At 57.6% G+C, this 55,678-nt stretch carries 57 protein-coding genes (2 of these 57 running past the window's edge); 24 read left to right on the forward strand and 33 right to left on the reverse strand.

Translation table 11 applies throughout. The features are described 5' to 3' along the window. Window positions 1-612, forward strand: the 3' portion of a protein-coding gene (locus ABJM03_RS16695; protein WP_348418971.1) for a TIM barrel protein. Its footprint begins 144 nt before the window's first position; only the last 612 of its 756 coding nucleotides appear in the window; its start codon lies off the left edge, out of view; its stop codon occupies window positions 610-612. On the opposite strand, the gene ABJM03_RS16700 is transcribed toward ABJM03_RS16695, so the two are convergent. The 3 genes from ABJM03_RS16700 to ABJM03_RS16710 all read right to left on the reverse strand — a co-directional run bounded on the left by ABJM03_RS16700 (window position 609) and on the right by ABJM03_RS16710 (window position 4,284). After that, entirely contained in the window at window positions 609-1,229 is a 621-nt protein-coding gene (locus ABJM03_RS16700; RefSeq protein WP_348418972.1) for a glutathione S-transferase, read from the reverse strand. The two genes, ABJM03_RS16695 and ABJM03_RS16700, sit on opposite strands and share 4 nt — an antisense overlap. Before the next feature lie 5 nt (window positions 1,230-1,234). Next, window positions 1,235-4,024 carry a DNA polymerase I gene (gene polA, locus ABJM03_RS16705; protein WP_348418973.1) on the reverse strand — a complete coding sequence of 930 codons (2,790 nt, stop codon included), beginning with the start codon at window positions 4,022-4,024 and terminating at the stop codon, window positions 1,235-1,237. An 80-nt stretch (window positions 4,025-4,104) separates the two neighbouring features. After that, the gene (locus ABJM03_RS16710; protein WP_348418974.1) at window positions 4,105-4,284 is read right to left on the reverse strand and encodes a zinc-finger domain-containing protein; all 180 of its coding nucleotides are present in this window, start codon (window positions 4,282-4,284) and stop codon (window positions 4,105-4,107) included. Between the two features lie 556 nt (window positions 4,285-4,840). On the opposite strand from ABJM03_RS16710, the gene gpmI reads away from it, so the two are divergent. Genes gpmI through ABJM03_RS16725 form a run of 3 tightly spaced genes read left to right on the forward strand, consistent with a single transcriptional unit; the run spans window position 4,841 to window position 8,823 of the window. After that, on the forward strand, window positions 4,841-6,358 hold the full coding sequence (gene gpmI, locus ABJM03_RS16715) for a 2,3-bisphosphoglycerate-independent phosphoglycerate mutase (RefSeq protein ID WP_348418975.1): 1,518 nt from the start codon (window positions 4,841-4,843) through the stop codon (window positions 6,356-6,358). Then, the gene (locus tag ABJM03_RS16720; RefSeq protein ID WP_348418976.1) at window positions 6,355-7,482 is read left to right on the forward strand and encodes a peptidase M23; all 1,128 of its coding nucleotides are present in this window, start codon (window positions 6,355-6,357) and stop codon (window positions 7,480-7,482) included. The genes gpmI and ABJM03_RS16720 overlap by 4 nt, the downstream gene beginning before the upstream one ends. A gap of 3 nt (window positions 7,483-7,485) precedes the next feature. Next, window positions 7,486-8,823: a S41 family peptidase gene (locus ABJM03_RS16725; RefSeq protein WP_348418977.1), complete on the forward strand. Its 1,338-nt coding sequence runs from the start codon at window positions 7,486-7,488 to the stop codon at window positions 8,821-8,823. A gap of 94 nt (window positions 8,824-8,917) precedes the next feature. Here the strand turns inward: ABJM03_RS16725 and ABJM03_RS16730 are convergent, their stop codons facing one another. The 4 genes from ABJM03_RS16730 to ilvD form a co-directional block, all read right to left on the reverse strand. Next, complete coding sequence (locus ABJM03_RS16730) at window positions 8,918-9,292, reverse strand: hypothetical protein (protein ID WP_348418978.1); 375 nt, start codon at window positions 9,290-9,292, stop codon at window positions 8,918-8,920. Between the two features lie 41 nt (window positions 9,293-9,333). Beyond that, complete coding sequence (locus tag ABJM03_RS16735; RefSeq protein WP_348418979.1) at window positions 9,334-10,107, reverse strand: DUF6478 family protein; 774 nt, start codon at window positions 10,105-10,107, stop codon at window positions 9,334-9,336. A 117-nt stretch (window positions 10,108-10,224) separates the two neighbouring features. Beyond that, window positions 10,225-10,833: a hypothetical protein gene (locus tag ABJM03_RS16740; RefSeq protein ID WP_348418980.1), complete on the reverse strand. Its 609-nt coding sequence runs from the start codon at window positions 10,831-10,833 to the stop codon at window positions 10,225-10,227. Beyond that, complete coding sequence (ilvD, locus tag ABJM03_RS16745) at window positions 10,814-12,580, reverse strand: dihydroxy-acid dehydratase (protein WP_348418981.1); 1,767 nt, start codon at window positions 12,578-12,580, stop codon at window positions 10,814-10,816. The genes ABJM03_RS16740 and ilvD overlap by 20 nt, the downstream gene beginning before the upstream one ends. A 288-nt stretch (window positions 12,581-12,868) precedes the next feature. Between ilvD and ABJM03_RS16750 the strand changes: the two genes are divergently transcribed. The 5 genes from ABJM03_RS16750 (at window position 12,869) to ABJM03_RS16770 (ending at window position 19,457) form a co-directional block, all read left to right on the forward strand. Next, on the forward strand, window positions 12,869-15,940 hold the full coding sequence (locus tag ABJM03_RS16750) for an ABC transporter transmembrane domain-containing protein (RefSeq protein ID WP_348418982.1): 3,072 nt from the start codon (window positions 12,869-12,871) through the stop codon (window positions 15,938-15,940). After that, the gene (locus tag ABJM03_RS16755) at window positions 15,937-16,836 is read left to right on the forward strand and encodes a type II CAAX endopeptidase family protein (RefSeq protein WP_348418983.1); all 900 of its coding nucleotides are present in this window, start codon (window positions 15,937-15,939) and stop codon (window positions 16,834-16,836) included. The genes ABJM03_RS16750 and ABJM03_RS16755 overlap by 4 nt, the downstream gene beginning before the upstream one ends. 63 nt (window positions 16,837-16,899) lie before the next feature. Further along, the gene (accD, locus tag ABJM03_RS16760) at window positions 16,900-17,850 is read left to right on the forward strand and encodes an acetyl-CoA carboxylase, carboxyltransferase subunit beta (RefSeq protein ID WP_348418984.1); all 951 of its coding nucleotides are present in this window, start codon (window positions 16,900-16,902) and stop codon (window positions 17,848-17,850) included. Between the two features lie 7 nt (window positions 17,851-17,857). After that, on the forward strand, window positions 17,858-19,132 hold the full coding sequence (locus ABJM03_RS16765; RefSeq protein WP_348418985.1) for a folylpolyglutamate synthase/dihydrofolate synthase family protein: 1,275 nt from the start codon (window positions 17,858-17,860) through the stop codon (window positions 19,130-19,132). Window positions 19,133-19,244: 112 nt separating this feature from the next. After that, window positions 19,245-19,457: a hypothetical protein gene (locus tag ABJM03_RS16770; protein ID WP_348418986.1), complete on the forward strand. Its 213-nt coding sequence runs from the start codon at window positions 19,245-19,247 to the stop codon at window positions 19,455-19,457. Here the strand turns inward: ABJM03_RS16770 and zapE are convergent. The 7 genes from zapE to ABJM03_RS16805 all read right to left on the reverse strand — a co-directional run bounded on the left by zapE (window position 19,454) and on the right by ABJM03_RS16805 (window position 25,400). Continuing rightward, on the reverse strand, window positions 19,454-20,521 hold the full coding sequence (zapE, locus tag ABJM03_RS16775) for a cell division protein ZapE (protein WP_348418987.1): 1,068 nt from the start codon (window positions 20,519-20,521) through the stop codon (window positions 19,454-19,456). The genes ABJM03_RS16770 and zapE overlap by 4 nt on opposite strands. Window positions 20,522-20,602: 81 nt before the next feature. Beyond that, window positions 20,603-21,541 carry an alpha/beta hydrolase gene (locus ABJM03_RS16780; RefSeq protein ID WP_348418988.1) on the reverse strand — a complete coding sequence of 313 codons (939 nt, stop codon included), beginning with the start codon at window positions 21,539-21,541 and terminating at the stop codon, window positions 20,603-20,605. Then, entirely contained in the window at window positions 21,538-22,458 is a 921-nt protein-coding gene (locus tag ABJM03_RS16785; RefSeq protein WP_348418989.1) for an ornithine cyclodeaminase, read from the reverse strand. Before ABJM03_RS16785 ends, ABJM03_RS16780 begins: the two co-directional genes overlap by 4 nt. Further along, a complete protein-coding gene (locus tag ABJM03_RS16790) occupies window positions 22,455-23,075 on the reverse strand; it encodes an HAD-IA family hydrolase (protein WP_348418990.1) in 621 nt (206 codons plus the stop codon). Before ABJM03_RS16790 ends, ABJM03_RS16785 begins: the two co-directional genes overlap by 4 nt. 44 nt (window positions 23,076-23,119) lie before the next feature. Continuing rightward, window positions 23,120-23,572 carry a YaiI/YqxD family protein gene (locus ABJM03_RS16795; RefSeq protein ID WP_348418991.1) on the reverse strand — a complete coding sequence of 151 codons (453 nt, stop codon included), beginning with the start codon at window positions 23,570-23,572 and terminating at the stop codon, window positions 23,120-23,122. After that, window positions 23,569-24,402, reverse strand: a complete 834-nt coding sequence (fghA, locus tag ABJM03_RS16800) for an S-formylglutathione hydrolase (RefSeq protein WP_348418992.1) — start codon at window positions 24,400-24,402, stop codon at window positions 23,569-23,571. The genes ABJM03_RS16795 and fghA overlap by 4 nt, the downstream gene beginning before the upstream one ends. 68 nt (window positions 24,403-24,470) lie before the next feature. Continuing rightward, entirely contained in the window at window positions 24,471-25,400 is a 930-nt protein-coding gene (locus ABJM03_RS16805) for an AEC family transporter (RefSeq protein ID WP_348418993.1), read from the reverse strand. Between the two features lie 164 nt (window positions 25,401-25,564). Between ABJM03_RS16805 and ABJM03_RS16810 the strand changes: the two genes are divergently transcribed. The 4 genes from ABJM03_RS16810 (at window position 25,565) to ABJM03_RS16825 (ending at window position 27,682) form a co-directional block, all read left to right on the forward strand. After that, window positions 25,565-26,188 carry a TetR/AcrR family transcriptional regulator gene (locus tag ABJM03_RS16810; protein WP_348418994.1) on the forward strand — a complete coding sequence of 208 codons (624 nt, stop codon included), beginning with the start codon at window positions 25,565-25,567 and terminating at the stop codon, window positions 26,186-26,188. Further along, entirely contained in the window at window positions 26,185-26,460 is a 276-nt protein-coding gene (locus ABJM03_RS16815) for an I78 family peptidase inhibitor (protein WP_348418995.1), read from the forward strand. Before ABJM03_RS16810 ends, ABJM03_RS16815 begins: the two co-directional genes overlap by 4 nt. A 64-nt stretch (window positions 26,461-26,524) precedes the next feature. Continuing rightward, the gene (locus ABJM03_RS16820) at window positions 26,525-27,232 is read left to right on the forward strand and encodes a haloacid dehalogenase type II (protein ID WP_348418996.1); all 708 of its coding nucleotides are present in this window, start codon (window positions 26,525-26,527) and stop codon (window positions 27,230-27,232) included. Between the two features lie 96 nt (window positions 27,233-27,328). After that, complete coding sequence (locus ABJM03_RS16825; RefSeq protein ID WP_348418997.1) at window positions 27,329-27,682, forward strand: DUF2794 domain-containing protein; 354 nt, start codon at window positions 27,329-27,331, stop codon at window positions 27,680-27,682. A 17-nt stretch (window positions 27,683-27,699) separates the two neighbouring features. Here the strand turns inward: ABJM03_RS16825 and ABJM03_RS16830 are convergent, their stop codons facing one another. From ABJM03_RS16830 to ABJM03_RS16840, 3 genes are all read right to left on the reverse strand, one after another. Then, the gene (locus ABJM03_RS16830) at window positions 27,700-28,491 is read right to left on the reverse strand and encodes an NlpC/P60 family protein (RefSeq protein ID WP_348418998.1); all 792 of its coding nucleotides are present in this window, start codon (window positions 28,489-28,491) and stop codon (window positions 27,700-27,702) included. Next, entirely contained in the window at window positions 28,488-29,870 is a 1,383-nt protein-coding gene (locus ABJM03_RS16835; protein ID WP_348418999.1) for a leucyl aminopeptidase family protein, read from the reverse strand. Before ABJM03_RS16835 ends, ABJM03_RS16830 begins: the two co-directional genes overlap by 4 nt. Before the next feature lie 72 nt (window positions 29,871-29,942). Beyond that, the gene (locus tag ABJM03_RS16840; protein ID WP_348419000.1) at window positions 29,943-30,323 is read right to left on the reverse strand and encodes a hypothetical protein; all 381 of its coding nucleotides are present in this window, start codon (window positions 30,321-30,323) and stop codon (window positions 29,943-29,945) included. 146 nt (window positions 30,324-30,469) lie between these two features. On the opposite strand from ABJM03_RS16840, the gene ABJM03_RS16845 reads away from it, so the two are divergent. Together ABJM03_RS16845 and ABJM03_RS16850 are read left to right on the forward strand one after the other, a co-directional pair. Next, complete coding sequence (locus ABJM03_RS16845) at window positions 30,470-31,120, forward strand: carbonic anhydrase (RefSeq protein WP_348419001.1); 651 nt, start codon at window positions 30,470-30,472, stop codon at window positions 31,118-31,120. 138 nt (window positions 31,121-31,258) lie between these two features. Continuing rightward, complete coding sequence (locus ABJM03_RS16850) at window positions 31,259-31,933, forward strand: hypothetical protein (protein WP_348419002.1); 675 nt, start codon at window positions 31,259-31,261, stop codon at window positions 31,931-31,933. Between the two features lie 16 nt (window positions 31,934-31,949). Here the strand turns inward: ABJM03_RS16850 and ABJM03_RS16855 are convergent, their stop codons facing one another. The 5 genes from ABJM03_RS16855 to ABJM03_RS16875 all read right to left on the reverse strand — a co-directional run bounded on the left by ABJM03_RS16855 (window position 31,950) and on the right by ABJM03_RS16875 (window position 36,646). After that, the gene (locus ABJM03_RS16855) at window positions 31,950-33,563 is read right to left on the reverse strand and encodes a DUF4139 domain-containing protein (RefSeq protein ID WP_348419003.1); all 1,614 of its coding nucleotides are present in this window, start codon (window positions 33,561-33,563) and stop codon (window positions 31,950-31,952) included. Between the two features lie 103 nt (window positions 33,564-33,666). Next, window positions 33,667-34,689 (reverse strand): aspartate-semialdehyde dehydrogenase, encoded by a 1,023-nt coding sequence (locus ABJM03_RS16860; RefSeq protein WP_348419004.1) that lies wholly within the window; start codon window positions 34,687-34,689, stop codon window positions 33,667-33,669. 140 nt (window positions 34,690-34,829) lie between these two features. Then, on the reverse strand, window positions 34,830-35,606 hold the full coding sequence (locus ABJM03_RS16865; protein WP_348419005.1) for an HpcH/HpaI aldolase/citrate lyase family protein: 777 nt from the start codon (window positions 35,604-35,606) through the stop codon (window positions 34,830-34,832). Between the two features lie 73 nt (window positions 35,607-35,679). Continuing rightward, entirely contained in the window at window positions 35,680-36,384 is a 705-nt protein-coding gene (locus ABJM03_RS16870) for a hypothetical protein (RefSeq protein ID WP_348419006.1), read from the reverse strand. Next, the gene (locus ABJM03_RS16875; protein WP_348419162.1) at window positions 36,356-36,646 is read right to left on the reverse strand and encodes a hypothetical protein; all 291 of its coding nucleotides are present in this window, start codon (window positions 36,644-36,646) and stop codon (window positions 36,356-36,358) included. Before ABJM03_RS16875 ends, ABJM03_RS16870 begins: the two co-directional genes overlap by 29 nt. A 173-nt stretch (window positions 36,647-36,819) precedes the next feature. On the opposite strand from ABJM03_RS16875, the gene ABJM03_RS16880 reads away from it, so the two are divergent. From ABJM03_RS16880 to ABJM03_RS16890, 3 genes are all read left to right on the forward strand, one after another. Then, window positions 36,820-37,317, forward strand: coding sequence for a hypothetical protein (locus tag ABJM03_RS16880; protein WP_348419007.1), 498 nt, complete (start codon window positions 36,820-36,822; stop codon window positions 37,315-37,317). 150 nt (window positions 37,318-37,467) lie between these two features. After that, window positions 37,468-38,082 carry a ribonuclease HII gene (locus tag ABJM03_RS16885; RefSeq protein ID WP_348419008.1) on the forward strand — a complete coding sequence of 205 codons (615 nt, stop codon included), beginning with the start codon at window positions 37,468-37,470 and terminating at the stop codon, window positions 38,080-38,082. A 107-nt stretch (window positions 38,083-38,189) separates the two neighbouring features. Next, window positions 38,190-39,290: a site-specific DNA-methyltransferase gene (locus ABJM03_RS16890; RefSeq protein ID WP_348419009.1), complete on the forward strand. Its 1,101-nt coding sequence runs from the start codon at window positions 38,190-38,192 to the stop codon at window positions 39,288-39,290. A gap of 122 nt (window positions 39,291-39,412) precedes the next feature. Here the strand turns inward: ABJM03_RS16890 and ABJM03_RS16895 are convergent, their stop codons facing one another. The 3 genes from ABJM03_RS16895 to mutY form a co-directional block, all read right to left on the reverse strand. Beyond that, window positions 39,413-39,835 carry a response regulator gene (locus ABJM03_RS16895; RefSeq protein WP_348419010.1) on the reverse strand — a complete coding sequence of 141 codons (423 nt, stop codon included), beginning with the start codon at window positions 39,833-39,835 and terminating at the stop codon, window positions 39,413-39,415. A gap of 88 nt (window positions 39,836-39,923) precedes the next feature. Continuing rightward, the gene (locus tag ABJM03_RS16900) at window positions 39,924-41,078 is read right to left on the reverse strand and encodes an alkane 1-monooxygenase (protein ID WP_348419011.1); all 1,155 of its coding nucleotides are present in this window, start codon (window positions 41,076-41,078) and stop codon (window positions 39,924-39,926) included. A 30-nt stretch (window positions 41,079-41,108) separates the two neighbouring features. Next, entirely contained in the window at window positions 41,109-42,188 is a 1,080-nt protein-coding gene (gene mutY / locus ABJM03_RS16905) for an A/G-specific adenine glycosylase (RefSeq protein ID WP_348419012.1), read from the reverse strand. Between the two features lie 146 nt (window positions 42,189-42,334). Here mutY and ABJM03_RS16910 point away from each other — a divergent pair, with 146 nt between their 5' ends. Further along, complete coding sequence (locus tag ABJM03_RS16910) at window positions 42,335-42,841, forward strand: DciA family protein (RefSeq protein ID WP_348419013.1); 507 nt, start codon at window positions 42,335-42,337, stop codon at window positions 42,839-42,841. 51 nt (window positions 42,842-42,892) lie between these two features. Continuing rightward, a complete protein-coding gene (locus ABJM03_RS16915) occupies window positions 42,893-43,585 on the forward strand; it encodes a DsbA family protein (RefSeq protein WP_348419014.1) in 693 nt (230 codons plus the stop codon). Between the two features lie 104 nt (window positions 43,586-43,689). Here ABJM03_RS16915 and lpxK read toward each other — a convergent pair whose 3' ends face one another. The 6 genes from lpxK to ABJM03_RS16945 form a co-directional block, all read right to left on the reverse strand. After that, complete coding sequence (gene lpxK / locus ABJM03_RS16920; protein WP_348419015.1) at window positions 43,690-44,694, reverse strand: tetraacyldisaccharide 4'-kinase; 1,005 nt, start codon at window positions 44,692-44,694, stop codon at window positions 43,690-43,692. After that, entirely contained in the window at window positions 44,694-45,926 is a 1,233-nt protein-coding gene (locus ABJM03_RS16925; RefSeq protein ID WP_348419016.1) for a glycosyltransferase N-terminal domain-containing protein, read from the reverse strand. The genes lpxK and ABJM03_RS16925 overlap by 1 nt, the downstream gene beginning before the upstream one ends. Window positions 45,927-45,934: 8 nt before the next feature. Further along, window positions 45,935-46,177 carry a DUF4170 domain-containing protein gene (locus ABJM03_RS16930; RefSeq protein ID WP_348419017.1) on the reverse strand — a complete coding sequence of 81 codons (243 nt, stop codon included), beginning with the start codon at window positions 46,175-46,177 and terminating at the stop codon, window positions 45,935-45,937. 87 nt (window positions 46,178-46,264) lie between these two features. Beyond that, window positions 46,265-47,041, reverse strand: a complete 777-nt coding sequence (locus ABJM03_RS16935; protein ID WP_348419018.1) for a 3'(2'),5'-bisphosphate nucleotidase CysQ — start codon at window positions 47,039-47,041, stop codon at window positions 46,265-46,267. Beyond that, a complete protein-coding gene (locus ABJM03_RS16940; protein ID WP_348419019.1) occupies window positions 47,028-48,374 on the reverse strand; it encodes a TldD/PmbA family protein in 1,347 nt (448 codons plus the stop codon). Before ABJM03_RS16940 ends, ABJM03_RS16935 begins: the two co-directional genes overlap by 14 nt. A gap of 121 nt (window positions 48,375-48,495) precedes the next feature. Then, the gene (locus ABJM03_RS16945) at window positions 48,496-50,031 is read right to left on the reverse strand and encodes a DUF2125 domain-containing protein (RefSeq protein ID WP_348419020.1); all 1,536 of its coding nucleotides are present in this window, start codon (window positions 50,029-50,031) and stop codon (window positions 48,496-48,498) included. A gap of 162 nt (window positions 50,032-50,193) precedes the next feature. Here ABJM03_RS16945 and ABJM03_RS16950 point away from each other — a divergent pair, with 162 nt between their 5' ends. From ABJM03_RS16950 to ABJM03_RS16965, 4 genes are all read left to right on the forward strand, one after another. Continuing rightward, window positions 50,194-50,940 (forward strand): SDR family oxidoreductase, encoded by a 747-nt coding sequence (locus ABJM03_RS16950; RefSeq protein WP_348419021.1) that lies wholly within the window; start codon window positions 50,194-50,196, stop codon window positions 50,938-50,940. Continuing rightward, window positions 50,937-51,545: an enoyl-CoA hydratase/isomerase family protein gene (locus ABJM03_RS16955; RefSeq protein ID WP_348419022.1), complete on the forward strand. Its 609-nt coding sequence runs from the start codon at window positions 50,937-50,939 to the stop codon at window positions 51,543-51,545. Before ABJM03_RS16950 ends, ABJM03_RS16955 begins: the two co-directional genes overlap by 4 nt. 256 nt (window positions 51,546-51,801) lie before the next feature. Next, window positions 51,802-53,136: a mechanosensitive ion channel domain-containing protein gene (locus tag ABJM03_RS16960; protein WP_348419024.1), complete on the forward strand. Its 1,335-nt coding sequence runs from the start codon at window positions 51,802-51,804 to the stop codon at window positions 53,134-53,136. Beyond that, a complete protein-coding gene (locus ABJM03_RS16965; protein ID WP_348419025.1) occupies window positions 53,133-54,311 on the forward strand; it encodes a TIGR03862 family flavoprotein in 1,179 nt (392 codons plus the stop codon). The genes ABJM03_RS16960 and ABJM03_RS16965 overlap by 4 nt, the downstream gene beginning before the upstream one ends. On the opposite strand, the gene ABJM03_RS16970 is transcribed toward ABJM03_RS16965, so the two are convergent. Both ABJM03_RS16970 and holA read right to left on the reverse strand, forming a co-directional pair. Continuing rightward, complete coding sequence (locus tag ABJM03_RS16970; RefSeq protein WP_348419026.1) at window positions 54,308-54,901, reverse strand: glutathione S-transferase; 594 nt, start codon at window positions 54,899-54,901, stop codon at window positions 54,308-54,310. The genes ABJM03_RS16965 and ABJM03_RS16970 overlap by 4 nt on opposite strands. A gap of 12 nt (window positions 54,902-54,913) precedes the next feature. Next, window positions 54,914-55,678, reverse strand: the 3' portion of a protein-coding gene (gene holA, locus ABJM03_RS16975; RefSeq protein ID WP_348419027.1) for a DNA polymerase III subunit delta. It continues 240 nt past the right edge of the window; only the last 765 of its 1,005 coding nucleotides appear in the window; the start codon falls outside the window, past its right edge; the stop codon is at window positions 54,914-54,916.

Consider the following 55,678-nt stretch of genomic DNA (forward strand, 5'->3'; position numbering starts at 1 on the left):
TTACGTGGCGGGTTGGAAATGGTGCTGATCAATGCGCCGCCGCCGAATTACACGGGCGGGACCCGTGGTTTTGCTGCTGCGGCGGGGGATGAGGCGCGGTTTGCCCATGATATGCGCCGCGCGGGCCGCTATGCGCAGGCTTTGCGTGTACCAATGATCCACGTCATGTCAGGTGATGCGCAGGGGGAGATGGCAAAGGCCACGATGATCGCGAACCTCAAGGCGGCATCAAAGGCGGCCCATGAGGGGTTAACCCTGACGCTTGAACCGCTCTGCTCTGAGGTGCAGCCCCAGTATTTCCTGAATGATTATGCTTTGGCCGCCGAGATCATTGCGGAAGTGAATGCGCCCAATGTGAAGCTGCAATTTGATAGCTTCCATGCGCAGATGATCCATGGGGACGCGGTGGCCGTCTTCACAAAATACCGCGATATTATCGCCCATGTGCAAATCGGTGACACACCCGGGCGTGGTGCGCCGGGCAGTGGTACTGTCGATTTTGCCGCCCTATTCGCAACCATCCGCGAGAGTAGTTATACGGGTTGGATCAGCGCGGAATACACCCCCGGTCCCTCCACTGAAGACACGTTGGGGTGGATGAAGCAGGTCTAGGTTCCGAAGATGACCGGCGGATCGCCGGCTTTCCATTGGGGGTATTTATGCATCGCCTGCGCAAAGGCGGCTGCGTTCAGAAAACTATCCAGCCAGCGATGGAGGTCGGGCCAAGGCTGCGCATCGAACCACGGCTTGTCGATAAAGGCGAACTGCCGCACGAACGGCGCGATCGCGAAATCCGCCAACGTGGCGTGGTCAAATATCCACGGACCAAGGATTGCATCCAGATCACTGAGAAACGCGCAGGCCTCGGCGCGGTGGGCGGCGGGGTCTTCATCCGGATAGCGGGTTGTGTATTTGGTCCGGTCGAGCGCGTGTTTGAACGGCCCGTCACAGCGCGCAATCCAATCGTGGCCTTGCGCGGGCATGTCCAGCCAACCCAGTGGGTCATTCTGCGCCAAGGCCCAGTGCATAATGTCCAGACTTTCATCAATGACACCGCCTGAATGTACAAGGCAGGGCACGGTGCCAGAGGGCGATACCTCAAGAAAGGCGGCTGGCTTGTCGCGCAAGACAACCTCGCGCAACTCGACGGGGCAGGCTGCTGCTTTTAGGGCAAGGCGTGCCCGCATGGCGTAAGGGCAGCGGCGAAAGGAATAGAGGACCGGCAGCACTGCGATTAATGCGCTTCAGCCCAATTCGCCCCTGTGCCTGCATCCACGCTCAGCTTTACGTCCAGCTTCACGACCGGATCAGAGGCATTCTCCATCACATCACGCGCGGCAGCAATCAGGGCGTCCTCCGAGCCTTTTTCAACCTCGAACAGCAATTCATCATGGACCTGCAACAACATCTTTGCAGGTAAATCCACAATGGCATCTGGCATGCGGATCATAGCGCGGCGGATCACATCGGCGGCGGTGCCTTGGATCGGTGCGTTGATCGCAGCGCGCGCGGCAAACCCTGCACGCGGCCCTTTGGAGGCAATCTCGGGCGTGTGGATTTTACGGCCAAACAGCGTCTGTACAAAGCCGTGTTCTTTGGCAAAGGCCTTGGTGTCATCCATATAGGTGCGGATACCGGGGAAGCGTTCAAAGTAACGGTCGATGAAACCCTGCGCCTCTGCACGCGGAATGCGCAGGTTGCGCGCAAGGCCAAAGCCCGAAATGCCGTAAATCACGCCAAAGTTGATCGCTTTAGCCTGTCGGCGGATGTCTGGTGTCATCTCTTCCATCGGCACGTTGAACATTTCCGAAGCGGTCATTGCGTGAATATCCAGCCCGTCTGCAAAGGCTTGCTTTAGCGCGGGGAGATCAGCGATATGGGCCAGCAGGCGCAGCTCGATCTGGGAATAGTCGAGCGCGACCAATGTCTTGCCTTCCTCGGCGACAAAAGCCTCACGGATGCGGCGGCCTTCTTCAGAGCGGATCGGGATGTTTTGCAGGTTCGGGTCCGTTGAGGACAGACGACCCGTCGAGGCACCGGTGATCGAATAGGACGTATGCACGCGGCCTGTGTCAGGGTTGATGTGGGTTTGCAGCGCATCTGTATAGGTGGATTTCAGCTTGCTCAGCTGACGCCAATCCAGCACGCGGGCAGGCATCTCATGTTCGGTTGCGAGGTCTTCGAGCACGTCAACGCCTGTGGCATAGGCACCGGTTTTACCCTTTTTGCCACCCTCAAGGCCCATCTCATCAAACAGGACCTCACCCAGCTGCTTGGGCGAGCCTACGTTGAACTTGCGGCCTGCAAGCGCATAGATTTCGTCCTCAAGCCCCGCCATTTTCTGCGAAAACGCATTGGACATGCGGCTCAGCGCGTCGCGGTCCACTTTGACGCCATGCCGCTCCATCTGCATCAGCACGGGGGCCAGCGGGCGCTCCAGCGTCTCGTAGACGCGGGTGGTTTGAGCGCGGTGCAGGGCGGGTTTGAAATGTTGCCACAGGCGCAAGGTGATGTCGGCATCCTCGGCGGCATAGGGCACGGCGTCCTCCAGCGGGACCTTGTCAAAGGTGATCGCGGATTTGCCCGTGCCCAGCAGCGGCTTGATCGGGATTGGCGTGTGGTTGAGGTACCGCTCTGACAGCGTATCCATACCGTGCCCGTGAAGCCCCGCGTTCATCGCATAGCTCATCAGCATCGTGTCATCGAAGGGTGTCACAGCGATGTTTAGCTGTGCAAAAATCTTGGCGTCATATTTCATGTTCTGCCCGATCTTCAGGATCGAGGGATCACAAAGCATCGGCGTCAACATTTCCAAGGCCTGCTCTAGCGGCATCTGCCCTTCGGCCAGATCGTCCGAGCCAAATAGATCATCGCCACGGTTGGCCTTGTGGAGCAGGGGAATATAACAGGCCTCGCCTGCCTCTACACACAGGCTGATGCCGACCAGATCGGCGATCATGTCGTTGAGGCCCGTCGTCTCTGTATCTACGGCGACATAGCCGCGCGCGTAGATTTTATCGATCCACGTTTGCAGGGCATCCGCATCGCTGACCATAGTGTAGCTGGCCTTGTCGAAGGGGACTGTTTCGACCTCGGGCATTTCCGCGCTGGGCGCAGGCTCTGGGATGGCGGGGGCTTCGACCTTGAGCGTATCGGCGATACGCTTGGTCAGGGTGCGGAACTCCATCTCGGAGAGGAACTTCAACAGCTTTTCAGGATCAGGGTCGCGGATTTCCAGATCATCAAGGGTGAAATCCAGCGGTGTCTTATCGTCAAGCAGCACCAATTTGCGTGACAGGCGGATTTGATCGGCATTGTCGATCAGCGTCTGGCGACGTTTGGGTTGTTTGATCTCCGAGGCGCGCTCAAGCAGCGTGTCCAGATCGCCATATTCGTTGATCAGCAGTGCTGCGGTCTTGATGCCGATACCGGGCGCGCCGGGGACGTTATCCACCGAATCGCCTGCCAGCGCCTGCACATCAACGACACGTTCCGGGAATACCCCGAATTTGGCATGCACGCCGTCGCGATCGATGTGGTTGTTCTTCATTGCGTCAAACATCTCGACGCCGCCGCCAACCAGCTGCATCAGATCCTTGTCAGAGCTGATGATGGTGCAGCGCCCACCGGCCTCACGCGCCTGCACGGACAATGTGGCGATGATGTCGTCGGCCTCATAGCCTTCTTTTTCCTCGCAAGCGATATTGAAGGCGTGGGTTGCTTCACGCGTCAGCGGCATTTGCGGGCGCAGGTCTTCTGGCATCGCCTCGCGGTTGGCTTTGTACTGGTCGTACATGTCATTGCGGAAGGTGTGGGAGCCTTTGTCAAAGATCACCGCGATATGGGTGACATCGCTGCCGGCGTTCCCCTCAACATAGCGTTGCAGCATGTTGCAAAAGCCCGACACGGCCCCGATGGGCAGTCCGTCAGACTTGCGCGTCAGCGGAGGCAACGCGTGATAGGCGCGAAAGATAAACGCCGATCCGTCGATCAGATGAAGGTGGTGACCTTTGCCAAATGCCATTGTGCTGCGCTCCCGCTTTTGTGGTGATGTTCTTCTTGCCACGCAGCGCGTGCTGTCGCCACCGCGTTATGGGCGCCGCGTCAGACTTTGTCTTCGAAGCCTTCGAGGATGTATTTGCAATCGCAATAACCACATTCAACCCAGCCCTTGTCGGCCGGAATTTGTAGCCAGACGCGCGGGTGGCCCAATGCACCGCCGCCGCCATCACAGGCCACACGGTTTGAGGTCACAATGCGGGTTTCTGGAGCATTCGCTGTCATGGCTGGCCCTTTGCGGAGATAAAGATAGCTTTTGCTTGTTATGACCAATGCAGCGCGGGCGGGCAAGGGGCACAACGCACCCGATTTTCCTCGAAAGCGATTCGCTGCATCTCCTTTTTGTGCCCCCAAATGCATATCCCAAATGGGGTATGCATGCCCGCATCACATGCAAAAGCACAAGATTTGTCACTTAATTTTGAATCATTAGTCAAAAATGGTTTGCGATAAAGTTTACCTAAGGGCAATTTGGGGCCGTATTGAGAGACCCTTTTTAATCGTTATCTTTAATCACCCTTCTCCTTGAACCCGTGAGGTGAAGCGTGTTGACCTCTGTGCGGTAGCCTGAGCTTTTTGGCCTGAGCAGCAATGCATCATATTTCGATGCTTGTTCCATACAAGGATGAATGCGTTTCGCTGGTCCGGCCAGCAGCCTCCGGGGCCTATTTTTGGGCTCAACATCGCCTGCATTTCCTGTCTTGCCAGAAAGTGGTTCACGTCCGGTCAAGGTGACGGTACAAAGCGGCAACGCAATTTCGTGTGCTGGAGCTTGTTACCTATGTCTTTTCCCAAACCTGTCGTTCTATGCATCCTTGACGGGTGGGGTATTGGCCAAACCGAACAAGGAAACGCGCCACTTCAGGCAAGGACACCAACGATGGACTGCCTATTGTCATCTTGCCCTGCAGCTACGCTGACGACATTTGGGCCTGATGTGGGTTTGCCCCGCGGTCAAATGGGCAATTCCGAAGTCGGGCACACCAATATCGGCGCAGGCCGGGTCGTAGCGATGGATCTGGGCCAGATTGATCTGGCGATCGAAGAGGGCAGCTTTGCCACTCATGCTCCGATGCAGGATTTTATCCAGAAATTGAAAGCGACCGGCGGCACGGCGCATTTGATGGGGCTCGTGTCACGGGGCGGGGTGCATGGGCATCTGTCCCATATGATCGCTGCGGTAAATGCTCTGGATGCCGCAGGTGTTCCGGTTGTGATCCATGCGCTTACCGACGGGCGGGACGTGGCACCGCAATCTGCATTGGCCGATCTGAAAACGCTGACGGATGCGTTGCCTGATGGAGTGAAAATCGCGACGCTGGCGGGGCGTTATTATGCGATGGACCGCGACAACCGCTGGGATCGGGTATCCCGGGCCTATGCCGCTATTGCGCAGGGTAGCGGCGCGCGCGCCGCAACCGCCGCAGCTGCCGTGGAAGCCTCATATGAGGCTGATGTTGTAGATGAATTTATCAAACCTTGTGTGATTGACGGCTATGAGGGCGCCCGAGAGGGCGATGCGATCTTCTGCCTCAATTTCCGCGCCGACCGCGCCCGCGAGATTATGGCAGCGCTCGGCGCACCTTCTTTTGACGGGTTCGACCGTGGCGAGCCGGTGAAATGGGCTGCCGTTATGGGGATGGCCGAATATTCTTCGGAGCACGCGGAATACATGACCACGATGTATCCCAAGCCCGAGATCATCAATACGCTGGGCGCTTGGGTTGCGGGCAAAGGGTTGCGTCAGTTCCGTGTGGCCGAGACTGAAAAATATCCGCATGTCACGTTTTTCCTCAATGGCGGTGCCGAGGAACCCCAACAAGGGGAAGACCGCGCCATGCCCCGTTCGCCGAATGTGGCGACCTATGATTTGCAGCCTGAAATGTCCTGTGATGCGGTGGCCGAGCAATTGGTTGGCGCAATTAAGGAACGTTATGACCTGATCGTGGTGAATTTTGCGAACCCCGACATGGTTGGCCATACTGGCGATCTGGATGCGGCGATTGTGGCATGTGAAGCCGTGGACACAGGGCTTGGCCGGGCATTGGAGGCTTTGGAAGCCGTGGGTGGCGCGATGATCGTCACGGCGGATCACGGCAATTGCGAGATGATGATTGATCCTGAAACCGGTGGGCCGCACACGGCGCACACGTTAAATCCCGTGCCTGTGTTGGTGGTCGGCGGGCCCAAAGGAGCAACCCTGCGCGACGGACGGCTGGCCGATCTTGCGCCGACGGTTCTTGCGCTTATGGGGCTTGACCAACCAGTCGAGATGACAGGCCAGAGCCTGCTTGCATGATCTGGCGTGCGCTAATTCTGGCGCTTGTTCTTGTAACGCCTGCGACAGCTCAGGGGGATGCCTCTGCGCAGGCGCGTGCAGCAATCGCAATGCTGGAAGAAGCAGCAGGCAAGCTTGACGCCGCTGACGGTGCCCGCGACAGGGTGCGCGCGCTGACCGAAACCATTCAGGCATTTGAAACCGGTCTTGCCGCAATGCGCACAGGGCTGCGTCAGGCCGCGATCCGCGAGAAACAGCTTAGCGCCCGATTGGAGGCGCGCGATGGGGAGGTCGGGCAATTACTGGCCGTTCTGCAATCCATCGGTACGGGCAACCCTACCGCATTTTTGCACCCCGATGGCCCCACAGGTACAGCGCGCGCGGGTCTGTTGTTGGCAGAATTAACACCGGCGCTAAACCAGCGCGCAGAACAATTGCGCCGCGATCTGGAAGACGTGCAAACCCTGCGGACGCTTCAAACCGACGCCGAAGCCCGCCTGCGCAGCAGCCTCACCTCGGTGCAAACAGCACGCGCCGAGCTTAACAAAGCGATCGCAGAGCGGACGCCACTGCCGCAACGGTTTACTGAAGATCCGGTATCAACCGCGATCCTGATCGCCTCCAGCGAGACTTTGGACGGGTTTGCCTCTGGCCTGTCGCAAATTGTGGGTAGTGAGAATATCAACGTAGAGACACCGGTGAGCATTGACGGGCAAATCGGAGATCTGCCGCTGCCTGTGCAAAGCCTTGTCTTGCGCGGGATGAACCAGCCCGATGCAGCGGGTGTTGTGCGTCCGGGCATCTTGCTGGCGACACGACCGCGCGCGATTGTCACGTCGCCTACAGCTGCCACAATCCGCTATCAGGGGCCATTGCTGGATTTTGGCAATGTGATGATCCTTGAGCCGCGGGCTGATACGCTTTTTGTGTTGGCCGGGCTTGAGGTTGTATACGGAGAAATCGGGCAGGTGATTGCTGCAGGAACGCCCATTGGCCTGATGGGTGGGGCGGATACTGGCGGAGAATTGTCAACAGATGGTGATAGGTCTGGCGCTGCGCGTTCGGAAACGCTCTATATAGAAGTAAGACAGGATAATGTTCCCCAGGATCCGGCATCCTGGTTCAGAACTGGCAAGGATGGATAGTAAATGAAGAAGTTTTTGATGGCCGCTGCAGGTGGCACGATTGCAGGGGTAATTGCGACAACCCAGATTGCGGCGCCTTTGCTGGCTCAGGAAGCGGCAAAGACTGAAAACGTCTATGAGCAGCTTGATCTGTTCGGCGATATTTTTGAACGTATCCGTGCGCAATATGTCGAAGAAGTCGACAGCGGCGCATTGATCGAAGCGGCGATTGACGGGATGCTGACCTCGCTTGATCCGCATTCAAGCTATTTGTCACCCAAAGACGCCGAGAAAATGCGCGAACAGACGCGCGGTGAGTTCGGCGGCCTTGGAATCGAAGTCACACAAGAAGACGGTTTCGTCAAAGTCGTATCGCCGATTGATGGCACTCCTGCGGATGAGGCGGGCATCGAGGCCGGTGACTTCATTACCCATGTGAATGGCGAAAGCCTGCTGGGGCTGGTGCTGGACGAAGCGGTCGAACTGATGCGCGGACCCGTCGGGTCCGAGATCGTTGTGACGGTTGTGCGCGAAGGTGAGCAAGAGCCGTTCGACGTCTCTATTATTCGCGACACGATTGAGTTGACTGTTGTTCGTTCGCGCACCGAAGGTGATAGCGTTGTGCTGCGTCTGAGCACGTTCAACGACCAGACCTATCCCAAAATGGCCGAGCAATTGGCCGAGAAAGTCGAAGCCGCAGGCGGGATGGAGAACATCAACGGTTTTGTCATCGACCTGCGCAACAACCCTGGCGGTTTGCTGACGCAAGCCATCAAAGTGTCTGACGCTTTCCTGAATGAGGGTGAGATTGTCAGCACCCGTGGACGTGAAGCCGCAGACGGGGATCGGTTCAATGCCACGATCGGGGATCTGGCCGAGGGCAAACCCATTGTCGTGCTGATCAATGGGGGTTCGGCCTCTGCGTCGGAAATTGTAGCAGGTGCGCTTCAGGACCACCGCCGTGCCATCGTGATCGGGACCAAAAGCTTTGGTAAAGGTTCGGTGCAGACCGTTATGCCGCTGCGAAGTGAAGGCGCGATGCGCCTGACAACTGCGCGTTACTACACGCCATCAGGTCGCTCGATCCAGTCACTTGGCGTGTCTCCTGACATCATTGTAGCACAGCCATCGCGTGTGGAAGATGCCGATGAGGAAGAAGCAGCATCCTCGCGCTTTACGCGCTCGGAGGCGGATCTGCGCGGTAGCCTTAACAATGACAGCCTCACCGAGGACGAGATCGAACAGATCATGCAAGACCGCGAAAAGGCCGAAGCCGCCGCCGAACTGCGGATCGAGGATTATCAATTGGCTTATGCTATCGACATTCTCAAAGGCCTGTCGGCGCTTGGTCCACAAGAATAAGACCGCATCAGCGGTTTGAACAAAAGGCCGCTCCTGACAAGGAGCGGCCTTTTTGCCAGAATAAACAACGGCTCCTTAACGACGCAGGTGCCGGTTAGCTTGTCTCGAGACAGTGCCGACGGAACGCGCGTTTGAGCATATCAAGTTCGGCCCGCAGCAGGTCAATCTCTACACGCATGTCATCGCCCAAAGCTTCACCAGCCATCAAGGTGATCGCGGCCAGCTTTGCATCGCTATCGCTGTCTGTAATGAGCAGGGTCTGCATCCCGTCGGATATTGCTTGGGGCGGAATGGGGATTGTGACAATGTGGCCGTTGCCATCTTCGGCTGCCGAAACCGTTACATCGGGCACTTGAGCCCCTTGGTGGGTCACATCCAGCTTGGGCAGGACGCCCTTCGCGGCTCCGGTTAGGACGCCTTCCCAGATACCTTGGCGCATTTGGGTTTTTGTCAGCACAAGATTTGTCATGGTATTCTCCGTCGCCCGCCACGCAGGCATGTTTTAGCAGGTCAGATCTGTGCGCGTGGCCTGCGCGAAAAGGTGAGATCCCGCAGAGTGACCTGATTCATTTCCGGCCCTTCAAAGATAAGGTCAATCCACGCTGCTTCGACCCGGCGTTCGTTCAGGTTGGAATAGGCCAGGTCGAATTCGACAGTTGTTTGCGCCTGTGACATATCCAGTTCGCGCACGATCTGTTCGGTATTAGGGCCATTCTTGATATTAAGGCGGGCAAAAATCTCGATGGGTTTTTCCAGCTCGACGATCACATCCATGCGGATGAGATAGGACCGTTTAAGCCCCTCGACCCCGTCTTCGGGCAGGTCGATAACCAGCGACAGAAACGAGCCGTCAAAACGGAAAACATCCATGCGCAAGCCGTAGGGCGATAGGTCTTCGGCGCGCAGGTTTCGCAGCTGCCGCAAGGTGAGTTCAGAAAAGGTGCAATCGTGAAATAGGGTGACTTCGTTCCCGACCATCGCACGGGTTTCTGCGGCGGCTACCCCCGGCGATGGCAGAGGGCCGCGCCACAGCTCGGGCCGCCATGCCCAATCGGCATTATGCGGTTTGGGGAAGCTTGTAGAACCCTCCAACGGCAGAGCAAGCCGTTCGTCCGCGATATGGATAAGCTGGTCAAGATGCGCTTTTAGCTGGCGCGCACGCAGCCGTTGACGCCGCAAGCCTGCCAAATCCGCAGCGCGGGCCATGCGCGCGATACGTGCCCATTTTGCGAGTGAGCGGCCAAAGAACGCCGCATCCATAAGGTTTCCGCCAATTTTGGCCATGTCTATTGCCTTGCTGCCCTCTGCATCATTGTCATGCACTATGGTGTCATTTTGCTGAACACACGAAATTTCAGCCACGATGCCATGCTTGGCCCCGCATGCGCAAGTATCGAGAGCTTAGCGGGCGCTGGTTTTTGTGGCGGTACGCTCAAGCATCTGGGCAAGCACACTGGCCCCTTCAGAAGACACAGCACGTTGGCCCTCCGGCCCGAATAACGCAGCTCCAATAATAAAGTTGTCAATCTTGGCAACTGCACGCCAGTGCAACGAAGACAGTTCGGGGCCGGGCGGGGTGCCGGCAGTCTTGAAAATGATGCTGTCTGATGTCTTGCGTGTGTCTTGTGGGGTGGTCACATTGGCGGCTTCAGCGATCTGGGCCGCATCGGGCAGCGGAGTGTCTTTTGCATTACGCGCAATGCTCACAGTCAGCACGCCTACCGGTGCGCCCGAGCCGCCAGTCGCAGCGCCTAATGTATCGCAGCGACCCATCAAAGCAAAGCTTTGGGTCAGGCTTTCGGGATCAATGCAATAACCGCCTGGCGGGACCAGTGCGATCTGCCCCCGCATCATTGACGCCTGCGTTAGCGGAACAGGCGGCAGCGCCGCATCCTGTGCCGGAGACAAGGCCGAGAGGAACCCACTGGAAGTTTCCAGTGGGCCGTCGCAAGCTCCGAGGAGGCTAACCAACCCTAGGGCGGTGGCCTTTTTAGAGCTCCATATAGTCATGCCGCTCTTTCTTTGCCCCAGGGTGCGTGACGCAGCCAAGGTAGGTCGGGCCGACAAGCTGCGCATATTTCCACAGCGCGCCTGAGGCATAAATATTCTCACGGGGGCCTTCCCATGCTGCCTTGCGGGCGGCCAGCTCATCGTCGGTCAGATCAACCGAGATTGAGCCGGTGATCGCATTCAGCGTGATCATATCGCCGTTTTTCAACAGGGCGATCGGGCCGCCCATTGCGGCTTCGGGCCCGACGTGGCCGACGCAGAACCCGCGTGTGGCGCCAGAGAAACGACCGTCGGTAATCAGCGCGACTTTTTTGCCCATGCCCTGACCGGACAGCGCGGCAGTGGTTGCCAGCATCTCACGCATACCGGGCCCGCCGCGTGCACCTTCGTTGCGGATGACAAAAACATCACCCTCGGAATAGGTGCGGTTCTGGACCGCTTCAAAGGCGTCTTGTTCACATTCAAATACGAGCGCGGGACCGGTAAAGACGATGTCTTCTTTGGCCATACCGGCGATCTTTACGATCGCACCCTCGGGGGCAAGGTTACCTTTTAGGCCGACAACGCCGCCTGTTGTTGAGATCGGGTTGGTCACTTCGTGGATGACTTTGCCATCTGCTTCACGCACGATTTTATCCAGCTCTTCGCCGATGGAGTTGCCGGTCGCGGTCATGCAGTCTTCGTGGATCAGACCGGCTTTGCGCAGTTCGTTCATGACAACAGGCACGCCGCCTGCCTCATAAAGATCCTTGGCCACATAGGCACCGCCTGGCTTCATGTCGACAAAGTAGGGAGTATCACGGAAGATTTCACAGACGTCTTCGAGGAAGAAATCAATGCCAGCCTCATGGGCCATTGCAGGCAGGTGCAGGCCGGCGTTGGTGGAGCCGCCTGTGCAAGCCACGATGCGTGCCGCGTTCTCGAATGCTTCACGTGTGCAGATGTCCCGCGCACGGATGTTTTTCTCGATCAGGTTCATCACGGCTGCACCGGATGCACGGGCGTATTCGTCACGGCTTTTGTATGGGGCAGGGGCGCCGGACGAGTTGGGCAGCGCAAGGCCAATGGCCTCGGATACACAAGCCATTGTGTTGGCTGTAAATTGGCCGCCGCAAGCACCCGCAGACGGGCAGGCCACCCGCTCAAGCACTTCAAGCGCAGCCTCGCTGAGAGAGCCGTTTTGCCAGTTGCCCACAGCTTCGAACATGTCTTGCACGGTCAGGTCACGGTTGGCGAATTGTGCAGGCACATCAGCGTCTTTGGGCGCTTGGCCCGGCAGGATGGAGCCGCCATACATGAACACCGAAGGCACGTTGAGGCGGATCATGGCCATCATCATGCCTGGCAGGGATTTGTCGCAACCCGCTAGGCCGACAATTGCGTCATAGCAGTGGCCGCGCATTGTGAGCTCAACCGTGTCGGCAATGGCTTCGCGGGATGCAAGCGAAGAGCGCATGCCCTCGTGGCCCATCGCGATGCCATCGGTGACGGTGATTGTCGTGAACTCACGCGGGGTGCCCTGCTGGGCGGCAACACCGACCTTAACCGATTGCGCCTGACGGTTCAGCGCGATGTTACAAGGAGCGGCCTCGTTCCAGCAGGTTGCTACGCCCACCAAAGGCTGGTGGATTTCTTCCTCGGTCATGCCCATCGCATAGTAATAGGACCGGTGCGGCGCGCGCGCGGGGCCTTCGGTTACATGGCGGCTGGGCAGTTTTGATTTGTCGAAACGTGCGTTGGTGGACATCGTGCATCTCCGTAATCTGTGCTTGCCGAACTCGATAGTGGAGCAGGCGCGTGCTGGCAAGCATTGCCGGAAATTTGGAACTGCGACATAGGGTGAAACCTGTCTTATGTTTGAGGCTTTACACGTAACAACAGATCGGTGTGTGGTCTGCAGTGGCGGATGGAATGCAAATGGGCGGATATTAATTTTCTGCCAACTTGTTCGTGATGTATTCCGGTCATGCTGCGCGTTGTAAAATTATACCCGTAGCTTTAGGTTAGGGGATCACGTTTACGCAGAAAGCCATCAATGGACCGGAGCCTCCCCGCCTTTATCTGGAAGCACTCGAAGCGGGAACAATTGGTTCTGCTTGCGGTGACCTTTCTCACGTTCCCGTTTTTGTATGTCACGCTAGAGTTGCCCAAGCGCATCATCAACGATGCGATTGGCGCAGACGCGGCCATGATCAGGACTTTTGGATTCGAGCTGTCGCAGATCCAGTTTCTGACAGCGCTTTGTGTGGCGTATCTATTGGCTGTGCTGGCGCATGGACTGCTGAAAATGCGCCTCAATACCATGAAAGGTGTTACGGCAGAGCGTTTGCTGCGCAGATTTCGCTATACGTTGATTTCGCGCATGATGCGGTTCCCAAAGCGCTACTTCCAGGAAACCTCGCAGGGGGAGCTGGTCAGCATGGTCACCTCCGAAGCCGAGCCGATGGGCGGCTTGATGGGGGATTTCGTTGCGCAGCCGGTTTTTCAGGCCGGACAGATGCTGCTGATTGTGATCTTCCTGTTCTTGCAATCGTTCTGGTTCGGGCTGGCGGGTATCGCGCTTATTCCGCTGCAGGCCTACATTATTCCGATGCTACAACGGCAGATAAACCTGCTGAACAAGGACCGGATTAAAGAGGTTCGCCAATTCTCGGCCGAGATCGGCGAGACAGCCGCGGGCATCACCGATCTGCGCACCAATGGCGGGATCCGGTTCCGTTTGGCGGCATTCACATCACGGCTGGGCCGACTGTTCGAGATTCGCTTCAAGATCTACCAAAAGAAATTCTTCATGAAGTTTCTCAATAACTTCATCACACAGCTGACGCCGTTCTTCTTTTATCTGGTGGGCGGTATTCTGGCGATCCGCGGCGATATTACAGTGGGTGCTTTGGTGGCGGCACTGGCCGCCTATAAGGATCTGAGCGCCCCGTGGCGTGAGCTGCTGACCTATTATAACCAAGTGCAGGATATGGCCTTGCGCTGGGAAGTGGTGACCGAGCGGTTCAACCCCGAGGGGGCAATGGACGAGGCGCTGCTTATTGGGGAGCCGGAAGAGGTTCCGCATCTTCGGGGCGATATCAAAATATCGAATGTTCATGTGCGCAACAAAGACGGCGGCGCGATCCTCAAGGATTTGTCGATTGATATTCCCAAAGGTTCACAAGTCGCCATCAGGACCTCCTCGGTTCCGGAGCGGCGCGCGATTGCGGAGCTTCTCACCCGTGAGATGCTGCCCGCGCGTGGGAGTGTGAGCATCGGTGAGCACAACCTTGCCACGCTGCACCAAGCGGTGATCGCCGCGCGCATCGGCTATGTTCAATCACAGCCCTATCTGTTTCAGGGCACCATCGGGGATAACCTGCTGATGTCACTGCGCACCTCGCCAAAGACGGTGTTGTGGGACCCCGAGTGCCGTGATCGGGAGGGCATCGAAGCGCGCCGGTCCGGCAATAGTCTCGATAGCATCAAGGCTGATTGGCTTGACCCTGCGCTGGCCGATCTGGGCGGTATGAAGGATGTGCGAAAGTGGTGGTTCCAACTGAGCCGCGTGCTCAACACTGATGAGGGCATCATCCGCGCCATGCTCAATTCGCGGATGGACCCGGCAACCCATGTGAAGCTGGCAAAGCGGATTGTCGCATTGCGTGGTGAGGTCGAACAAACCCTTAAGGAACGCAATCTTGAGGATGTAGTGTACCGGCTTGATCCCGATGTGTTTAACCCTGCTGTGCCTTTGGGGAGTAACCTGTTGTTCGCCTCGCCGCGCCGTGGGATCAGTCAGGCCAAGCTCGCATCCGAGAAAACCTTCCTTGCGATGATTGCAGAGGAAGGGCTGGCCGAACAGGCTATCGCCATTTCGCAAACATTGGTCGAAACACTGCACCAGACGTTCGGAATGGACGGCACCAATCACCCGCTGTTTACCGCATTGGGTATTGAAGAAAGCCTGTACGAACAGCTGGTGGAAATCGCCAGCCGCCGCCGCAGCCGGGGCGACGGCGCGTTGTCCGAAGACGAATTTTCGTTGTTGCTGACGGTTCCCTTTGCTTTCACAGCAGAGCAAATCGGACCTGCTTTTCCGGAGGCGTTCAAGGATGAAATCCTCGCGATCCGCCGCAGCCGCGGTGTGCATCTGCGGGAGCTGGCCTCCGAGATGTTCGTGCCCGTGGCCCCTGATACCTATCTTCCACGCCTGACTTTGCTGGAAAACCTTCTGTATGGCCGTATCTCAGGTGTGGCGGGCGTGAAGGCCGATCTTATTCTGGATGCGGTATTAGATGTATTGGCCAAACATGACATGCAGCGCGAGGTCGCGGCCAATGTGTTTGATGTGCGCACCGCGATTGCAGGCACGAACCTGCCGCTCGCTATTCAGGAACGCGCGGCATTCACCCGTGCCAGCATCAAGCGGCCCGATGTACTGATCTTTGATCAGGCCTTGGGGGGAAGTGATCTGGGTGCGGTACGTGAAAAGCTGCGAGAGTTGTTGCCCGAAACAACGCAGATTTTCCTTGATGACAGGTTTGATGCACCTGAAACTTATGACCAGTTCATCGAAATTAGTAACGGTCAGATTGACGGCGTCGGTGAGAGCGAGAGCCCCGAGGCTTTGGAGACATCCTCGGATGATCTGCGCCGCAAATTGTCGGTAATCCAGCATGCCGAATTATTCCGGACTGCCACGCCGAGGGCGCAGCGGCTACTGGCGTTTGCGGCCACGTGGTATAATGCACCGGCTGGTACAGTTGTCTTTAGCACAGGCCAAAAAGCGGATGCGACCTATCTATGCCTATCGGGCAAGGCTGAAATCACTGTCTCGAACAACAAGGGGGTCGAGACCCGTCTAAGCACGATTGAGCCCGGACGGGTGATTGGCGATCTGGCGGTTATCTTGAGAGAACCACGGCAATCCACACTCAGAACATTGGAGGAAACGAGGTTTCTGCGTATCGGCGCAGAGCAGTTCCGCTCTGTTATCGAAGACGATAAGACCGTGTTGTTGAGTTTGCTCAAAACAGTGGCCGAGCATCTGACCGGTGCTGCCGATGTGATCCGTGAAGCGGCGCTTGAATTGCCACAGAGTGACGAGAGCGAAATGGAATGAACCGACTATTTCCTGATTATCCGGCGCATGTTCTGCATACTGTCGTAGCTGAAAAACGCTCTGAGTGGTGGCGTACTCTTTTGGGGTGTGTGGCCATCGTTGCTGTGTATCTATTGCTGGCGCAGCTCTATCAGATGATCCTGTTCTCGGTCACCAATGGCCGTCCTGGCTTCCTTGAGCAACTCATCGAAGGATCATCGCCCTTGGCGATGCTGGTCCTGTTAGGCAGTTTCGGTCTGATCAGCGCGAGTGTCTTTATCGTTGTGCGGTTTTTTCACAAACGGGCGGCGCTGGGCGTGATCGGGCCGCTGAGCTTGGCGGTGCCGCAGTTTGTGTGGGTCGTTGCAATGCTGGCGGTGCTGGGCGTGGTTCTCTCGATCCTGCCGCCATATGGATATGATGCGCCGCTGGTGCCCAACCTCCGTGTTGGTGTGTGGTTGCTGTTGTTGCCGCTGTCGCTGGTGGCTGTTTTTGTGCAAATCAGCGCCGAAGAGATTTTATTTCGCGGGTATCTGCAGCAGCAGTTGGCGGCGCGGTTTCGCTCTCCGTTGGTGTGGATGGTGATCCCTTCTGCCCTGTTTGCACTGGGTCACTATCAACCCGGCGAGGCGGGTGAGAATGCGGTGATGATCACCGTCTGGGCCGGCGTATTTGGTCTGTTGATGGCTGATCTTACTGCGCGGTCGGGGTCACTTGGTCCTGCATTGGCTGTGCATTTCGTCAATAACGTCACTGCATTGGTGTTCACATCCTTGCCAGACAGCCTGAGTGGTTTGGCCCTGTATCATACACCCTTCGGAATGGGCGACGCCGAAATACTGCGTGCGTGGCTGCCGGTGGACTTTGCTGTGATGTTCGTTAGTTGGCTGGCTGCACGTTTGGCCTTGCGGCGCTGATTGCAATTCCCGAAACCTCCCCTTATTTGGGGGAAGATACGTAAACTAAGGCGAGGCGCGCTCATGAACTGGATCAACAACTATGTCCGACCCCGGATTAACTCGATCTTTTCGCGCCGCGAAACCCCCGAGAACCTGTGGACCAAATGTGACGAATGCGGCACCATGTTGTTCCACCGTGAGGTCAGCGACAACCTGAACGTTTGCACCAACTGCAACCACCACATGCAGATCGGCCCGCGGGACCGTTTTGCCGCGCTGTTTGACGGGGGCATCTTTAACGAAGTGAAAGTGCCCGCGCCCACAGCAGATCCGCTGCATTTCCGCGACCAAAAGAAATACCCCGACCGTCTGCGCGCTGCACAAAAGCAGACAGAAGAGGCCGAAGCCATGCTGGTCGCGAGCGGTGAGATCGGGCGCACGCCGATTGTGGCCTGTGCACAAGACTTCAGCTTTATGGCGGGCTCCATGGGGATGTACGTCGGCAATGCGATCATTGCTGCCGCCGAGGAAGCGATCAAGCTCAAGCGCCCGCTGATCCTGTTCTCTGCTGCTGGCGGCGCGCGTATGCAGGAAGGCATCTTGAGCCTGATGCAAATGCCGCGCACAACCGTTGCTGTGCAGATGCTCAAAGAGGCGAATCTGCCCTATATCGTTGTGCTGACCCACCCGACCACCGGTGGCGTAACTGCGAGCTATGCAATGTTGGGTGATGTGCATATCTCAGAGCCAAACGCATTGATCTGTTTCGCTGGTCCGCGCGTGATCGAGCAAACCATTCGTGAAAAACTGCCCGAGGGCTTTCAGCGGGCTGAATACCTGCTGGAGCACGGAATGCTGGACCGTGTAACCCCGCGCCCGCAGATGCGCGATGAGTTGATTACCATTACCCGCATGTTGTTGGGCCTGCCCCCTGCTGTGCGCGGTGATCTGCCGCCGCCTGCCGAAGCTCCGGCCGAAGTGGCTGTTGCGCCTGACGAAGCAGCGCCAGAGGCACCGGACACCAACAAGTGAGAGCCACATGAGCCAGCCGACCTCGGACATCATCCTTGACCGGATGATGGCGCTGCATCCCAAGATCATTGATCTCACATTGGATCGGATGCTTCGTTTGTTAGAGGCGCTGGGCAATCCGCAAGACAGTTTGCCGCCAGTGATTCATATCGCTGGCACCAACGGCAAAGGCTCGACCCAAGCGATGATCCGCGCGGGGTTAGAGGCCGCTGGCAAGACGGTTCATGCCTATACCTCACCACATCTGGCCCGTTTCCACGAACGTATCCGGCTCGCCGGAGAGTTGATTTCCGAAGATGCGCTGACGGCGGTGCTGGATGAATGCTACGCCGCCAATGGCGGCGAGAATATCACCTATTTCGAGATCACCACCTGCGCGGCCTTATTGGCGTTTTCCCGCAGCCCTGCGGATTATACCTTGCTTGAGGTTGGTCTGGGCGGGCGTCTGGATGCGACCAATGTTATCGCGCAGCCTGCGGCGACGGTGATCACGCCTGTCGATCTGGATCACCAGCAGTTTCTGGGCGACACTTTGGCCGAAATCGCGGGTGAGAAAGCCGGTATCATCAAACGCCGCGTGCCTTGTATCGTTGGGCCCCAGCAAGAGGCGGGGCTGGAAGTGATCGAGGCCATAGCCGCACGTAACATGGCAAAGCTGAGTGTTTACGGCCAGCATTGGCAGGTCAGCCGCGAAGCGGGGCGGCTGATCTATCAGGACGAGCAGGGATTGTTGGACCTGCCGCTACCCGCTTTGCCCGGCTTGCATCAGGTTCAAAACGCAGGCGGCGCGATTGCCACGCTACGGGCGTTGGGATTTGACGCTGCGGCCTGTGAGGGAGCGGTCACAGACGCGCAATGGCCTGCGCGGATGCAACGCCTCAAGACAGGTCCGTTGGTCGAGGCGGCAGGGCAGGCCGAGCTTTGGCTTGATGGCGGGCATAATCCTGCTGCTGGCCATGCCATTGCTGCCCTTCTGGCCGAGCTGCCAAAGGTCCCGACATATCTGGTGTGCGGAATGCTCAACACCAAGGATATCGAGGGCTATCTGCGTCCCTTGGCGTTGCATGCCACAGCGTTAAATGCGGTATCTATCCCCGGTGAGGCGGCGACCCTGCCTGCAGCAGTTACAGCAGATGCAGCTCGGAAGGTCGGTATGCAAGCCAGCGAGGCTGCAGATGTGGCAACCGCTATCGCGGATATCGTGGCGATGACCCCTCACGCGCGCATTTTGATCTGTGGCTCGTTGTATCTTGCAGGCAACATATTGCGAAGCAACGGGTAGCTCCCCCTAGATAGGGTAGTGAAATACTTGACCTAACGTAGTTCTGCAATTTAGGGCTGTATTAACAGTAGCTGCTGCAAAACATCTATAACCAATCGGATCAGGAGTAAGCATGACACAAAAAACCAAAGCGCTGCCTGATCAGGCACAGACCGGTTCAACCTCTGTCCGTCAGGTAATTGTCAGTGTTATCGCCTTGGGGATTATCGCCTTGGGCGGGTGGAGCATGTGGCGTCAAAGCGCGCCGTACCACCCCGAGATCGACCCAGAACAGGTGAGTCGCAACGCAGCGCCCGTGCTTTCACAGGCACAGGCCAGCAACTAGGGCGCTTCCTGCCCCCAATCCTCACTTTGCATTTCACGCAAACGCGATGCGGTGCGTTCGAATTCAAACGTGCCTTCACCTTCTAGATACAGCATTTCCGGCTCTGCCGCTGCAGAGCAGATCAGCCGCACGCGAGCCTCATAAAGCGCGTCAACCAGCGTCACAAAACGTTTGGCTTCGTTGAAATTGCTGCGACCCAATGCGGGAATATCATCCAGCATCAAAACCCGTACCGCATCGGCAATGGCAAGGTAGTCTGCCGCGCCAAGAGGTTGGCCGCACAGCCCGTGAAACCGCGCACGGCCCACACCGTTTCGGAACTGGTCCAACGTGACATCACGTCCTTTGACCCGCAATGTGAGCGGTCCTGTATTTCCGCCTGCCAGATCATTCCAGACGGCATCCATATGCGCGCGGCTGTCGGCATTCACAGGGGTAAAGTAAACAGGGCTCCCTGCAAGCCGATCCTGCCGGTAATCGGTAGGGCTGACCAGCTCGTGTATGACCATGCGTTCCTTGATCAGATTGATGAAGGGCACAAAAAGATCGCGGTTGAGCCCGTTTTTATACAGGTCATCCGGTATTCTGTTGGAGGTGGTGATGACGACAACGCCCGCGGCGAATAGCTGTTCAAACAGGCGGCCAACGATCATCGCATCGGTAATATCCGTGATCTGCATCTCGTCAAATGCCAAAAGCCGCACAGAGGCGGCGACATCCTTGGCCACAGGTGCGATAGCATCATCCACACCGGTTTTGCGTACCTCATGCATGGCGGCATGGATTTCCTGCATGAAAGCATGGAAATGCACACGTCGCGCCGGAATATCGCCCAGATGGCTTACGAACATATCCATCAGCATGGATTTGCCGCGCCCGACACCTCCCCAAAGGTAAAGCCCCTTTGGAGGCTCGGGCGCTTTGCGGAACAGGCCCTTTTTGACCGGCTTCATCAGGCCTTCGCGGATGCGGTCGAATTCAGAGAGGGCGGCCTCTTGCGCTGGATCGGGGCGCAACGTGCCGTTCTTGATTTGCTGGTCATAAAGGGTGCGAAAGCTGGTCATGGCATCGCTCCTAAACCTGTGGTGCGCGATTGAAAAGCGTATCTGCATTCGGGCAGGTCAGTTTGACTAGGGATCATGGCGTCAATCGTCCGCTTCGGGGGCGGGCAAAAACGCTGCGATATGGGGTAAAAGCCGGTCTGCATGGCTATAGGGGAGCCCGTGGCCCGCGTCCTCGATGACTTCATGCAGGGCATCGCGGTTCCACACGGCAAGCTGGCCCATGGCGCTGGCGGGGATGACAGCGTCTTCGGCACCCCACAAGGCGAGCAGGGGCAGCTTGTTGCGCCGCAGGGAGAGGTGCTCGCCCTCCATGGGGCGGCGCAGGATGCCCCGCAAGCTTGATAGAACGGCGGGGACAAACCCACGGTAGTCCAGTTGGGCACGTTGTCCCTCGGCGATAAGGGGTGTGGCCTGCCCCCGTGTTGTTTCGGTTTGGATCCCGCAGCGCATCTGGAAAGGGTAGGCCGCCAGCATCAGCCATGCGCCCAATAGGCCCCGATCACGGATAAACCGGACCAATGGTGTGGTCGATAGATGCATGCCCGCAGGGGCCAGCAAAACCAATCTGCGGACCCGCCCCGGATGTGCCGCGGCAAAGCCCGCCGCGATGGCAGCGCCCATAGAATAACCGATCATATGAAAGGGGGCTTCGATCTTCAGGTGCTCGAGGAGATCCTCAAGCTGATCGGTAAAAAATGCCTTTGTTTGGGCACCCTTGGGCCGGTCGGAGTAGCCGCGCCCGTAAAGGTCATAAACCAATATACGAAACCCCATACCGGCCAATCCCTTGGCTAGAGGGGCCCAGACAAAGCTTGGTGTTGTCAGCCCGTGCACACAGACGATCAGGGGGCCATCGACGGGGCCGCTTTGATGGTAGTGGGTTACGCCCTTCGGGAGTTCGGCGAATTTACCGGGGGCCGAACCGCGCCGCCCGTCACACATCACCGTCCGGTAATGTTCGCGCAAGAACGGGCCGATTGCGATGCCTGCAACCGCAATCAAAACGAGCAGCCAGATCACTTAGCGGCCTGCCACTGGGACAGGATGTAGCGGCTTGTCATCAGATCCAGATGTGCGCCACCGCCGTTTTTGCAGATTGTAATCTCATCGTCGGACTGCCGTTTGAACGCGGGTAGGTCGTAATAATCGGCGATGATATGATCACGGGAAATGGCACCGGTCTCCAATGGGGTTTTGATCTCCCCTATGTGGCCCAAGGTGGTGTCGAAACTGTCCACGAACAGGCGTGCGCGTTGAAGAGCTATGTCATCGACTTCGCGCATATCGGGGCGATAGGCTCCGATCAGGTCCAGATGGGTGCCGGGCTGAAGCCATGCGCCTTTGATGATCGGCGAGGTGCTCATCGTGGCGGTGCCGATAATATGCGCCGCACGCACAGCCTGCTCCAGATCATCGGCGATTGTGATGTGGGGCAGGCGGGCGGCAAGCGCCTCTGCACTGGTACGGGTGCGGCTCCAGACGGTAAAGCGCGCGGCAGGGAAGGCTGCGGAATAAGCGTCATGCAAGGACTGCGCCACAGTGCCCGCCCCGATCAGCAGGATGTTGGTTGCATCAGGGCGCGCAAGGCGGCGCGCCGCCAAAAGGCTATCACCTGCGGTTTTCCATTTTGTGACGAGATGGAAGTCTATGATCGCTTCCAACACGCCGTCGTCGTCGGCATAAAGGCTTACACCTCCGTTGATGTTGGGTTTGCCCTTTGCGGCATTGCCGGGAAAAACCGTCGCGGATTTTACGGCCATACCCATCCCGTCGATCCAGGCCGCGCGGCTAAGCAGGGTATCGGGGTCGCGGTAAAGAAATGTATCGCCGATTTCGGCGCGTGGCAGGCTATGGCCCGCGGCCAGTGCATCGGTCAACGCAATCCAGTCGAGAAGCTTTTCGCCCGCATCGAAAGGAATGAAAGGGATCTGGCTCATTGTGCTTGGTCCGCGGCAAGAAGTCCTTCGGAGACAAGGCGATCGGACCAACCTTGCGCACCTTCGAACAGATGAGTTTGCCAGCCGCGCGCTGCAGCGGCGGCAATATTATCGGCACGGTCGTCGGTGAAAATAAGCTCAGCACCTGACAGGCCGGTTGCCTGTTCAAGCATCTCGTAAATGCGTGCATCAGGTTTGATGACACCCATGTGTCCCGAGATGAAATCACGGTCAAATGCTTTCAGGAAAGCGTATTTTCTTGAGGCGATGACGTAGGTTTCGATCCCGAAGTTGGTAAGGGAAAACACCGGCACGCCCCGCGCCTGAAGCGCAGCCATGAGGCGGACAGAATGTTCGATCGCGGGGCTTGCCATGTCGAGCCAGCGGTCATGCCAGATGGCAAGCTCTGCCTTGAATGCAGGGTGCAAGGCAGCAGTTTCAGTCAGCACAGCAGTAAAATTCTCGCCGCTGTCCACGCGGTCGTTCATGGCGTGTAGATCAATGGCCGCAAATAGGTCGCGGCGTTTGGCCTCTCCGATTTGACTGTCAAAAAACCGCTCGGGCTGCCATTCGATCAGGACATTGCCAATGTCAAAAACCACAGCTTTGGGTGTCATGCTTTATCCTCTCAACGGGCGCGGCAATTTTGCCGGTCGGGCTGTTACAGCTTTTGCGCAGCCCTGATTTCACGCTCTAACGCCTCAAGAAAGCGGGAGCGGTCTGCTTTTGTAAAGCCTTTGCCGCCGCCTTGCCGAAAGGGGTCAGCGGCGCGTAGGTCGGTCATCAGATCGCGGGTGGCCAGAACGTTGCCGATATTGGCCTGAGTGAGCGCCTCGCCGTTGTGCTTGATCACGCGGGCGCCGGCTTCGACACATTTGGCGGCCAGCGGAATGTCACCGGTCACGACGACATCACCGCGCCCGCAGCGCTCGGCGATCCACATGTCGGCCACATCGGGGCCATCAGGCACAATGACAGTCTCTACATACGGGTTTTGCGAAGGGCGCAGACCACCGTTCGAGACCACAAACATCTTGATCTTGTGGCGCGTGGTCACCCGCTCGGCCTCTTCTTTGACCGGGCAGGCGTCCGCGTCGATGTAAAGTGCCGTCATGCGGACCACAGCGCTTCGGCGTGGAAGGTCACGTGGTCTTCCATAAAAGAGGCGATGAAGAAATAGCTGTGATCATAGCCGGGTTGCATGCGGAAGGTGCCGTTCTGCCGGCGTTTGGCCATTGCTGCGCTCAGCGCTTCGGGTTGCAGCAGCTCAAGGAACTGATCGTCAGTGCCCTGATCAATCAATACAGGCCCGTCAAAGCCCTTTTCCTGCATCAGTAAGGTCGCATCATGGGCGGTCCAATTTGCCTCATCCTCGCCCAGATAGGCAGCCATTTGTTTGCGGCCCCAATCACTGGCGGTGGGGTGCGCAATCGGCGCAAAGGCCGAGACAGAGGCAAAGCGCCCGGGCAGGGACATCGCCAGCGTCAGCGCACCATGGCCGCCCATGGAGTGGCCGGTGATTGCTTGGCGGTCCATATCCACAGGGAAGTGTTCGGTAAGCAGGGCGGGCAGTTCGTCTGCGATATAGCTCCACATTTGAAAATGGGGCTTCCATGGGTCTTGGGTTGCGTTCACATAGAAACCGGCACCTTGGCCCAGATCATAGGCTTCGTCGTTGGCGACATTTTCGCCGCGCGGTGAGGTGTCAGGATAGACCAGCGCGATGCCCTGCTCAGCGGCCCAAGCCTGTGCGCCAGCTTTGACCATCGCATTTTCATGAGTGCAGGTCAGGCCGGAAAGGAACCACAATACCGGTACAGGTCCATCTGCCGCTTCGGCAGGTAGGAACAGGGCAAAAGTCATGTCACATGCACAGGCCGCCGAGCTATGTTTGATGACATGCTGCGTACCGCCAAAGCAGGCATTGGTTGAAAGCGTTTCCATGGAGGTTCCTTATAATAGGGTCGGTTATGGCTACCGAGCGCGTGCCCGAGGGGCAAGAGGGGATGCGCCTAGGGTGCGGTCAGCCATGCGATGCATAGGCTAAGTGTTACAATGCTAAGCGCTGTAGAGACAAGGATCGCCGCCGAAGCGCGTTGCGGTGCGATGCCATAGTGTTGTGCCAGCATATAGACATTACCGGCAACGGGCAGGGCCGCGGCCGAAGTGATGACCATGGCCTGATAAGGGTCTACCTTGAACAGGATAAAACACGCAAAACCCACAAACAGGGGATGCAGCACCAGCTTGCAAAAGCTGAGCCAACCGGCGACTGATAAACGCTCGGCTGATTTCAAAGCAAGCGACGCCCCGATGGCAAACAGGGCTCCGGGTGTGGCTGCGGCACCAAGCAGGTCCAGAAATTCATTCAACGGCACGGGAATCGGGATTTTCAGACCCGACCAAAGCAACCCCAGCGTGATCGCGACGATCATCGGGTTTTTCAACAGCCCAAGACCCACGGGGCGCAATACGGCCCAGCTTAACTGTCCGTCCCGCGAGCCGGTGATCAAAATCACAATAAGCGAAGAGAAGACAATCAGATCAATCGCCAAGGCCGTCATCACAGGGCCAATCGCTTCGGCCCCCAAAAGCAGGGTCAGCATTGGCACGCCCAGAAAGCCGACATTGCCGATAACAGCGCATTGCGCCTCGATCGCGGTGATTTGCATGCTCACGCCACGCATGTAGCAAACGAGCGTGGCGAGGCCATACACAAACGCGGTGCCCCACAGGTAGGCCACAACCAGACGCGTGTTCCAGACATCAGCGAACGAGAGGTTGGCAGAAAACCGGAACAGCATAGCCGAAAGCGCAAAGTAAAAGATGAATTTTGTCAAATAGGCCGTCGCCTCGGCCGTGAAAAACCGCGTGCGACCGGCCCAGTATCCAACGGCGATAAGGGCGAAAAACGGGAGTGTCTTGAGGAAGATCGCAATCATATTAAACAGATAGCTTGGCGCAGTACCTCAAGCTAGAGTAAATTCGCTTTCATCAGCGGACCAGTTTCTATCTACCGGAGGGTGTATCCCGAATGTGAACGATATTCACTCTTGGAAGTGAACCGTTCAGTTTATATGCTGAACATTCCTCTTCAGGAGCCACCATGACCGATACTGTCGCCAAAGGACCTATTCAGCGGGGCCGCAAATACGAACAGCTGCTTGTTGGCGCGCGTGAGGTATTCATGGCAGATGGCTTTGAGGGGGCAAGCGTGGACGAAATCGCCCGCACGGCAGGCGTGTCTAAGGCCACCATGTACAAATATTTCCCCGACAAGCGGATGCTGTTTAGCGAAGTGGCCCAGAACGAATGCCAGCGACAGGCCAGTTCTGCTTTGGCGCGGATCGACCGCTCGGCCCCGCCCCGCGAAGTGTTGGGCGAAGTTGGCCGCACATTCCTGAGCTTTATCACCTCGAAATTGGGTGAGCAGATTTTTCGGATATGCGTGGCAGAGGCAGACCGGTTTCCGGATTTGGGTCGGCGGTTTTATGAAACAGGCCCCGCGGTGATGCGTGATGAAATGGTAGCCTATTTTGGAGAGGCTTGCGCGCGGGGGGAGTTGGTTGTGGGCGACTACGAGCTTGCGGCGGATCAATTCGGAGAGCTGTGCAAAGCCGATTTGTGGACACGGTTGATCTTTGGGGTGATCAAGGATGTAACAGTGCAGGACATTGATCGTGTGATTAACAGCGCGGTAGAGACATTTTTGGCGAGGTACGGAACATGAAATATACAATATTTGCAGGGCTTCTACTGGCAGGATGCAGCAACGCTCTCAGCACGACCCCAACAAGCGGCAGCAGCACAAACGCACCCGATACGTGCAACGCATCGGCGCATCAGCGTTTGATCGGTCTGGATGCGGCATCGGCGCTTGCCTTGCCAGAACCAAAGCGCCTTGCAGGCCCACATGATGTGGTAACCACAGACTTTAAACCTGCGCGCCTGAATGTAGGGCTGGATGACACGGACACGATTATTTCAGTCACCTGCGGGTAGCCGAACGCTTGGGCAGTGCTAATTTCGTGCTTAACACATGATTTTATGAGGAGGAGATGGCCCCATGTCTGATCCCGCGCCGGTTTCCACAATTGTTTTCGACGTCAACGAAACCCTGCTCGATATTACGACGCTTGAACCACTATTTGAGCGCCTGTTTGGCGATGCCGCGATGCTGCGCGCGTGGTTTGCAGAACTTGTTCTGTATTCTCAGGCGGTGACCTTGTCAGGCAAATACACCCCCTTTGGTGAGCTGGCAGGGGGTATTTTGCGCATGGTCGGAGAGAATAATTCAGTCGCGATTACGGACGCCGATATTTCAGAGCTCAAATCCTTGATTGTTTCTATGCCGGCTTATGTAGATGTGAAACCGGCGCTGGATAGGCTTCGTGCAGCGGGCTTTCAGCTGGTAACGCTGACGAACTCTGCGCCTTCTCCATCACCGACACCTCTTGAAAAGGCAGGCATAGCGGGGCTTTTCGATAGGCACTTCAGTGTTGCTGATGTTGAAAAATTCAAACCGCATCCGGACACCTATGACATGGTCGCAAAGGCGATGGGCGTGGAGCCGTCCGGGCTATGTATGGTCGCCTGTCACGTTTGGGACACCATCGGCGCGCAATCCGCGGGCTGGCAGGGGGCGCTTGTCACGCGGCCCAATAACAATGCCCTTCATGCGCCGAATGTGCCCACGCCCGATTTTATCAATAGTGATTTGGCCGCACTTGCAGGTCAGATCATCGATGCGAACACAGCAGCTGGTAAAGAGTGAGCCATTTGAGGCAAAGCGCTTTGATGTTCCCGATATCTAGGCAGTTTTACCCTTTAATGGCTTGATTTGCGCGTCATCCACCGCAAATCTGAAGATATGAGTATACCCACCTTTCCAAGTAACAGCCCGCAGGGAGGCATTCGCCCTGCTGAGCAAATAGCCTTTCACCGTACCGAGTTATCTGTGATCCTGTCGCTGTACGGGCGGATGGTCGCGGCGGGGGAATGGCGGGACTATGGCATATCATGTCTGCGCGAAGTCGCCGTTTTTTCGGTCTTTCGACGTACAGCAGAAATGCCGCTTTACCGGATTGAAAAACGGCCGAAATTGCGTAGCAAACAAGGCATGTATGCAGTTATCGGCCTGAATGGGCAGGTCCTCAAGCGGGGACATGACCTGAAATCGGTGTTGCGCGTGCTTGAGCGCAAGCTGATCCGCGCGGTGGACTAGCTTGCGCTGCAGGCTGATTATTGTGCGGTAGGCAGTCGGCGGTGTGCAGTGATTGGGCCGTCTGTTTCATCAATCCGCGCAATAGCATCTTCAATGGGTTCCAGAACACAGCCCATGGCATGCGCATTGGCGTGGATGACCGTTTCTTCGTCCCAGACAAGGGCCACGTGGCCTTTCCAGAACAGCAGGTCATTGCGCTGCGGTAGTGAACCATCAGGTAAAATTTCGCCAAGGGTGGCTTCTTGTAAGTCGCTGTCGCCGGGGCAGGGAATACCACAGGCCATGCAGGCGGCCTGAACCAGACCCGAGCAATCAATGCCCCAACGGCTGTTGCCGCCCCACAGATATGGCGTGTCGAGGTAAAGTGCCGCAACGCTTGCCGGATCGGTTTCCATGGCGTCGATCGGGGTCAGGTGCTTTTTACTGACAAAGCCATGTGTCGTGCGGATAAATCCGTCTTTTTCGTCAAGCATGGCCAATTTGCTGCCATGGCTGATGGCGCAGCGGTCAATGGATTTGAAATTGGCATTCTGGTAGCCGTGGCTTGAGGCGGCGCTGACCTTATGGGTCAGGGTTTGAGGCGCAGTCAGGGATGCGACACCAACATAGCCACAATAGCCGTCAGCGGCGGATTTAACATAGGCCCAGCCGTCTTCGCGCCACATCACGGTGACATCGGCCCCCATCAGCAATTGGCGATCGCGCGCGCCATTGGGTTTGCGCAGCAGGTTCACAACGCCCCGCCCGATTTGCGCGGCCTCATTCAGGCCGGTGCGGGTTGGGTCGGGGGTGATGCGAGGGTCGCTCATATGTCTAAAATCCTGTCGAGGGCGTGAAGCAATGCGCGTGTGCCTTGGCCCACGCCACCTTTGGCGCGTGCGGGCGCATCGCTGGGTTGCCAGCCGTATATGTCGAAGTGCGCATAGTTGCTACCCGTCACAAACCGTCGCAGGAACAGGGCCGCAGTGATGCAGCCGGCAAAGCCGCCCGCAGGCGCATTGTCCAGATCGGCAATTGCCGGCTCGATCATCGCTTCATAAGGCGTATGAAATGGCATGCGCCAGACCGGATCAGCCACTTGCGCGGCCGCAGTCTCGAGCGCGGAGACAAAGTTCTGGTCGTCGCTGAAGTAAGGGGCCAGATCAGGCCCAACCGCCACCCGCGCCGCGCCTGTCAGCGTCGCCATTGATATGATCTGATCCGGTGCTTCCTCATCGGCCAAGGCCAGCGCATCGGCCAGCACCAGACGGCCTTCAGCATCGGTATTGTTAATCTCGACCGTGAGACCCTTGCGGGAGGTCAGGATATCCTGCGGGCGAAAGGCGTTGGCCGAGACAGAGTTCTCAACCGCTGGGATTAACACGCGCAGACGTAGCTTTTGCTCTGTCGCCATGATCATATGCGCAAGGCCCAGCACCGCGGCTGCCCCGCCCATGTCTTTTTTCATCAACCCCATCGACCCACCGAGTTTGAGGTTGAGCCCGCCGGTGTCAAAGCACACGCCTTTACCAACCAGCGTGAGCGTCGGCCCTGAATCGCCCCACCGCATATCAATCAAACGTGGCGCGCGGTCCGCAGCGCGACCAACTGTGTGGATCAATGGTAGATTGGCAGCCAGTAAATCTTCGCCGGTGGTGACGTGAATGGTGGCACCGTGCCCTGTGGCCAAATCACGCGCGGCCTGTTCCAGATCGGGCGGGCCCATGTCATTGGCAGGTGTGTTGATCAGCGTACGGGTCAAGGCTTCGCCTGCAACGATTGCTTCGATTTGGGCTGCATTGACGCCCTCCGGGGCGATCAATTTTGCTTTCATCGGTTTGGCGGCTTTGTAGCGGTCAAAGCGGTATCCGCTCAACAACCAGCCTAACGCTTGCTCAGGTGCATCTTCCGCCGGCAAACCCTGCGCGATGCGGTAGGCCCCCGCAGGTAATTTCCCCGCAGCCGCGGCCAGCGCGAAACGCGTGCGGCGGCGCGTGACCTCACTGCCATAGCCAACGGCAGCGAGGGCGGGGTGTGTATCTGTGGCAGGCAAGCTTAACGTCTGGCCAATACCGCCCGTAAAATCGCAATCCCGCGCCCATGCGGCCGTGGCGGGTGGTAGTGTGTCGATCCACGCTTCGGCATCTTGTTGGGCCACAACATAAAGATCTATGGCATCGCTGCCGGGATCTGCAAAGCATAGAGACATGAGCGTAGGACCTTTCAGGCTAGTTAGGCTGCCTATCCAGACTATCCCATCCTACAGCCGCTGCAACCGTGCTCACAAACTCAGGTTTTCCATCGACCAGACCGCAGCCAACGACCGCTCACCGATGCGCAACATCCGCGACAGGGTCGCAGCAAGCGCCACATCATCCCTTATGTCGATACAATCCGTTACATCGCCTGCAGTCCGTGCCAACGTCGCCATGCCGATCTGGTCGGCAATCGCAATCAACGACCGTGCATGTTTGCGCAGTTGCATTTTGTTTTGCGCCCGCCACAGCGTGTCGCATTGCGACAAACGCACGGCGAGCTCCTCCATGGCACGGCACATCACGTTTTGCGCACCGGCATCTCCCAGCTGCGAAAACAACATATCCAGCCGCGCCTGATCCAATTGCACAGACTCGGATAAACGGATTTTAAAGATCTCACACATCACTCACCCCTTAAAAAGCCCCCACGGCTTTGGTCCTTATCCGTTACATGCGTTTTTAAATCCTTTCCCGCCAAGGGTCTTTTCTCTCGAATTAGGGGCGAATTCAGTCTATCTGGGTGCGAACATTAATACGGAGATTCCCTTCCATGAAAGAAGTAAAGCCACTTCCTAGCTATCTGGTTCAGCGTTATCATGGCTGGAAAGCGACAACGTACAAAGAAAACAGCTCGTGGTATCGCAAATTGGCGAGCGAGGGTCAGCACCCGCGGGCGATGGTGATCTCTTGCTGTGACAGCCGTGTGCATGTCACATCAATCTTCGGGGCCGATCAGGGCGAATTCTTTATTCACCGGAATATCGCGGCACTGGTGCCCGCGTTCGAGCCCGATGGCGCGCATCACGGTACATCCGCGGCTGTGGAATATGCCGTAGAGGTGTTGAAGGTCTCGCATTTGATCGTGCTTGGCCACTCCAGCTGTGGTGGGGTGTTGGGCTGTAAGGATATGTGCAGCGGCAACGCGCCCGAGCTGGACGCAAAAGACAGCTTTGTCGGGCGTTGGATGGATATCCTGCGGCCCAAATATGAACTGGTCAAAGATATTGCAGATAGTGCCGAACAAGTCCGCCAGCTTGAAAAGCTTGCTGTTGTGACATCGTTGGAGAATCTGATGACCTTCCCGTGGTTGGCCGAGAAAGTCGGCAGCGGCTCTTTGACACTGCACGGCCTATGGACGGATATCGGTGAAGGCGGTCTGGAATATTACGATCCGGCATTGACCGAATTCGCCGCTGTTTGAGGCAATCCGGAACGCTAATCTAGCAACGGGTAAGTAGTTGCCTGAATTCTTGAGCCTTGCGGGGCGCGGGTTGTGTGACGTGTTGAGGGCTGAACGCTTTTAACGCGTCATTAACCAACTCGGACGCAGGGTTCGGGTATGGATTTGGAATCAGTGACCCTTAAACTACCGCGTGACCTGTTGTCAGGTGCGCAGCGTGTTGCAACAGCGCGTGACGTGACCATCGGGCATATGGTGCGTGTCTTGCTGAAACGGGAAGTCGATCGGCAGCTGTCTGGCAAGACCCGCGATGCAGGGCCTGACGCGCGGCTTCTTGCTGCTGTGCAGGCGCTCCTCGCACGGGACTTTGCGGAGGCAAAAGACTGGGCGGATCTACAGAAGCGTCTGCGCCCGCACGGCTATGAGTTGCAGCCGGCAGGTGGCGGGGCCGTTTTGTATAAATCGAGCTGCAACACCCGCGTGTGCAAAGCATCCGAATTGGGATTTTCCTATGGCATGTTAGTTGAGCGGTTTGGCAGCCATATCCCCGGCCATCAGCCGGTGAAAAGCGCGGCCTGCATCATGCCAGCAGGGCGCATAGATCAGACCCGTAAGGCGGTTATCACCCGCCATATCGCTGCCGCCAAAAGCTGGCCTGACCTGATAAATCGCCTTGCGATTGAGGGGATGGAGCTGCGTGCATTGGGGGATGAGATCGGCATCTATGCGAGTACGACGGGCCGCCACCTGTGCAATACAGCTGATGTAGGGGCAACCTGTGGCGGGTTGACCCAGCGTTTTGGGTCTAAACTACCCGGAACCGGGGCCATTTAAGGACGCGCGCAATTGCTCAGCGTAGGATCTTGCCCTCTGGCCAGCGGATGGTTTGCTCTACTTTAATCTCCTGCGTGGCACCTGCATCCAGCGCAAGGTTCCACTGCATCAATCCGCGACGATCATCCACATTCTGTACGTCTATCGCAGGGGTGCCGCCCAGCTCGACAATCAGATCGTCTTGTTCGCTGTAGGGCACTGCATCCAGAACTTCGACATCCCACGCCTGTGCGCCCAGATTTTCAAGGGTCATAAGAACCTCCTGAACCTGCGCATTGCTGCGGCTGATAAACCCGCGATCGCCTTCGCTGAGGTCCAGAACCGAGCGGGTCAGCCGGATGTCCTCGAGCGGGCCAAAGGCTTGCACGATTGACCCTCCGGCAGGTACGGATTCAAAATGCGTCTGGCCCACCAGTGCCCCGTCCACAAAAAGTCGGGCGATAGGAGCCGCCAAAAGTGGTTCCTTGGACGAATTTGTGCCCTCGGCCATCAAAAAGGCGGTGGTGTCAGAGGCAGGCACTGCGCGGGCAAACACGCGGGCATCGAATGCCAGTGCATCCAACGGGATGCGGGCGGCCTCAGCGCTATGGGCTAATGTGACAGGCTTTGGCACGGGATAGCGCACACCGATGCCGTCGAACTGGGCTACTGGGCTCAACTCTGCCTTGAGCGCAGGGGCGGGAGCGTCAGCGGCTGCAAAATCCGCCGAGAGACTACGGCGGATGGCTTGGGCTGCTTGCTTGTCTTGAAACTGGATTCGACGGGGGTAAAGCTCGGAGGGGCGCAGCTTTCCACTGGGCGAGAGGGTCGACAGAGTCAGCTCTACAGCTTGCCAGTTCTCACCGCTGTTTTGTGATACGCGCGCCGCGCGGCGAAGGGTCAAGCCATCTGTATCACCGCGTTGCAGAAAGATATCATAGGTCGGCACCCATGAGGCCTGTACCGGATATTGGAGAGATACTTCTACCTCGCCGGCCTCTGCTACATCGACGGACAATGATAGCAGGGATTGCGCCTTTGCCGGAGGTGTCAAAGCAGTCAATGCATCCTGCGCGTCCTTCAATGCCTGAGTGAGTTCAGGACGGCCTTCCTCGACGGTGCGGGCCGCACGTTGGGCATCGATCTGCGCCTGTGTTGCGATCAAGGTCTGCGTCTGGATCATCTGGGCCAGTTCTGCCAGCGCGTCGGGCTCAGGGGGAAGTGTCCGGCTGTTTCCAAGGTCGCTGAGGAATTTTAGCCGCGCCGTGGCTGCCGTTTCGGCAAGGCTGGCATCCTGTTTTGCATCGTCCAGATCGCGTAAGGCGCGTTTGGCCTGTTCGATGCGTTCCTTGGCGGCAAGCACCTGTGCGCTGTCGGGGTCGGGCTGTGGGGGCAGCGCATCTGTCCGCAACCGTGTCGCGGTGAGCTGCGCACCACTAACCGCGACACGCAGGCTGTTTGCTTCAACCCATTTTGGTAAATCGGCCAGTATCAAGTCATGTGTGCCGCTTCCGACTTCAATGCTGACCACCCGCGACACCATAGCAAAATCGGGATAAACGGTTGCTGCGGTGGGCGCAGAGGGCAGGGTAAATGTCTCGGCCGTGACGGTGACAGGCAGGGTGGCAAGGATCAGGGCAAAGATGCGCATAGGGTGGTTCCTTTTGGTATTGCCCCGATCATGCAATGCAAAAGCCCAAAGAAAAAGGGGCACCCGAATGGGCACCCCTTTGCAGTATCGTGATGGGCGGAAATCAGCCCTTCTTGAGCACTTCGCGGCCCAGCAGTTCTGCGATTTGTACCGCGTTGAGCGCGGCACCCTTGCGCAGGTTGTCCGACACACACCACAGGTTAATGCCGTTATCAATTGTGCTGTCCTGACGGATGCGGCTGATAAAGGTTGCGTAATCGCCCACACATTCGATCGGCGTGACGTAGCCACCGGCCTCACGCTTGTCGATGACCATGATGCCGGGGGCTTCGCGCAGGATGTCGCGGGCTTCGTTTTCGTCAAGGTGGTCTTCGAATTCGATGTTGATCGATTCGGCATGGCCCACAAAGACAGGCACACGCACGCAGGTCGCGGTGACTTTGATTTTTGTGTCGACGATCTTTTTCGTCTCCACCATCATCTTCCACTCTTCTTTGGTGTCGCCGCTGTCCATGAACACGTCGATCTGCGGGATCACGTTAAACGCAATCTGCTTTTGGAACTTGTTCGGGGGCACATCTGTGACGGGGTTGTAGATGCTCTTGGTCTGATCCCAAAGCTCGTCTGCGCCTTCCTTCCCCGAGCCGGAAACCGACTGGTAGGTGCTGACGACAACGCGCTTTACCGTGGCACGATCATGCAGCGGCTTGAGCGCGACAACCATCTGCGCAGTCGAGCAGTTAGGGTTCGCAATGATGTTTTTGTTCTTATAATCGTGGATTGCCTGAGGGTTCACCTCTGGCACGATCAGCGGAATATCGGCATCATACCGGTAGAGCGACGAGTTATCGATCACCACGCAGCCCGCCTTGGCGGCGATGGGCGCGTATTTCGCGGTCGCTTCGGAACCCACAGCAAACAACGCCATGTCCCAGCCCGTGAAATCGAACGTATCGAGGTCTTTCGTCGTGAGTGTCTTATCGCCAAAGCTGACTTCCGTACCCAGCGACCGACGGCTCGCCAAGGCTACAATTTCGTCCACAGGAAACTGGCGCTCGGCCAGGATGCTCAGCATTTCGCGGCCCACATTCCCAGTGGCACCCGCGATCACAACGCGATAACCCATCTCGTTTTCTCCAATATTGATGTTTGATGGTGCGGGCCTGTTATACCGCTTTGCGCCTCAAGGGAAGGGGCAGGCGATCAGGGCCGCGTTCAGGTCTTTGTGCGCAGCAAAGTAAACAGGCCGCTGCGCCGCACGCTTCGTCATGATTTGGTGGCTTGCCATTTTCGTGCCAATGCGCGGGCAGCCTGACCCAGCAGCAGGATATCGGCGCCAACGGCGACAAATTGCGCGCCTGCAGCGATGGCGTCATGGGTCATGCCATCGCGCATAGACAGGATGCCGGGCGCTTTGCCTGCGGCCTTGATCCGCGCGAGCGCATCCATGATCGCGGCCTGGACATCGGGATGATCGGCGTTCCCCATATGACCCATGTCAGCGGCCAGATCGGCAGGGCCGATGAACACACCATCAACGCCCTCAACCGCTAGAATCTCGTCCAGTGCCGCCATCCCGCGCAGGTTTTCGACCTGCACCAACAAGCAGATTTGAGCATCTGCCGTCGTGCCGTAATCCTCGATCACGCTGAAACGGGAGGCCCGCGCCAAGGCATAGCCGACACCACGGTCGCCATGGGGCGGGAAGGTCACATCGCGCACCAGTTGCCGTGCCTGATCCGCGCTTTCTACCATGGGGATCAAAACCGATTGCGCCCCTGCATCCAGAACCTGTTTGAGCATATATGTCTCGCCTACAGGCAGGCGTACCACGGGATGCGCATCGGTGCTGGCAACCGCCTGCAGTTGCGACAGGATTGATCGCAGGTCGTTCGGGCCGTGCTCGCCATCAAGCACCAACCAGTCAAAACCGGCTTGGCCCATCATTTCGGCAGGGAAGGCATCGCCAAGTCCTACCCAACACCCAAACTGCATCTCGCCCGCTTTGAGGGCCTTTTTGAACGGATTGACTGGGGCGGGCATAGGCTGTCCTTTCTAAGAGTGTCACGACACCCTAGTACCGCAAGCCCGAGAATGGCCAGCACAGCTTGACCTGTTACAATACCTTGATCACGTCCTTGTCGATGGCCAGCATATAACCGCGGCGTGCGATATTCTTGACCAAAAGCTCGCTGACCATCTGATTGCCCAATGTGTCGCGCAGCCGTTTGATCCGCGTGGCCCCTGCGGCCTCGTCGCAATCCGCAGCGCTACGCCCCGAAATGACGCCTTCGATCTGGCTGCCGGACAGGATGTCATCATCCATGCGCGCTTCGGCCAAAACGGCCAATGTCTCCATCGCCGCATCCGTGAGCGAGAAGCCGAGGTTATTGAGGTAGACCTTATTCTCTTCGCGGCTGATCAACAGCGATGACACCTGTATTCCGGTGCGCTCAATCTGGGCCATGCGGCGGTTAAAAGTGATCAGTAACATCAAAAAAATGACCGCTGCGATCAGCATGGCAGCCCCGAATATCAATAACACGCCAATCAGAACGCGGTAATTGGTGAGCGTGTCGGAAAACGCTGTGCCCGATTGCGCAAGGATTTCCAGCAGCTTGATCTCGGAGGCGGAGGTTAAATTGTCGTTTTCAATAAATATGCGTTCAACCCGCGCGTTAAAGGCGTTGGCGTCGGGCAGCGCCCAAAGCAAAACCACGGCGCCCACGACCAGCAGGCCTGCAACTGCCGCGATGCCGATGACCACAAACCGGCCACCGCTGCGACGCATTTCAGAAGCGGAGGAAGTTTGATCCGGCACTGCTTTTCCTTTTTGCTAATCCTTCGGGGCCAAATACCGACACCACATTCAATAATTGCCATCCTCGCGCACCAAGCCGCTTTTGTAGCTGCGAACGTGCGGAGGATTTCGAACATGCGCCGCTTATTTCGGCCACACCATAGTGGAGCCGCAGGGGGTTGTCCTGTTTGGCCTTATAGTCGGCATAGCAATCGGCGGCGTGTGCGGGCGAGAACAGCCCGACCGTGGCGGCGATGCAAAGGGAAAGGAGGATATATTTCATATCTCCGAGGATGCGACGTTCACGCCGGATATACAATATCATCCCGTATCTCATGACGTGGTTATCCGATAACAAGGGGCTGATATTGCCTGTCTGATGGGTGCTGCTTCAGTTTGGTCCCATATCGCCGCACATGCTTGGGTGCTGCTTCTCTGGTTAAAAGGAAACTTCACATGCGCTTTGTTCTTCCCTCCCGTTTGATTGGTACACTCACTGCGGCAACGATTGCGGTGACCTCTATGGGGGCCGCTCCGGCTTATGCTGATCGTGACCGCCGCGATGGCGATGCGGCCCGCGCGGTTGGCGCGCTTTTGGGGCTGGCCGCAATTGGTGTGATCATCCACGAAAGCAAAAAGGACAAGAAATCCAAAAAGCGCGAGGTGCAGCATAAAAAGCGCCAGGTACAGCCACACCGTAACCACCGCGTCATCCCAAAAGAGCTGCCGCGTCGGGTGGTTCGCAATACGCTGCCCCAAAATTGTCTACAGACCTTCCGGACCCGCGATGGCCGTGCACAGATGTTCAGCCAGCGCTGTCTTCAACGCAGCTACGCAGGAGTGAATCGCCTGCCGCAAAAGTGTTTTCAGCGGATTCGCACACGTGACGGTCACCGCTCGGGCTATGGTGCGCGCTGCCTTAGCGCGCGAGGCTACCAGCTGAGCCGTCACTAAAACCGGATTCGGCGTGCGGAGTATCACCACACTGGCGCCGATACCCCCTGCAGTGATCTTTGTTGCGGTGGGGAATGGAGAGGGAGGGATGTTCGGGCATCTTTCCCTTTTCGCTTGCGTGAGGGGCCCGCATCCGGTTTCACACTATATATGACACCGGATTACTCATTCGAAACCGCAGCCCGTGCAAAGGGCTATACCCGTATCGCAGGCGTAGATGAGGTCGGACGCGGCCCGCTTGCGGGCCCTGTCACTGCCGCCGCGGTGGTGTTGGACCCGGCGCGTATTCCAGAAGGGCTCAACGACAGCAAAAAGCTCAGCTTTAAAAAGCGCGAGCTGCTGTATGCGCAGATTCTTGAGGTGGCGGATGTTTCGATCGCCCATGCCAGCGTTGAGGAGATTGACGAGCATAACATCCTGCGCGCCAGCCACATTGCAATGATGCGGGCAGTTGATGGTCTCAAGTCGCCGCCAGATTACTGTTTGATTGATGGAAATCTGGTTCCACGTGAAACAACTCTTCCGAGTGAGGCAGTCGTCAAAGGGGACGCACGATCGGTGTCTATTTCGGCGGCGTCAATTATGGCCAAAGTGTGTCGAGATTATGTCATGTTGTCCTTGGCGCAACAGCACCCCGGCTACGGTTGGGAAACCAACATGGGTTATGGATCAAAAAGCCACATGTCGGCGCTTCAAGAATTAGGAGTGACCCCACACCATAGACGTTCTTTCAAACCTGTACACAACATCTTGTGGCAAGATTAATTCTTAGCTCTTTGTTTCAAAAAACGAATTGACCATGATTCTGTCTGCGGTCATCCTTGTCATCAACCAACGAGTGCAAAAAATGCACCGGGTATTGAGGCAGAGTTATGACAGTAAAAACGAAGGAAGCGCATGCGCTTCCCCTGAACACGATCCTTGGCGGTGACTGTATCGAAGTAATGAATTCGCTTCCCGAAGCGAGCGTTGATTTGATCTTTGCCGACCCTCCCTACAATCTCCAATTGCGCGGTGATCTGCACCGTCCGGACAACTCCAAAGTCGATGCCGTTGACAACGACTGGGACCAGTTCGACAGCTTTGCGGCTTATGACCAGTTTACCAAAGCATGGCTGAAAGCAGCGCGTCGTTTGCTCAAGCCTAATGGTGCGATCTGGGTGATTGGCAGCTACCACAACATTTTCCGCGTCGGAGCGGCGCTTCAGGATCAGGGTTACTGGATCTTGAATGATGTGGTGTGGCGCAAGTCGAACCCGATGCCGAACTTCCGCGGCAAACGCTTTACCAATGCCCACGAGACAATGATCTGGGCCGGTAAGGACGAGAACAGCAAATACACCTTCAACTACGAAGCGCTCAAGGCGCTGAATGAAGGTATTCAAATGCGCAGCGATTGGGTTCTGCCCATTTGCAACGGCCATGAGCGTCTTAAAAACAACGAGGGCGACAAGGCACATCCAACGCAAAAACCCGAAAGCTTGCTGCACCGTGTGCTGGTTGGCTCGACCAATCCGGGTGATGTGGTGCTGGACCCGTTCTTTGGCACGGGCACGACAGGTGCTGTGGCAAAAATGCTGGGCCGTGATTTCATCGGTATCGAGCGTGAAGAAGAATACCGTGAGGTTGCCAAAAAGCGGCTCGCTTCGGTGCGCAAATTCGACAACGAAGCGCTGCAGACCACGACCTCGAAACGTGCGGAACCCCGTGTCCCTTTCGGCCAGTTGGTCGAGCGCGGTATGCTGCGTCCCGGCGAAAACCTTTACTCACTCAACAACCGTCACAAAGCCAAAGTGCGCGCCGATGGCACGCTGATCGGCGACGATGTAAAAGGGTCGATCCATCAGGTCGGTGCCGCCCTTGAAGGCGCGCCAAGCTGTAATGGCTGGACCTACTGGTGCTATAAAAAAGAAGGCAAACGCGTGCCCATTGATGCTTTGCGCCAGCAGATCAGAGCCGAAATGCAGGTCTGATCTTTACTTAGAAATTCGAACACCGCCAGTGTCCTTGCGCCCTCCTCATGAGGGATCGTACTGATGACACTCACCTTGGCCCCGCCTTTATGGCGGGGCTTTTTTTATATGAAATCTGCTGTTTAGGCGAATTGAGCCTGTTTGAATTCGCGTTGGCGCATGGCTTGCTCAACATATTTGACGCCGAATTCCGATTTGTTGACCACATACAAAACACCCGCCGATGCCGCCTTTTCCCACATGAAAGGGGTTGGCCAATCACTCACCATGATCACAGGGGTTTCGGCATGTGCAGGGTTCGCTGCCAGCTCAAGCGCGAAATTTGCGCCAATGCCATCGGGCAGATTATTGTCTAGCAGGATCAACGACACCTGCTGTGTTGACAGGGCTGCACGGGCCTCATTCAGGGTTGCGACAGTCTGGACCGTCATCCGGGCCTGCGAGCGGTCGATAACGCGGGTCATCATTGCCTGATCAAATTCGTTGTCCTCAACGATTAGGCATGTGGACTCTTGCGATGATAAAGTGGCTGCGTCTTCTAACATTGGAATCCCCTAAACAAACCAGTGCCAAGGACTATCGCAGGCAGGAATTAAAAACCGCTTACACTCTCTGGTGATGCGCTCGGTAAGGTCAACGCGGGTGCGGTGTGGTCGCCCGGTTATAGGGGGTCCAGTCTGTTATTTCAGGGTAATACATCTGTCGCCAGTCCCGCACGCGCGGGTTCATGACACGCCGCCACAGGGGCGGGACCATAGCGAACATCGTCATTACCGGATAACCGAACGGCAATTGAGGCGCGTCTTCGGGGCCATAGTTTTGAAGCACGGCAAAACGGCGGTCGGGCTTGTAATGGTGATCGGAGTGGCGTTGGAGGTTGATCAGTAGCCAGTTTGAGGCCTTTTGCGCAGCATTCCAGCTGTGGCGGGGTTTGACATGTTCGTATTTTCCGTCCCCCAGATGTTTGCGTGTCAGGCCGTAATGTTCGACATAATTGACCAGCTCAAGCTGCCAGATAGCAGTGCCCGCCTGCACTAGGAACAAACCCGCGGCGGACCAACCACCAAGGGCAAATGCCAGAACAAACATGCCCGCTTGCAGCGCCCAATAGCGCCAGAATGGATTTGTGCGGTTGGTCCAAGGTAGCCCTTTACGGGCAAGCATGGATTTTTCTGCCGCAAAGGCTCCTTTTAGGCATTGGAGCAGGACGCGGGGATAGTAACGGTGAAACCCTTCATTGTAACGCGCTGTGACCGGATCGCGGGGCGTCGCCACATAGCGGTGATGCACCAGCAAATGTTCGGACCGAAAATGCGAGTATAGCACCATGGCCAAAAGGACATCTGCCATCCAGCGTTCGACTTTGCTTTTCTGGTGCATCAATTCGTGGGAATAGTTGATGCCAACAGTTCCCGTCAAAACGCCAAGCCCGAAAAAGACGCCAATCCGTTCGGCGCTGTTGAGGTGTTCTGCTTGGGGGACATACCAAAGCAGACTCAGCAACAGCACGAATTGGACGGGTGCCCAGATGAGGGTGATCAGCTTGTACCAGAACAGATGCTCCTCCCCTGCGGAGGGATCGGCGTTCTGTGTCTCAAGGCCCAAGGCCGCATCAAGGGCGGAAAACAGATACCAAGTGGCTACAGGAACCAGAAGCAACGACCAGCCGCCAAAGATGGCACTGATCCAGGCAAGAGGCGCCAGAGCCAGCGACAACCAAAATGGCAATGCGCGTTTGAGGCGGGCAAGCTCAGCTGGTGGAATCAGGGTGTTTGGCTTGTCGGTCATAGGTGCGTCTCTTTCGGGATCATGGCGCGGCTATATCAAAGAAGCGTGTGTTGCCCCATGTGGCGTAGCGTCCTGCATCAGTAGATCAAAGGCTTTGCGCATGACCGTTGGCAGGTTCGAAGGGGCAAAGCTGTCTTTTGGTATAAATGTGCCGCGCGAGGCTTTGGCGTCTACGGGAAGCTGCGCGACCTTCACCTGCAACACAAGATGGAAGTGGGTAAAGGTATGGCGCACGTCGCCTGCGACCGCGTACCAATCTCCTTGGGCTGGTGGTGTGCTGGGCGGATGGGGCAATGTCGTGTCCACCCATTCAGAACCCGGCCAGCCAAGCATCCCCCCCAAAAGACCTTTGTCGGGGCGGGTTTCGAGCAGCCATGCACCATCACCGCGCTGTCCCAGATAAACTGTGCCATGGCGGATCGGCTTTGCTTTCTTGGGTAGTTTTTTAGGCAGCTCGGCCGCGGTCCCTGCGACGCGGGCTGCGCATTTTTCGCGCCATGGGCAAATCCCGCAAGCGGGAGATTTCGGTGTGCAGATCGTCGCCCCCAAATCCATCACAGCCTGCGCGTAGTCGCCGGGCCGCCTGTCGGGGGTAAGGCGTATGGCATGGGCCATCAGTTCGGGCTTTGCCGTGGGGAGGGGCGTGTGGAGGTCGAAAATACGTGCCATCACCCGCTCCACATTTCCATCCAGAACAGCGTGAGGCAGATCAAATGCGATCGAGGATACGGCCGCAGCGGTGTAGGGGCCAATTCCGGGAAGTTTGAGCAACGCCGCATGGTCCGCAGGGAATTTGCCGTCATGCTCTGCCACAACCGAACGTGCGCATTTCAACAGATTGCGGGCGCGCGCATAATATCCAAGGCCCGCCCATTCGGCCATCACATCGGCGTCCTGCGCGCAAGCAAGATCGCGCACGGTGGGCCATCGGGCGATAAACCGGCGAAAATAGTCTTTGACGGTGGCAACAGTGGTTTGTTGTAGCATGATCTCGCTCATCCAGACGGCGTAGGGATCAGGCTGCTTGCCCTCTTTGCGCGCGGCGGGTGAGGTGCGCCAAGGCATTTCGCGGGCGTGGGTATCATACCACTCCAACAAGCTTACAGACATGTAATGTTCTTCACGCACTCTTTATGCCCTAATTAGGAATTGGCCTGGTGGCAGTACCCCCGTCTTGCGCTATCATGTCTGTGACACAATATGATTCAATGACGCAGTGATCGCGTTGAACTTAAAAAGAAAGCACGCCACCTGCAATGCCACCACGCCGCACGACCACAAAGGGCTTTACCCGAACGGCCAGTTTGCTGAGTGGAAAAATCCGCAAGGCTTCGGAAAGCCGTGGTTTTGCGCAATCGCGTTTGTTGACCAATTGGGCGGAGGTCGTGGGCGATGACGCTGCTTCTATCTCGCGTCCGGTTGAGGTGTCCTACGGGCGCGGCGGCATGGGGGCTACGCTGACATTGCTTACGACAGGGGCCAATGCTCCGCTGTTAGAGATGCAAAAAGAACAACTGCGCGCGCGGGTGAATGCCGTTTACGGCTATAACGCCATTGCACGCGTGCGGGTGACACAAACTGCCGCGACCGGCTTTTCAGAAGGGCGCGTGGCCTTTGAACACGCACCCAAAAAGGCCGTCGCAGCACCTGATCCCGCGTTGCGCGCCCGCGCAATTGATACCACCGCCCCTATCGGGGACGACAGCCTGCGCGATGCGCTCGCACGGCTGGGTGAAAACATCCTGAACAAACAAAACCGCTGAGCTTGCTCTTGCAAGCAAGCCTGAACCTAGATCTTACGAAGGACTAAAAATATGAACCGTAGAAATATCCTCCTTGGCTCCGTGGCCGCACTTGGCGTTGGCGGCTGGTATCTGAGCGGCACGCGCGGAGCATCCACGGTAGCCTTCCCTGATGCGCCGCTGCCCGGTGCCGCCAATGCGCAAACCACCGACGCAACCGAGGGTGCTGCGGATACCTCCGGCATTGTCGACATGGTGGAAGGAAACCCCGACTCTCCGGTCGAGATTATCGAATACGCTTCCTTTACCTGCCCGCATTGTGCCGCGTTCCACGCAGGCCCCTACAAGCAACTCAAGGCGGATTATATCGACACCGGCAAAATCCGGTTTGTTTACCGCGAAGTCTATTTCGACCGCTTCGGCCTGTGGGCGTCGCTGGTGGCGCGCTGTGGCGGCCAAGAGAAGTTCTTTGGCATGACGGATCTGATATATGCAGGCCAGGCGCAATGGACCCGCGCGGGTGATCCAGCAGCCATTGTCGAAGAACTTCGCAAGATCGGGCGTCTGGCAGGGTTGGACAATGAAACACTCGAAGCTTGCCTGCAAAACGGTGAGCGCGCAGAGTCGTTGGTCGCATGGTATCAAGCCAACGCCGAAGCCGACAATATCGACAGCACACCCAGCTTTGTCATCAACGGCAAGAAGTATTCCAACATGCGCTATGAGGACATGAAGGAAATCATCGAAGACGCCCTCGCAGGGTAATAAGATACCTGATCGTTCACGAAACTTCGTTGAATGAAAGAGCTCATAGGCGGCCCCTTCCGGCGATCAATCGCGCCAGAAGGGGCCGCCTTTTTCGTTTCAGGTCAGGCTGTGCGGTCGGCAATCTGTTTCAGCGCATCCCATAGGGCGTTGTCCGGGGCCATTTTCAGGCGAACGGGCAGGGTGATTACCTTGCTTCGGAAGGACAGCGGCAGGCGCACAGCATCTTTTTCGGTCGTGACCAGCTGCGCTGCGTGGGCGCGGGCGTCGAATTCAAGGCGCGCCATCAGCGCGGGGGTGAGCTGTTGATGATCCTGTAGCGGTTCGGCGTGTACCAAAGTCGCACCGAGTCCGCGCAAAGTGGCAAAGAATTTCTCGGGATGACCGATCCCGGCAAAGGCAAAAAGCGGGGTGTCGGTCCAGTCCATACCGGTTTGCAGCGGCAATAACTCCGCGTGCACATGCGGCAGCCCGTTAGGCGCGCCCGAGCTTTGTTTACGCAGATCAAAATCGCGCTGGGCCTGATCAGAACCTAAAGATAAAATCAGATCAGCGCGGGCCAGACCTGTGCCCACAGGTTCGCGCAGGGGGCCTGCGGGCAGGCACAGGCCGTTGCCAAACCCTTTGACAGCGTCGACAACTACAATGCTCAGATCATAGGATAAGGCGGGGTTCTGAAAACCGTCGTCCAGCACGATGGCCTTGGCTCCGCCAGCGACAGCGGCCTGCGCTGCGGCGGCGCGGTCCCGTCCGACCCAGACCTCGGCAAAGGCCGCAAGCAGTAGAGGTTCGTCCCCGACTTGCGCAGCACTATGGCGGGCGGGGTCAACGCGGACAGGACCTTCTAGCGTCCCGCCATAGCCACGCGAGATGATGTGCGGCTCTAGATACAGATCGCGCAGGCGCTCTACCACGGCGATCACGGTTGGGGTTTTGCCGGTGCCGCCGGCATTGATGTTGCCTACACAAATGACCGGCACCTCCAGCCGCAAGCGTTCGCCTTGGGCAAGCCGTTTCGCAGTGGCGCGGGCATAAAGGGCTCCCAGCGGTTGCAGCGCGCGCGCGATCAGGGTCGGCTTTGCGCGGTGCCAGAAGGATGGCGGGTGCATTATCTCAGGCCCCGCTGCATATCCATCGCGTCCTGCACCAGATCGGTGATCCGGTCTGTCAGGGCAGCCCCTTCGGTGATGACCTCCCAGCCCGCGTGGGCCATTGTGGCGGCCTGATCCGGTGCGACGAGCCGCGAAATCGCCATGCCGAGTGCCGCGCTATCGTTGATAATCCGCGCAGCGCCTGCTGTGGCCAGTCGGGAATAGCTTTGCAGATTGCGCCCCACCCGCGGCCCATAAAGGATCGCTGACCCAAGAGCCGCTGCCTCTAGCGGATCGACCCCGCTGTGCCCCGCCACCAATGATCCACCCAAAAAGGACACAGGTGCCATGCGGTAGAACAGCCCGACATCGCGGGGGTCTTCGGTAATAAGCACTTGGGTCGCCTCATCGGGGAAGTTCCCGTCATCCCAGTTGAGCACGCGAAAATCCTGAAGCTTTGCTTGGTCGCAGGCTTCTTGGGGGCCAAGGGCACCTGCGGGGCGCAGCACCAGCAAAAGCCGATGCGACAGGCGTAATGCCTGACGATGCGCGGCCAGCACGGTCTGTAATTCTCCTGGCTGCACGCCGTTCGCAAACCAGATCGAGCGGCCAATGCAGGTCGCTGACAGGTCGGCGAGATCGGTCTCGCTACAGCCGAGAACCTGCCCGCCAGCTTGCAAGGATGTGGTTACTTCGACATCTTCGCGGCTCAGCCCGAGCTGCATAAGCCGCCGCGCTGCAGCCGGTGTGCGGGCCATGACCGAAGCAAACAGTGGCAAAAGACTACGCGCCACGTCCGGCAGCCACCGATCGCGCCGTCGGTCAAAACCGGCGCTATCCGCGTCGATCAGAAACATCGGGCAGGATTTTTCGGCAGCGGCAAGGATCAGGTTGGGGTGCAGATCCCCCCATGTCCAGATGCCGCAATCAGGTGCCCAATGGTCAAGCCATGCAGCAACACTAGCAGGGTGATCGTCGCAAATACGTGAGACTATAATCCGGTCAGGGACCATGCCGCCTTCAGGCCCGTTGGTGTTGGAGTGTTTGGGCAGCGTGATGATCACCGACAGCTCGGGATTGCTGGCGAGTTGCCGCTGCGCAAGGTCGAGTACAGCCAGAAAGCCTTCGGATTGTGCGCAGTGAATCCACAAAACCTCCCCCTCGGGACGGGGGAGGGAGATATCGGGCAGCCGTGCCTCACCCCGCCGCGCAAGAGCGCGGTATGCGGAAAGGCCCAGCGAATGCGCCACGAGAGGGGCTAGCCCAGCTCTTCGGTGGAAGAGGCCGCAGCTTCTTCATCCCGCAGACGGTGCAAATGCGCGATGAAATAACGCATGTGCGCGTTATCGACCGTGCGTTGGGCTTCGTTTTTCCACGCGTCATAGGCCGCTGCATAATTAGGGAAAATGCCAACAATATGCAGGTCATCGACATCTTTGAAAACATTCTTGCTGGGCGTTACCAGTTCACCACCAAAGACAAGGTGCAAGCGTTGGGTCATAAGAGCGGTTCCTTTGTGATCAGCTACATTGTGTTTGCACAGCGCGGGACCCTTACGTCAAGGCGTCAAAGCCTCTAGTTTGAGCGGTTAGGCAAGTGCATGTAAAAGTGCGCGATGAACGGCAGGGGTGCCCGCAATCACGCCGTCAAGGCGCGGATCGGGGCTGTTGAAGGTCAAGGGGGCACCGTGGCGGTTGCCAACTGTGCCACCTGCTTCGGCGACGATCAATGCGCCTGCGGCAATGTCCCATTCCCAGCTGGGGCGCAGTGTGAGCATTGCATCGAACCGTGATTGCGCGACCAACCCCAAACGGTAGGCGAGCGAGGGGCGGTAGGCCTGTTTGAAAGGCGGACAGGTGCCGCCGACCCAACGTTGGCCCGCCATGACAGGCTTTGCCGCCAAGATCGCGGATTTCTCAAGCTCATCCGCATCCGAGACTGTAATCGGAACCCCGTTGAGGAATGCACCTTGCCCACGGGCCGCAGTATAAAGCAGATCGCGCATAGGCAAATAGACCACTGCAGCGGTGACTTGGCCGCGTTCGGCCACGGCAAGCGCGTGCGCCCATGTGTTGGCCCCTTCGGTGAAACTGCGTGTGCCGTCGATGGGATCAACGATGAAAACCCGCTCCCGAGAGAGCCGGTCGGTCCCGTCTTCGGTTTCCTCTGACAGCCAGCCATAGTGGGGGCGCGCGGATTGCAGTTCGCGGGAAAGCATGTCGTTCACCGCCATGTCGGCCTCTGTCACGGGACCGGCACCATCGGGCTTGTCCCAACGCTTTGCGGTTTTCCCGACAAAGCTGGTGGCGATGCGTCCGGCTTTATGGGCCGTGTCGATGAGCAGAGGAAGATCAGACGCCGGCAATGGTCATCCCCGGCACCAATAAGGATGGTACAACACGGCTTAGATGCGGGCGGGCATCATTGGCGGGGATCATCGCGCGCAGCATGTCACGCAGATTGCCCGCAATGGTGCATTCGTTGATTGCATGTGTGATCTCTCCATTCTCGATCCACAGGCCCGCAGCGCCACGCGAATAATCGCCCGTGTTAGGATTGATAGTCGAGCCGATCATCGAGGTCACCAACAGCCCTGTGCCCATATCGCGGATCAAATCATCGCGGCTGGCACTGCCTTGGGTGAGCGCGACATTCCATGTGCTGGGTGTCGGTCCCGAACTGGTGCCACGCCCTGCATTGCCGGTCGAGTGCATGCCGAGTTGGCGCGCTGTGCCAAGGTCCAGCGTCCAGCTCTGCAAGATGCCGTTTTCGACAATAGTGCGCTTTGCTGTAGGTAGAAACTCACCGTCAAAAGGGCGGCTCCCGCTGATCCGCGGACGGTGAGGGTCTTCGATCAGCGACAGGGTTTCGGGCAGGACTTGGGTGCCCATGGCGTCGCGCAAAAACGATGCGCCGCGGGTGATGGCACTGCCGTTGATTGCGCCCAGCAGGTGCCCGATCAGCGAACTTGCGATACGTTCGTCGAATAGGACAGGAAAGGCTCCGGTCGGGGGTTTGCGCGCATCCAGCCGTTGCAGGCTTCGGGTCGCAGCCGAGCGGCCGATTTCCGCGGCACTGCGCAGGTCGCTTTGGAAAATCCGGCTGTCACCGTCATAATCACGTTCCATCCCTGTGCCGTTACCTGCGATTGCCACACAGCTTAGCCCACGGTTTGAACGGCGGTAGCCACCGGAAAACCCGTTGGAGCCCGCAAGATGTACCTCACGTGCGCCATAGCCGGCACTGGCGGATTGCACCTGCGTGACACCAGCAACCTCAAGAGCTGCGGCTTCGGCTTGTGCTGCGTCTTGTTGAAGGGCAGCGGGTTCGGGTTCATCGGTGGGGTCGTATAATTCCAGCGCATCTGCGTCCCAGCCGTTGGCTAGCTGATCAGCGCTGGCAAGGCCCGCATAAGGATTTTCGGGCGCTTCGCGCGCCATGGCAACGGCCCGTTCGGCCATCTCGGAGATAGTATGGGTCGTCGTGTCCGAGGCAGAAACAATTGCACTGCGCTGACCCACAAACACCCGCAGGCCGATATCGGTGCCTTCTTCGCGCTGCGCTTCTTCCAGTGCGCCGGCGCGTACATCTACGGACAGCGACGTGCCGCGCAGGGCCATCGCATCTGCACTATCAGCACCGGCGGTCTTTGCGGCATCGAGCATTTGCGCCGTGAGCGCATCAAGGGCTTGGGTCATTATCGTCTCCTGATCAAGGCCTAGAGGTAACTGCGGCATCGCGGCCCCGCAAGGGCAGGCCCCAAAAGAAAACGGCCCCCGAAAGGGAGCCGTCTGACTTATACACCAATTGTAGGGCGGGTTATTTAATGCGTTGTCCATTCGCGAGGATTTGACCGGCCTCGTTGAATTCGATCTTTGAACTTAGCGTGTCGGGGGTGGCACCGGGCACGGCAAACAGACCCAGCATCAGGCGCGCGCCGGTGACTTGCTGGGCGGGCAGCAACCCGATCGCGACCAGTTTGTCCATCAGGCCATTGGCCCCTGCGATGTCGATATCAATGGCCCCGACCGGCTTGGGAAAGCCGGGGAGGGTTGTTTTGTCGGTGTTGTCGAATGTCAGATCGCCCCGGGCGTTGATTTTGGCACCGACAGCATCCAGCTCCAACCGGTTCAGGGTGAGCGCGCTAAGCTCACCGGGGGTGGCACCGCTGGCCGTGAGTGCCTCAACGCTGGTGGGGTCGAACAGATCGAACAGCACTTTGGCCTTGCCGGACAGATCAACGGCTACGGTGGCAGGATCGCGAGGCAATTGGCCAGAGGGGTCAAACAGCGCCCAGATGATGTCCGACATGGTGAAATCGGTCATATCAAAGGACATCGCGAAATCCTGCGGTTCATCTGATTTTTGTACGGGGCTGCTTAGCGACATGCCGGACCGCTGCATTTGTGCGAACAGCGGAAAGGGAAGGCCGGCAAGCTGTGCGCCGATCTGCAGTTGCCGGGCCTGTGCATCATAGCGGATGCCGTCCTGCCCCATCGCTATGGCAAGGGTCGTGCCCTCGGTTCCTGTTTTTATTTTCGATGTGCCATCGGTTGAGGTGATTTCGGTTTGGGTTTCGGTCGTGCCGGTTTTGAATTCGCCCTCAAACATAAAACCGTCGGTCAGTAGAGCGGAAAAATCGCCAGACTGCGTGCTCTCACCGTCAGGCATGCTGCTAATGCCGCCAAAGCTGATGTTTTCCAACGTGCTGGTCATTTGTAACGCTTCGACCTGCGCGGGATCATTGAAAAACACATCATATGTGACGCGGTCGATTTGCATGGATTGATCGTAGCTTCGTGTCTCGCCTGCGATGACTTTCCTCTGCGACTGCACATTCTCGCCGCTCACTAAAAACCGTGCGCTATCGGCTTCATATAATGTGTCATCTATTGTCAGCGTATCGAGGGACAGGCCAAAGCTGTCCGCAGTATAGTCGAATACCATGGCGTCGGGATCACCGCTTACAAGGATTTCCTGACCGCTTTGGGTGAGGCTCATTTCGATACGCGCAGGACGTTTTAGCGCGGTGGCGGCCATATCTATTGTTACGGGCATGGTAGCGGGCAGGATCACTTCGACATCACCGCCATTTACCTGGGAAAATTGTAGCGGTCCCATGCTGATGGTCACCGCTTGCTGGTTCGCATTCGCTTCAGAGTTTAGGGTGATGTCGGATACCGTGAGCGTTCCGTCCAACAACTCTTCGGTTGCTGTAACGGTATAACCCATAATCTCAAGGTTTGCGCGCGCGTCGTCCCAGACTTCGGCAGGGTTGAGATCCGCGTAGGCGGTATTTGCCAGCACACAGAAGGCAGTGGCCGAAGCGGTTAGGTTGGACGGGAGGTAAGACATAAACACATTTCCTGACGCGTAAATTTCGGCGCAACCGTGTTGCAAACACAGCAGCGGGTCAAGGGGCGCAGTGGCCTGTTGCCTCGGGGTGGCGGATGTGGCGCTCAGAGGCTAGTTTGTAGTCAACCACTGCATTAACCCGCTGTAACAGGGAGACTTATGATGGATATGACCGGAAAAACCGTGATGATCACCGGCGCAAGCCGCGGCATCGGTGCCGAAACTGCGCGGGTTTTCGCCAGCGCAGGGGCAAATGTCGCGTTGCTGGCCCGTTCGCAGGACGAGATTGCCGCCCTTGCCGGCGAGATCGGTGAAAAAGCCATCGCCATTCCATGCAATGTTGCGCGCTACGGTGAGCTTTCATCAGCCGTAGCGACAACTGTGCAGGCTTTTGGCGGCTTGGATGTGCTGATCAATAATGCAGGTGTCGTGGACCCGATTGACCATATTGGCGATACTGACCCCGACGCGTGGGGGCATCTGATCGACATCAATCTCAAGGGTGTGTTCAACGGTATTCATGCCGCTCTGCCTGCTTTGCGTGCGGGCGGCGGTTCTGTTCTGACGATCAGTTCGGGGGCGGCCCATAATGCGATCGAGGGGTGGAGCGCCTATTGCGCCTCCAAAGCGGCGGTAAATATGCTGAACCGGTCCTTGCATCTGGAGGAACAGGCCAATGGCATCCGCGCAATCGGCCTGTCACCGGGGACGGTAGCCACCCAGATGCAGCGCGTGATCAAGGCCTCTGGCATCAATCCGGTGAGCCAGCTTGACTGGGACGTGCATATCCCCGCGGATTGGCCTGCAAAATGTCTTTTGTGGATGTGTAGCGCCGAGGCCGACAGCTATTGCGGCGAGGAGATATCCTTGCGGGATGAGGGCATCCGCAAGGCTGTTGGCCTTATATGATCGAGCTTGATCAGGACGATGGCATCTGGACGGTAACCCTGAACCGCCCTGACAAAGCCAACGCCCTGACCCAAGAGATGCTGAACGAGCTGTGCGAGATTATGGAACGTGCAGGCAAAGCCCGCGCGATCATCCTGACAGGTCGCGGCAAGGTTTTCAGCGCGGGTGCCGATTTGGACGCCGCGCGCGCGGGGCTTGCTGTGTCAGAGCTGTGGGAGCGGTTGTCAGGGGCAATCGCCGCATTGCCGGGGCTGACAATTGCGGCGTTGAACGGCACGCTGGCGGGTGGGGCAATGGGGATGGCGCTAGCCTGCGATATCCGTATCAGTGTGCCGCAGGCCAAGTTCTTTTATCCGGTGATGAAGCTGGGGTTTCTGCCCCAACCCAGTGATCCGGTCCGCATGAAAGCGCTGATCGGCCCTTCGCGGACCAAGCTGATCCTGATGGGCGGCGCAAAGGTTCTGAGTGATGAAGCATTGGCCATGGGCCTGATTGACCGCATCGTCGCCGAAGAAGATCTGATCCCAACGGCGCGGGGGTTATGCGTTGATACCGTCGCTGCCCCTGCTCAGATCGCCCGAACGATCAAAAACATGTGCCGTTAGATTAGCGGCACAAGCGGGACATCACAGGCAGCCAATGCCAAAAGCGACGCGAAAACAAAGATAATACGCACGATGTGTACCTCATTAAAGACAGCGACACCCAAGCAGTGCCGATGGCCATATTATAGCATGTCCAATTTCGCATGCACCCCTAATTGGCCTTGGTCCGAAGTGAGGGGCATAAGCGCCACTTGATCCTACGGCGCTCGTGCGTCACTACATTGGTGCGGTTCAACAATCTGGCAAGGCGACTCCGATGAACTTTGACCTCTCCGAATATCCACCGATCGTGCAGCAGATCGCTGGCTATGCCATCCAAGGGTATGAGCTGGCGCTTACATGGCTTCTAAGCCCTGCGGCGTGGTCACAGTTTGCGATTTTGGTCGCCGCCTATGTGCTGGCCGTGCTGATATCGCGGCGGTTGCGCCCTGCCTTGACGCGATTGATCGACCCCGGTGAAACGCAGAATTTGTTCACACCTGCGCGGCTGTTTGTGTTGCAGTTTCTGCCGTTGATCCTGCCGCTGCTTGCCTATGCGCTGACAGGTATCGGTGAACAGGTCGTGCGGTCCATGTTTGACAGTGGTGCGGTGATTGCCTTTGGCAAACGCGTGTTCCTGTTCCTTGCTGTGCGCGCCTTTGTCCGCGACATCCTGAATGATCCGTTCCTCAAGGTGTTGGGACGGTTCATTCTGATCCCGATCGCTGCGCTTTATACGCTGGGTCTGCTTGATCTGGTCAGCCTGAAGTTGACGGAAACCGTTGTGGGCGTGGGCAATATCCGCTTTTCGTTAATGTCCATTGTGCGGGGCGTGATCGCAGGGTCGATCCTGTTCTGGCTGGGACAGTGGTCGAGCAGTCAAACCACCGCGTTGATCGAGAAACAGCCAATGCGCCCTTCGATCCGGCAGCTTTTGCTGAAAACAGTCGAATTCATGATCTTTGGCATCGCGTTTCTGGTGCTGATGAATGTGATGGGGATCAACCTTGGCGCACTGGCGGTCTTGGGTGGTGCTATCGGTGTTGGTTTGGGGTTTGGCCTGCAAAAGATCGCGTCCAACTTTATCTCGGGGGTGATCCTGCTGGTCGAAGGGCAGGCGACTGTCGGGGACTTTGTTGAGCTGGACGGCGGCGAGGCCGGCAAGATCGTCAAAATGACCGCCCGTGCTGCTATTCTCGAGACATTCGATGGCCGCTGGATCGTGGTGCCGAACGAGGATTTCATCACCACACGCGTGGTGAACTACTCTGATTCAGGTTCGGCCAATCGTTTCGAGGCTCCGTTTTCGGTGAGCTATGAAACAGATATCAACCTTGTCCCCGACATCATCGAAGCGGCAGTAGCCACCCATCCCGAAGTATTGGATCTGCCCTATCCCCCTGATTGCGAGCTGCGCGGTTTTGGCGAAAACGGGATTGATTTCGCGGTAGAGTTCTGGGTGAACGGGCTGGATGACGGGCCCAATAAATACACCTCTGATGTGTTGTTCCTGATCTGGAACGCGCTGCGCGACAACGGAATTACCATCCCCTATCCACAGCGCGTTGTGGAAATCAAAGGTGGCTTGCCTGCCGCGGCGGACACTGAATGAGCGACGCTGTCGTTATTGGTGCAGGCCCCGCAGGTTTGATGGCTGCAGAAGTGCTGGCGCAAGCGGGAGTAAAGGTCACCCTTTGCGATGCCAAACCGTCGGTCGGGCGCAAGTTTTTGATGGCGGGCAAATCGGGTCTGAACCTGACCAAAGCGGAACCGCCCGAGGCGTTTGACAGTGCTTTTCGCGAGAATGCTGAATGGTTGGCCCCAATGATTGGGGCGTTCGATCCACAAGCTGTACAAGACTGGGCGCAGGGGTTGGGACAAGAGCTGTTCACCGGCACGACGGGGCGCGTTTTCCCTGTTGCAATGAAAGCTTCGCCATTGTTGCGCGCGTGGTTAGAACGGCTGCGGAGCCTTGGCGTTGTTTTCAATACCCGCTGGCGCTGGACGGGTTGGGACGGTGCCGCGTTGTGCTTTGACACGCCACATGGGGTGCAAAAACTGTCTGCCAAAGCCACAATTCTGGCGCTGGGCGGTGCAAGTTGGAAGCGGCTTGGGTCGGATGGGGCATGGGCGGATATGCTGGCCGCGCGCGGTGTGCCTCTGAGCCCCTTTGCCGCTGCCAACGCTGGGGTCGCCGTTCAGTGGACACCGTTTATGGATAGGCATCTGGGCGGGGCTCTCAAGAATATCGGGCTGCGGAGCGGGCCGTATGTATCACGCGGTGAGGCAACTCTGTCGCTTGGTGGTCTGGAAGGTGGCGGGGTTTATACCGTGTCACGTGGTGTGCGTGAGGGGCATCCACTGGTGTTGGACCTGTTGCCGGATCAAACCGATCTGGCGGTTGCGGAAAAGCTGTCCAAACCACGCGGCAAGGCGACATTGACCTCCCATTTGCGCAAGACGCTGAAGCTGGACGCGGTGAAAATCGCAGTGCTGCAAGAAATGTGTATGCCCTTGCCATCAGATCCCCAATCTCTTGCAAAGCTGATAAAATCGGTCGTGATCCGGCATAATGGACTGCGGCCCATGGACGAAGCAATCTCGACCGCGGGCGGTGTAACTAAAGAGGCTGTAGATGCGGCGCTGATGCTAAAAGCTGTGCCCGATACCTATGTGGTGGGGGAAATGCTGGATTGGGAGGCGCCCACAGGCGGCTACCTGATCACGGGCTGCCTTGCGACAGGGGCGTGGGCGGGCCACCACGCTGCGGCCCGCCTGAAGGCCTAGGTGGTATCGCGGGCGCGGGTGGCTTTGAACGCATCGCGCTTGCGCAGGCTGTCGGCCCATTTTCCAAGCGTCTCGTCCACAGGATCAAAACCGGCTCCAATTGCCCAATTGAGGCAATGCACGGCCAAAAGATCGGGTACGGTGATCTGATCCCCCATCAGGAATGGCCCTTTGATGCGGGCGCTCAACGCTGCAGCACTGCGGGCGAATTCGGCCTTCAGGCTTGGCTTGATTTCCGCCACGCGCATTTCCTCGGGAAACACAAAACTATGTTTGGCTGCGGCCCAGAGGATGGCGTCGAATTCGTCGATCAACCACAATGTCATCGCATCCTGACGGGCGCGGTCGATCGTGCCGGCAGGTGCCGTGAGCGCGCCGTGCTTGTCCGCAAGATACTGCATAATCGCGACCGAATCTGTGAGCAGTTCATCACCATCCAGCAGCGCGGGCACTTTGCCGGTCGGGTTGTACTTACGCGCCTCATCAGAACGAGGACCCGCAGGGATGTGTTCGAAGTCCAACCCAAGCTCTTCGAGCATCCATAGCACGCGGAAGGCGCGGCTTTTTACGGCACCGATAGCTGTATACATTTGAAGTCTCCCTTATGAGCGGCTGGCACCATACATCGCGAGCCGGATGAATGTGCGTTCTATAATGGCCAAGGCGGGTGCCGTTTGCCCGGCCGAGCGCAGCAATAAATCGGTGTCTGTTAGAATGCCCAATGCGACTTCAAGCTTGTGAAGGCCCCAATCGCGGGATTGCCGCGATACGCGGTCACGGTCACGCACGCCGTAGATTGGCGCGCCGGGGTTACAGGCCACACGGTGTAGCGTACGAAAATGACGCATCGCCATGATGCTGAGCGTGACCGCATTCACGCCTTGGCTTTGGAGCCGCCGCATAAGCGGGCCGATTTCAGTCGATTTTTTCTCGGCCACGATGTTGAGGATATCATCAACGCCGGCCTCAACAGAGACAGGTGCACAGGCTGTGATATCCTCAAGGCTGACGTTGGTGTTGGGCTCGCTGAGCTTGTAAAGCGATAGCTTTTCCAACGTCTGGCGAAAATCACCGGGATCAAGATTGCGCGCAAGTTCCTCAAGCGCCCCCATCGAAGCCGCATCGGTTCGCAACTCTGCAGCCTGTAGCAATCGCTCGATCTCGGCGCGGTCGGGTGGGTCGTCGAAAATGCCCCATGCATAGGCATTGCTGTGGCCTTCAAAGGCTTTCAGTATTTTTGAGGTCTTTTTCAGATCACCGGCGCTCACCACGATCTGCGCATCGCCGGGCTGCCAATCTTTGATCGTGTCGATGATAATCTGGGCCACCAGCTCATTCGCGCCTTCAACAAAAGCGGCGCGCGGACC

The sequence above is a fragment of the Sulfitobacter sp. genome (assembly GCF_039977885.1).
Lineage (GTDB): Bacteria > Pseudomonadota > Alphaproteobacteria > Rhodobacterales > Rhodobacteraceae > Sulfitobacter.

Coding starts and splice junctions, on each gene's coding strand:
- polA (WP_348418973.1), bottom strand. CDS start 4,024: ATGGCATTTGGCAAAGGTCACCACCTTCATCTGATCGACGGATCGGCG.
- ABJM03_RS16710 (WP_348418974.1), bottom strand. CDS start 4,284: ATGACAGCGAATGCTCCAGAAACCCGCATTGTGACCTCAAACCGTGTG.
- gpmI (WP_348418975.1), top strand. CDS start 4,841: ATGTCTTTTCCCAAACCTGTCGTTCTATGCATCCTTGACGGGTGGGGT.
- ABJM03_RS16720 (WP_348418976.1), top strand. CDS start 6,355: ATGATCTGGCGTGCGCTAATTCTGGCGCTTGTTCTTGTAACGCCTGCG.
- ABJM03_RS16725 (WP_348418977.1), top strand. CDS start 7,486: ATGAAGAAGTTTTTGATGGCCGCTGCAGGTGGCACGATTGCAGGGGTA.
- ABJM03_RS16730 (WP_348418978.1), bottom strand. CDS start 9,292: ATGACAAATCTTGTGCTGACAAAAACCCAAATGCGCCAAGGTATCTGG.
- ABJM03_RS16735 (WP_348418979.1), bottom strand. CDS start 10,107: ATGGCCAAAATTGGCGGAAACCTTATGGATGCGGCGTTCTTTGGCCGC.
- ABJM03_RS16740 (WP_348418980.1), bottom strand. CDS start 10,833: ATGACTATATGGAGCTCTAAAAAGGCCACCGCCCTAGGGTTGGTTAGC.
- ilvD (WP_348418981.1), bottom strand. CDS start 12,580: ATGTCCACCAACGCACGTTTCGACAAATCAAAACTGCCCAGCCGCCAT.
- ABJM03_RS16750 (WP_348418982.1), top strand. CDS start 12,869: ATGGACCGGAGCCTCCCCGCCTTTATCTGGAAGCACTCGAAGCGGGAA.
- ABJM03_RS16755 (WP_348418983.1), top strand. CDS start 15,937: ATGAACCGACTATTTCCTGATTATCCGGCGCATGTTCTGCATACTGTC.
- accD (WP_348418984.1), top strand. CDS start 16,900: ATGAACTGGATCAACAACTATGTCCGACCCCGGATTAACTCGATCTTT.
- ABJM03_RS16765 (WP_348418985.1), top strand. CDS start 17,858: ATGAGCCAGCCGACCTCGGACATCATCCTTGACCGGATGATGGCGCTG.
- ABJM03_RS16770 (WP_348418986.1), top strand. CDS start 19,245: ATGACACAAAAAACCAAAGCGCTGCCTGATCAGGCACAGACCGGTTCA.
- zapE (WP_348418987.1), bottom strand. CDS start 20,521: ATGACCAGCTTTCGCACCCTTTATGACCAGCAAATCAAGAACGGCACG.
- ABJM03_RS16785 (WP_348418989.1), bottom strand. CDS start 22,458: ATGAGCCAGATCCCTTTCATTCCTTTCGATGCGGGCGAAAAGCTTCTC.
- ABJM03_RS16790 (WP_348418990.1), bottom strand. CDS start 23,075: ATGACACCCAAAGCTGTGGTTTTTGACATTGGCAATGTCCTGATCGAA.
- ABJM03_RS16795 (WP_348418991.1), bottom strand. CDS start 23,572: ATGACGGCACTTTACATCGACGCGGACGCCTGCCCGGTCAAAGAAGAG.
- fghA (WP_348418992.1), bottom strand. CDS start 24,402: ATGGAAACGCTTTCAACCAATGCCTGCTTTGGCGGTACGCAGCATGTC.
- ABJM03_RS16805 (WP_348418993.1), bottom strand. CDS start 25,400: ATGATTGCGATCTTCCTCAAGACACTCCCGTTTTTCGCCCTTATCGCC.
- ABJM03_RS16810 (WP_348418994.1), top strand. CDS start 25,565: ATGACCGATACTGTCGCCAAAGGACCTATTCAGCGGGGCCGCAAATAC.
- ABJM03_RS16815 (WP_348418995.1), top strand. CDS start 26,185: ATGAAATATACAATATTTGCAGGGCTTCTACTGGCAGGATGCAGCAAC.
- ABJM03_RS16820 (WP_348418996.1), top strand. CDS start 26,525: ATGTCTGATCCCGCGCCGGTTTCCACAATTGTTTTCGACGTCAACGAA.
- ABJM03_RS16825 (WP_348418997.1), top strand. CDS start 27,329: ATGAGTATACCCACCTTTCCAAGTAACAGCCCGCAGGGAGGCATTCGC.
- ABJM03_RS16830 (WP_348418998.1), bottom strand. CDS start 28,491: ATGAGCGACCCTCGCATCACCCCCGACCCAACCCGCACCGGCCTGAAT.
- ABJM03_RS16835 (WP_348418999.1), bottom strand. CDS start 29,870: ATGTCTCTATGCTTTGCAGATCCCGGCAGCGATGCCATAGATCTTTAT.
- ABJM03_RS16840 (WP_348419000.1), bottom strand. CDS start 30,323: ATGTGTGAGATCTTTAAAATCCGTTTATCCGAGTCTGTGCAATTGGAT.
- ABJM03_RS16845 (WP_348419001.1), top strand. CDS start 30,470: ATGAAAGAAGTAAAGCCACTTCCTAGCTATCTGGTTCAGCGTTATCAT.
- ABJM03_RS16850 (WP_348419002.1), top strand. CDS start 31,259: ATGGATTTGGAATCAGTGACCCTTAAACTACCGCGTGACCTGTTGTCA.
- ABJM03_RS16855 (WP_348419003.1), bottom strand. CDS start 33,563: ATGCGCATCTTTGCCCTGATCCTTGCCACCCTGCCTGTCACCGTCACG.
- ABJM03_RS16860 (WP_348419004.1), bottom strand. CDS start 34,689: ATGGGTTATCGCGTTGTGATCGCGGGTGCCACTGGGAATGTGGGCCGC.
- ABJM03_RS16865 (WP_348419005.1), bottom strand. CDS start 35,606: ATGCCCGCCCCAGTCAATCCGTTCAAAAAGGCCCTCAAAGCGGGCGAG.
- ABJM03_RS16875 (WP_348419162.1), bottom strand. CDS start 36,646: ATGAAATATATCCTCCTTTCCCTTTGCATCGCCGCCACGGTCGGGCTG.
- ABJM03_RS16880 (WP_348419007.1), top strand. CDS start 36,820: ATGCGCTTTGTTCTTCCCTCCCGTTTGATTGGTACACTCACTGCGGCA.
- ABJM03_RS16885 (WP_348419008.1), top strand. CDS start 37,468: ATGACACCGGATTACTCATTCGAAACCGCAGCCCGTGCAAAGGGCTAT.
- ABJM03_RS16890 (WP_348419009.1), top strand. CDS start 38,190: ATGACAGTAAAAACGAAGGAAGCGCATGCGCTTCCCCTGAACACGATC.
- ABJM03_RS16895 (WP_348419010.1), bottom strand. CDS start 39,835: ATGTTAGAAGACGCAGCCACTTTATCATCGCAAGAGTCCACATGCCTA.
- ABJM03_RS16900 (WP_348419011.1), bottom strand. CDS start 41,078: ATGACCGACAAGCCAAACACCCTGATTCCACCAGCTGAGCTTGCCCGC.
- mutY (WP_348419012.1), bottom strand. CDS start 42,188: ATGTCTGTAAGCTTGTTGGAGTGGTATGATACCCACGCCCGCGAAATG.
- ABJM03_RS16910 (WP_348419013.1), top strand. CDS start 42,335: ATGCCACCACGCCGCACGACCACAAAGGGCTTTACCCGAACGGCCAGT.
- ABJM03_RS16915 (WP_348419014.1), top strand. CDS start 42,893: ATGAACCGTAGAAATATCCTCCTTGGCTCCGTGGCCGCACTTGGCGTT.
- lpxK (WP_348419015.1), bottom strand. CDS start 44,694: ATGCACCCGCCATCCTTCTGGCACCGCGCAAAGCCGACCCTGATCGCG.
- ABJM03_RS16930 (WP_348419017.1), bottom strand. CDS start 46,177: ATGACCCAACGCTTGCACCTTGTCTTTGGTGGTGAACTGGTAACGCCC.
- ABJM03_RS16940 (WP_348419019.1), bottom strand. CDS start 48,374: ATGACCCAAGCCCTTGATGCGCTCACGGCGCAAATGCTCGATGCCGCA.
- ABJM03_RS16945 (WP_348419020.1), bottom strand. CDS start 50,031: ATGTCTTACCTCCCGTCCAACCTAACCGCTTCGGCCACTGCCTTCTGT.
- ABJM03_RS16950 (WP_348419021.1), top strand. CDS start 50,194: ATGGATATGACCGGAAAAACCGTGATGATCACCGGCGCAAGCCGCGGC.
- ABJM03_RS16955 (WP_348419022.1), top strand. CDS start 50,937: ATGATCGAGCTTGATCAGGACGATGGCATCTGGACGGTAACCCTGAAC.
- ABJM03_RS16960 (WP_348419024.1), top strand. CDS start 51,802: ATGAACTTTGACCTCTCCGAATATCCACCGATCGTGCAGCAGATCGCT.
- ABJM03_RS16965 (WP_348419025.1), top strand. CDS start 53,133: ATGAGCGACGCTGTCGTTATTGGTGCAGGCCCCGCAGGTTTGATGGCT.
- ABJM03_RS16970 (WP_348419026.1), bottom strand. CDS start 54,901: ATGTATACAGCTATCGGTGCCGTAAAAAGCCGCGCCTTCCGCGTGCTA.